64 protein-coding genes (2 of these 64 cut by a window edge) are annotated in these 55,972 nt (G+C 69.0%); 5 read left to right on the top strand and 59 right to left on the bottom strand.

The window, feature by feature from the left end; all coding sequences use genetic code 11:
* A protein-coding gene (locus tag ACZ5UM_RS12670) for an MFS transporter (RefSeq protein ID WP_464844610.1) crosses the window boundary here: on the top strand, nt 1-164 show its end. Its footprint begins 1,090 nt before the window's first position; only the last 164 of its 1,254 coding nucleotides appear in the window; the start codon falls outside the window, past its left edge; it ends in the stop codon at nt 162-164.
* A 399-nt stretch (nt 165-563) separates the two neighbouring features.
* On the opposite strand, the gene proS is transcribed toward ACZ5UM_RS12670, so the two are convergent.
* Complete coding sequence (proS, locus tag ACZ5UM_RS12665; RefSeq protein WP_464844608.1) at nt 564-2,030, bottom strand: proline--tRNA ligase; 1,467 nt, start codon at nt 2,028-2,030, stop codon at nt 564-566.
* Between the two features lie 444 nt (nt 2,031-2,474).
* On the opposite strand from proS, the gene ACZ5UM_RS12660 reads away from it, so the two are divergent.
* A complete protein-coding gene (locus ACZ5UM_RS12660) occupies nt 2,475-3,074 on the top strand; it encodes a YdcF family protein (RefSeq protein ID WP_464844606.1) in 600 nt (199 codons plus the stop codon).
* A gap of 92 nt (nt 3,075-3,166) precedes the next feature.
* Nucleotides 3,167-3,604, top strand: coding sequence for a hypothetical protein (locus ACZ5UM_RS12655; RefSeq protein ID WP_464844604.1), 438 nt, complete (start codon nt 3,167-3,169; stop codon nt 3,602-3,604).
* A gap of 112 nt (nt 3,605-3,716) precedes the next feature.
* On the opposite strand, the gene ispG is transcribed toward ACZ5UM_RS12655, so the two are convergent.
* The 10 genes from ispG to tsf form a co-directional block, all read right to left on the bottom strand.
* A complete protein-coding gene (gene ispG / locus ACZ5UM_RS12650) occupies nt 3,717-4,826 on the bottom strand; it encodes a flavodoxin-dependent (E)-4-hydroxy-3-methylbut-2-enyl-diphosphate synthase (RefSeq protein WP_464848373.1) in 1,110 nt (369 codons plus the stop codon).
* A 37-nt stretch (nt 4,827-4,863) separates the two neighbouring features.
* The gene (rseP, locus tag ACZ5UM_RS12645) at nt 4,864-5,898 is read right to left on the bottom strand and encodes an RIP metalloprotease RseP (RefSeq protein ID WP_464844602.1); all 1,035 of its coding nucleotides are present in this window, start codon (nt 5,896-5,898) and stop codon (nt 4,864-4,866) included.
* Nucleotides 5,899-6,061: 163 nt separating this feature from the next.
* Nucleotides 6,062-7,225 carry a 1-deoxy-D-xylulose-5-phosphate reductoisomerase gene (locus tag ACZ5UM_RS12640; RefSeq protein ID WP_464844600.1) on the bottom strand — a complete coding sequence of 388 codons (1,164 nt, stop codon included), beginning with the start codon at nt 7,223-7,225 and terminating at the stop codon, nt 6,062-6,064.
* A 28-nt stretch (nt 7,226-7,253) separates the two neighbouring features.
* Nucleotides 7,254-8,315 (bottom strand): sporulation integral membrane protein YtvI, encoded by a 1,062-nt coding sequence (ytvI, locus tag ACZ5UM_RS12635; RefSeq protein WP_464844599.1) that lies wholly within the window; start codon nt 8,313-8,315, stop codon nt 7,254-7,256.
* A 31-nt stretch (nt 8,316-8,346) separates the two neighbouring features.
* Complete coding sequence (locus tag ACZ5UM_RS12630; protein ID WP_464844598.1) at nt 8,347-9,156, bottom strand: phosphatidate cytidylyltransferase; 810 nt, start codon at nt 9,154-9,156, stop codon at nt 8,347-8,349.
* 54 nt (nt 9,157-9,210) lie between these two features.
* Nucleotides 9,211-9,942, bottom strand: a complete 732-nt coding sequence (locus tag ACZ5UM_RS12625; RefSeq protein ID WP_464848371.1) for an isoprenyl transferase — start codon at nt 9,940-9,942, stop codon at nt 9,211-9,213.
* Nucleotides 9,943-9,998: 56 nt separating this feature from the next.
* On the bottom strand, nt 9,999-10,226 hold the full coding sequence (locus tag ACZ5UM_RS12620) for a hypothetical protein (protein ID WP_464844596.1): 228 nt from the start codon (nt 10,224-10,226) through the stop codon (nt 9,999-10,001).
* A 3-nt stretch (nt 10,227-10,229) separates the two neighbouring features.
* Nucleotides 10,230-10,787: a ribosome recycling factor gene (frr, locus tag ACZ5UM_RS12615; protein WP_464844594.1), complete on the bottom strand. Its 558-nt coding sequence runs from the start codon at nt 10,785-10,787 to the stop codon at nt 10,230-10,232.
* A gap of 3 nt (nt 10,788-10,790) precedes the next feature.
* Nucleotides 10,791-11,516 carry a UMP kinase gene (pyrH, locus tag ACZ5UM_RS12610; RefSeq protein ID WP_464844592.1) on the bottom strand — a complete coding sequence of 242 codons (726 nt, stop codon included), beginning with the start codon at nt 11,514-11,516 and terminating at the stop codon, nt 10,791-10,793.
* Between the two features lie 162 nt (nt 11,517-11,678).
* Nucleotides 11,679-12,593, bottom strand: coding sequence for a translation elongation factor Ts (gene tsf / locus ACZ5UM_RS12605; protein ID WP_464844590.1), 915 nt, complete (start codon nt 12,591-12,593; stop codon nt 11,679-11,681).
* A 194-nt stretch (nt 12,594-12,787) separates the two neighbouring features.
* Here tsf and ACZ5UM_RS12600 point away from each other — a divergent pair, with 194 nt between their 5' ends.
* On the top strand, nt 12,788-13,036 hold the full coding sequence (locus ACZ5UM_RS12600) for a hypothetical protein (protein WP_464844588.1): 249 nt from the start codon (nt 12,788-12,790) through the stop codon (nt 13,034-13,036).
* A gap of 405 nt (nt 13,037-13,441) precedes the next feature.
* Here the strand turns inward: ACZ5UM_RS12600 and rpsB are convergent, their stop codons facing one another.
* The 32 genes from rpsB to ACZ5UM_RS12440 form a co-directional block, all read right to left on the bottom strand.
* On the bottom strand, nt 13,442-14,227 hold the full coding sequence (gene rpsB / locus ACZ5UM_RS12595) for a 30S ribosomal protein S2 (protein WP_464844587.1): 786 nt from the start codon (nt 14,225-14,227) through the stop codon (nt 13,442-13,444).
* Between the two features lie 160 nt (nt 14,228-14,387).
* Nucleotides 14,388-14,618 carry a MerR family transcriptional regulator gene (locus ACZ5UM_RS12590; RefSeq protein ID WP_464844586.1) on the bottom strand — a complete coding sequence of 77 codons (231 nt, stop codon included), beginning with the start codon at nt 14,616-14,618 and terminating at the stop codon, nt 14,388-14,390.
* Nucleotides 14,619-14,695: 77 nt separating this feature from the next.
* Nucleotides 14,696-15,232, bottom strand: a complete 537-nt coding sequence (locus ACZ5UM_RS12585) for a hypothetical protein (protein WP_464844584.1) — start codon at nt 15,230-15,232, stop codon at nt 14,696-14,698.
* A gap of 98 nt (nt 15,233-15,330) precedes the next feature.
* Entirely contained in the window at nt 15,331-15,654 is a 324-nt protein-coding gene (locus ACZ5UM_RS12580) for a hypothetical protein (RefSeq protein WP_464844583.1), read from the bottom strand.
* 58 nt (nt 15,655-15,712) lie between these two features.
* Nucleotides 15,713-17,149, bottom strand: coding sequence for a DUF342 domain-containing protein (locus ACZ5UM_RS12575; protein ID WP_464844582.1), 1,437 nt, complete (start codon nt 17,147-17,149; stop codon nt 15,713-15,715).
* Between the two features lie 17 nt (nt 17,150-17,166).
* Nucleotides 17,167-17,838, bottom strand: a complete 672-nt coding sequence (locus ACZ5UM_RS12570) for a flagellar brake protein (RefSeq protein WP_464844580.1) — start codon at nt 17,836-17,838, stop codon at nt 17,167-17,169.
* Between the two features lie 31 nt (nt 17,839-17,869).
* Nucleotides 17,870-18,088 (bottom strand): flagellar FlbD family protein, encoded by a 219-nt coding sequence (locus ACZ5UM_RS12565; RefSeq protein WP_464844579.1) that lies wholly within the window; start codon nt 18,086-18,088, stop codon nt 17,870-17,872.
* 151 nt (nt 18,089-18,239) lie between these two features.
* Nucleotides 18,240-18,998 (bottom strand): GTP-sensing pleiotropic transcriptional regulator CodY, encoded by a 759-nt coding sequence (gene codY / locus ACZ5UM_RS12560; protein ID WP_464844577.1) that lies wholly within the window; start codon nt 18,996-18,998, stop codon nt 18,240-18,242.
* A gap of 245 nt (nt 18,999-19,243) precedes the next feature.
* Nucleotides 19,244-20,305, bottom strand: a complete 1,062-nt coding sequence (locus ACZ5UM_RS12555) for a tyrosine recombinase XerC (RefSeq protein ID WP_464844575.1) — start codon at nt 20,303-20,305, stop codon at nt 19,244-19,246.
* Between the two features lie 343 nt (nt 20,306-20,648).
* Entirely contained in the window at nt 20,649-21,992 is a 1,344-nt protein-coding gene (trmFO, locus tag ACZ5UM_RS12550; RefSeq protein WP_464844574.1) for a methylenetetrahydrofolate--tRNA-(uracil(54)-C(5))-methyltransferase (FADH(2)-oxidizing) TrmFO, read from the bottom strand.
* Nucleotides 21,993-24,221, bottom strand: a complete 2,229-nt coding sequence (gene topA / locus ACZ5UM_RS12545) for a type I DNA topoisomerase (protein ID WP_464844572.1) — start codon at nt 24,219-24,221, stop codon at nt 21,993-21,995.
* A gap of 73 nt (nt 24,222-24,294) precedes the next feature.
* The gene (gene dprA / locus ACZ5UM_RS12540) at nt 24,295-25,401 is read right to left on the bottom strand and encodes a DNA-processing protein DprA (protein ID WP_464844570.1); all 1,107 of its coding nucleotides are present in this window, start codon (nt 25,399-25,401) and stop codon (nt 24,295-24,297) included.
* Between the two features lie 82 nt (nt 25,402-25,483).
* Nucleotides 25,484-26,638, bottom strand: coding sequence for a M20/M25/M40 family metallo-hydrolase (locus ACZ5UM_RS12535; RefSeq protein WP_464844569.1), 1,155 nt, complete (start codon nt 26,636-26,638; stop codon nt 25,484-25,486).
* 78 nt (nt 26,639-26,716) lie between these two features.
* Nucleotides 26,717-26,980, bottom strand: coding sequence for a sulfurtransferase TusA family protein (locus ACZ5UM_RS12530; RefSeq protein ID WP_464844568.1), 264 nt, complete (start codon nt 26,978-26,980; stop codon nt 26,717-26,719).
* An 80-nt stretch (nt 26,981-27,060) separates the two neighbouring features.
* Nucleotides 27,061-27,309, bottom strand: coding sequence for a hypothetical protein (locus ACZ5UM_RS12525; RefSeq protein ID WP_464844567.1), 249 nt, complete (start codon nt 27,307-27,309; stop codon nt 27,061-27,063).
* 106 nt (nt 27,310-27,415) lie between these two features.
* The gene (locus ACZ5UM_RS12520; RefSeq protein WP_464844566.1) at nt 27,416-28,945 is read right to left on the bottom strand and encodes a YifB family Mg chelatase-like AAA ATPase; all 1,530 of its coding nucleotides are present in this window, start codon (nt 28,943-28,945) and stop codon (nt 27,416-27,418) included.
* Nucleotides 28,946-29,092: 147 nt separating this feature from the next.
* Nucleotides 29,093-29,449 (bottom strand): YraN family protein, encoded by a 357-nt coding sequence (locus ACZ5UM_RS12515; protein ID WP_464844564.1) that lies wholly within the window; start codon nt 29,447-29,449, stop codon nt 29,093-29,095.
* Entirely contained in the window at nt 29,450-30,259 is an 810-nt protein-coding gene (locus ACZ5UM_RS12510; RefSeq protein WP_464844562.1) for a ribonuclease HII, read from the bottom strand.
* Between the two features lie 181 nt (nt 30,260-30,440).
* On the bottom strand, nt 30,441-31,328 hold the full coding sequence (gene ylqF, locus ACZ5UM_RS12505; RefSeq protein WP_464844561.1) for a ribosome biogenesis GTPase YlqF: 888 nt from the start codon (nt 31,326-31,328) through the stop codon (nt 30,441-30,443).
* Nucleotides 31,329-31,341: 13 nt separating this feature from the next.
* Nucleotides 31,342-31,908: a signal peptidase I gene (gene lepB, locus ACZ5UM_RS12500; RefSeq protein WP_464844560.1), complete on the bottom strand. Its 567-nt coding sequence runs from the start codon at nt 31,906-31,908 to the stop codon at nt 31,342-31,344.
* A 136-nt stretch (nt 31,909-32,044) separates the two neighbouring features.
* Entirely contained in the window at nt 32,045-32,410 is a 366-nt protein-coding gene (gene rplS / locus ACZ5UM_RS12495) for a 50S ribosomal protein L19 (protein ID WP_464844559.1), read from the bottom strand.
* Between the two features lie 120 nt (nt 32,411-32,530).
* Nucleotides 32,531-33,274 carry a tRNA (guanosine(37)-N1)-methyltransferase TrmD gene (gene trmD / locus ACZ5UM_RS12490; RefSeq protein WP_464844557.1) on the bottom strand — a complete coding sequence of 248 codons (744 nt, stop codon included), beginning with the start codon at nt 33,272-33,274 and terminating at the stop codon, nt 32,531-32,533.
* 4 nt (nt 33,275-33,278) lie between these two features.
* Entirely contained in the window at nt 33,279-33,803 is a 525-nt protein-coding gene (gene rimM, locus ACZ5UM_RS12485; RefSeq protein ID WP_464844555.1) for a ribosome maturation factor RimM, read from the bottom strand.
* Nucleotides 33,803-34,210 (bottom strand): YlqD family protein, encoded by a 408-nt coding sequence (locus ACZ5UM_RS12480; protein ID WP_464844554.1) that lies wholly within the window; start codon nt 34,208-34,210, stop codon nt 33,803-33,805. The genes rimM and ACZ5UM_RS12480 overlap by 1 nt, the downstream gene beginning before the upstream one ends.
* Nucleotides 34,207-34,437, bottom strand: coding sequence for a KH domain-containing protein (locus tag ACZ5UM_RS12475; RefSeq protein ID WP_464848369.1), 231 nt, complete (start codon nt 34,435-34,437; stop codon nt 34,207-34,209). Before ACZ5UM_RS12475 ends, ACZ5UM_RS12480 begins: the two co-directional genes overlap by 4 nt.
* A 44-nt stretch (nt 34,438-34,481) precedes the next feature.
* Nucleotides 34,482-34,748 (bottom strand): 30S ribosomal protein S16, encoded by a 267-nt coding sequence (gene rpsP / locus ACZ5UM_RS12470; RefSeq protein WP_464844553.1) that lies wholly within the window; start codon nt 34,746-34,748, stop codon nt 34,482-34,484.
* 99 nt (nt 34,749-34,847) lie between these two features.
* Complete coding sequence (gene ffh, locus ACZ5UM_RS12465) at nt 34,848-36,212, bottom strand: signal recognition particle protein (protein ID WP_464844551.1); 1,365 nt, start codon at nt 36,210-36,212, stop codon at nt 34,848-34,850.
* Between the two features lie 48 nt (nt 36,213-36,260).
* On the bottom strand, nt 36,261-36,584 hold the full coding sequence (ylxM, locus tag ACZ5UM_RS12460; protein WP_464844550.1) for a YlxM family DNA-binding protein: 324 nt from the start codon (nt 36,582-36,584) through the stop codon (nt 36,261-36,263).
* Nucleotides 36,585-36,975: 391 nt separating this feature from the next.
* A complete protein-coding gene (locus tag ACZ5UM_RS12455) occupies nt 36,976-37,296 on the bottom strand; it encodes a nucleotide pyrophosphohydrolase (protein ID WP_464844548.1) in 321 nt (106 codons plus the stop codon).
* 11 nt (nt 37,297-37,307) lie between these two features.
* Nucleotides 37,308-38,927, bottom strand: coding sequence for a hypothetical protein (locus tag ACZ5UM_RS12450; protein ID WP_464844546.1), 1,620 nt, complete (start codon nt 38,925-38,927; stop codon nt 37,308-37,310).
* Between the two features lie 15 nt (nt 38,928-38,942).
* The gene (locus tag ACZ5UM_RS12445) at nt 38,943-39,251 is read right to left on the bottom strand and encodes a hypothetical protein (RefSeq protein ID WP_464844544.1); all 309 of its coding nucleotides are present in this window, start codon (nt 39,249-39,251) and stop codon (nt 38,943-38,945) included.
* Nucleotides 39,252-39,479: 228 nt separating this feature from the next.
* On the bottom strand, nt 39,480-40,283 hold the full coding sequence (locus ACZ5UM_RS12440; RefSeq protein WP_464844542.1) for a prenyltransferase/squalene oxidase repeat-containing protein: 804 nt from the start codon (nt 40,281-40,283) through the stop codon (nt 39,480-39,482).
* A gap of 150 nt (nt 40,284-40,433) precedes the next feature.
* Between ACZ5UM_RS12440 and ACZ5UM_RS12435 the strand changes: the two genes are divergently transcribed.
* Nucleotides 40,434-41,198 (top strand): MerR family transcriptional regulator, encoded by a 765-nt coding sequence (locus tag ACZ5UM_RS12435; protein ID WP_464844540.1) that lies wholly within the window; start codon nt 40,434-40,436, stop codon nt 41,196-41,198.
* A gap of 272 nt (nt 41,199-41,470) precedes the next feature.
* Here the strand turns inward: ACZ5UM_RS12435 and ACZ5UM_RS12430 are convergent, their stop codons facing one another.
* From ACZ5UM_RS12430 to rnc, 16 genes are all read right to left on the bottom strand, one after another.
* On the bottom strand, nt 41,471-41,734 hold the full coding sequence (locus ACZ5UM_RS12430; protein ID WP_464844538.1) for an HPr family phosphocarrier protein: 264 nt from the start codon (nt 41,732-41,734) through the stop codon (nt 41,471-41,473).
* Nucleotides 41,731-42,549 (bottom strand): Cof-type HAD-IIB family hydrolase, encoded by an 819-nt coding sequence (locus ACZ5UM_RS12425; protein ID WP_464844536.1) that lies wholly within the window; start codon nt 42,547-42,549, stop codon nt 41,731-41,733. The genes ACZ5UM_RS12430 and ACZ5UM_RS12425 overlap by 4 nt, the downstream gene beginning before the upstream one ends.
* Before the next feature lie 2 nt (nt 42,550-42,551).
* Entirely contained in the window at nt 42,552-43,298 is a 747-nt protein-coding gene (locus ACZ5UM_RS12420) for a KDGP aldolase (protein ID WP_464844534.1), read from the bottom strand.
* Nucleotides 43,295-44,407, bottom strand: a complete 1,113-nt coding sequence (locus ACZ5UM_RS12415) for a DgaE family pyridoxal phosphate-dependent ammonia lyase (protein ID WP_464844532.1) — start codon at nt 44,405-44,407, stop codon at nt 43,295-43,297. Before ACZ5UM_RS12415 ends, ACZ5UM_RS12420 begins: the two co-directional genes overlap by 4 nt.
* Before the next feature lie 80 nt (nt 44,408-44,487).
* The gene (locus tag ACZ5UM_RS12410; protein WP_464844530.1) at nt 44,488-45,132 is read right to left on the bottom strand and encodes a DUF4310 family protein; all 645 of its coding nucleotides are present in this window, start codon (nt 45,130-45,132) and stop codon (nt 44,488-44,490) included.
* Between the two features lie 14 nt (nt 45,133-45,146).
* Nucleotides 45,147-45,869, bottom strand: coding sequence for a DUF4311 domain-containing protein (locus ACZ5UM_RS12405; protein WP_464844528.1), 723 nt, complete (start codon nt 45,867-45,869; stop codon nt 45,147-45,149).
* A 59-nt stretch (nt 45,870-45,928) separates the two neighbouring features.
* On the bottom strand, nt 45,929-46,246 hold the full coding sequence (locus ACZ5UM_RS12400; protein WP_464844526.1) for a DUF4312 family protein: 318 nt from the start codon (nt 46,244-46,246) through the stop codon (nt 45,929-45,931).
* Nucleotides 46,243-46,617, bottom strand: coding sequence for a glycine-rich SFCGS family protein (locus ACZ5UM_RS12395; protein WP_464844524.1), 375 nt, complete (start codon nt 46,615-46,617; stop codon nt 46,243-46,245). The genes ACZ5UM_RS12400 and ACZ5UM_RS12395 overlap by 4 nt, the downstream gene beginning before the upstream one ends.
* Before the next feature lie 3 nt (nt 46,618-46,620).
* Nucleotides 46,621-46,968, bottom strand: a complete 348-nt coding sequence (locus ACZ5UM_RS12390; protein ID WP_464844522.1) for a PRD domain-containing protein — start codon at nt 46,966-46,968, stop codon at nt 46,621-46,623.
* 37 nt (nt 46,969-47,005) lie between these two features.
* Entirely contained in the window at nt 47,006-48,130 is a 1,125-nt protein-coding gene (locus ACZ5UM_RS12385; protein ID WP_464844520.1) for an amidohydrolase/deacetylase family metallohydrolase, read from the bottom strand.
* Entirely contained in the window at nt 48,127-50,094 is a 1,968-nt protein-coding gene (locus tag ACZ5UM_RS12380) for a PRD domain-containing protein (protein WP_464844518.1), read from the bottom strand. The genes ACZ5UM_RS12385 and ACZ5UM_RS12380 overlap by 4 nt, the downstream gene beginning before the upstream one ends.
* A gap of 239 nt (nt 50,095-50,333) precedes the next feature.
* Entirely contained in the window at nt 50,334-51,251 is a 918-nt protein-coding gene (gene ftsY / locus ACZ5UM_RS12375) for a signal recognition particle-docking protein FtsY (RefSeq protein WP_464844516.1), read from the bottom strand.
* Nucleotides 51,252-51,282: 31 nt separating this feature from the next.
* The gene (locus tag ACZ5UM_RS12370) at nt 51,283-51,438 is read right to left on the bottom strand and encodes a hypothetical protein (protein WP_464844514.1); all 156 of its coding nucleotides are present in this window, start codon (nt 51,436-51,438) and stop codon (nt 51,283-51,285) included.
* Nucleotides 51,439-55,020, bottom strand: a complete 3,582-nt coding sequence (gene smc / locus ACZ5UM_RS12365; protein ID WP_464844512.1) for a chromosome segregation protein SMC — start codon at nt 55,018-55,020, stop codon at nt 51,439-51,441.
* A 213-nt stretch (nt 55,021-55,233) separates the two neighbouring features.
* Nucleotides 55,234-55,494, bottom strand: a complete 261-nt coding sequence (locus ACZ5UM_RS12360) for a stage V sporulation protein S (protein WP_464844510.1) — start codon at nt 55,492-55,494, stop codon at nt 55,234-55,236.
* A gap of 173 nt (nt 55,495-55,667) precedes the next feature.
* Nucleotides 55,668-55,972, bottom strand: partial view of a ribonuclease III gene (rnc, locus tag ACZ5UM_RS12355; RefSeq protein WP_464844509.1) — the end only. The gene runs 403 nt beyond the window's last position; 305 of the gene's 708 nt are visible here — the last part of the coding sequence; the start codon falls outside the window, past its right edge — the gene reads right to left on this strand; it ends in the stop codon at nt 55,668-55,670.

Here is a 55,972-nt window from a genome sequence, read left to right as displayed (position 1 = left end):
TGGTGACCGGGCCGCTGACCGACCTGCTCGGCCTGCGGCCGATCTTCTGGGCGGCGGGGTTCCTGCTCTTCCTGCTGGGCGCCGGCGCCTTCCTGGAGCGCACGCTCCCCAACGTGGATCGGGCCCGCCTCACCGGCGAGCAGTACTCTGCGGGAGAAGCGTGAGGAGGGAACCGCCGGCGCCGCACGCTCGTCACTCTGATACACCGGCGCTGCGCAGGGGGAGCCGCAGGTTGTGCGGCCGCTACCTGTGCGAGCGCATGCATGACAGGGGAGGTCGGTGGCGTGCGGCGCCGGCGGACCGGTGCGCTGGTCGTGGCGGTGGTGGTCGTGCTCCTGATTTCCTGGGGCGAACTGACGCGCCCCCGGATCAGCTGTGACAGCCTTCCCGTTTTCGACGTCCTGGTGGACGGGGCCGACCCCGAGGCCACCGGCTTTGCACGGCTGGGCGCCTGTGCGATGGTCGCCGACGGCTCGCCCTCCACCACGCCGATGCCGGGCGTACACGAAAACCTGGCTGGGGCGCTGCCGCAGCCAGGTTTGTCATGTTCAGGTTGCTCCGCCTCAGTACGCCCGGGCGAACCACACGGTGTGCTTGGCCTCGCCGCCGCAGTGGATGCAGACCTGCTTACGCGCCGGCGGGTCAAAGGGGATGTTGCGGGAGGTGAACTTGGTCTCCTCCTTCACCTTCGCCTCGCACTCGTCGGAACCGCACCAGCCGGCCAGCACGAAGCCCGGGAGCTCTCCGGTCTCCTCGCAGCGGGCGATGTGGGACTTCAGCTCCTCCAGCGTGTTGATGTGCAGGTGCGAGTGGGCGTCGCGGAAGGCCCTGGCCTTCTCGTACATGTTGCGCTGGATCTCCTCCAGCAGGCTCTGCGCCCGCGCCACCGCCTCGTCCAGCGGGACCGGGATCTTCTCGCCCGTGTCGCGCCGCACCATGAGGCACTGGTTGTTGTCGACGTCCCGCGGCCCGATCTCGATGCGCAGGGGGACGCCGCGCATCTCCCACTCGTTGAACTTCCAACCCGGGGTCTCCTCCCGCAGGTCGGACTTCACCCGCACCCCGGCCGCCTTCAGCGCGTCGAAGAGCGGGTCGAACCGGGCCATCACCTTGTCCCGGAGCTTGGGCGGGCCGACGGGGATCATGATCACCTGGATGGGCGCAAGGCGCGGCGGCAGGGCCAGGCCCCGGTCGTCGCCGTGGACCATGATCAGGGCGCCGATCAGCCGGGTCGAGACGCCCCACGAGGTGGTGTGGACGTACTTCAGCTGGTTGTCCCGGTCGAGGAACTTGATCTCAAAGCCCCTGGCGAAGTTCGTGCCCAGGTAGTGGGACGTGCCCGCCTGCAGCGCCTTGCCGTCCTTCATCATCGCCTCGATGGAGTAGGTGTCCACCGCGCCGGCGAACTTCTCCGACGGGGTCTTCTGGCCCACGTAGAGCGGAATCGCCATCTCTGTCTCGACGAAATCCCGGTAGAGCTCCAGGATCCGCAGGGTCTCCTCCCGGGCCTCCTCCTCGGTGGCGTGGGCGGTGTGCCCCTCCTGCCAGAGGAACTCGGAGGTGCGCAGGAACGGCAGGGTGCGCTTCTCCCAGCGGAACACGTTGGCCCACTGGTTGATCAGCACCGGCAGGTCGCGGTAGGACTGGATCCACTGGGCGTACATGTGGCCGATGATCGTCTCGGAGGTGGGCCTGAGCGCCAGCCGCTCCTCCAGCTTCTCACCGCCGGCCTCCGTCACCCAGGGCAGCTCGGGGTTGAACCCCTCCACGTGCTCCTTCTCCTTCTGGAAGAAGGACTCGGGGATCAGCATCGGAAAGTAGGCGTTGCGGTGGCCGGTCTCCTTGAACCGCCTGTCGAGCCCGGCCTGAATCCGCTCCCACAGCTCATAGCCGTCGGGCTTGAACACGATGCAGCCCCGCACCGGCGAATAGTCCATCAGGTCGGCCTTGCGGATCACGTCGATGTACCAGCGGGAGAAGTCCTCCGACTGGGGCGTGATCTCCTTGACGAAACCCTTCTCTTCCTTCATTCCCGGCTCTCTCCTTCGCACGACTCTTGGGGGAGGAGGGCGGCGGCCCGCCGGCACGCTGCAGAAAGCCCCCGTCCCTCGCAGGGACGGGGGCGTCGCTCCCGTGGTACCACCCTCATTGACCGGGCCTCGCCCGGTCCGCTCTTGCCCCGGTAACGGCGGGAAACCCGGCACGGCTTAGGCCCACGGGGGCGGTCGCCGGCGGCTCCAGGGTGGGTGGCCCTCGCCGACGCTGTACCGGCCTCGCACCTGATCGGCCGGCTCTCTGGGACAGGTCCTGCGGGGCGGGCCCTTTCAACGCCTTTCGCTAGGCCATAGACTACCAGTTGATGGTGCAGTTGTCAACTGCGCCGACATGTGACCTTGCCGCCCCGGTGCTGCCGGCGGGTCCCCGCCGCAACCCAACGGCGCGTGCCTCGTTATACCCAACAGGGGGGACGGCCAGTGCGCATCTCGGAAATCGACCTGGAGACCTTGGGCAACCAGCAGATCGCCCGGCTGGTCATGGACGCCCGGCTCTACCGGGGGGAAACGGGCGACATCATCTTCGTGTTCGGCGGGGTCAGCATGGAAAGGGTACAGCAGGCGGCAGGGCTCTTCCACGCGGGCAAGGCGCCCCTGCTCTTCCTCAGCGGGGGAACGAAGTTCGGCCAGCGCAACCGACCGGAAGCCGTGGCCATGCGCGAGCAGGCGCTGGCCCTGGGCGTCCCACCGGAGGCGATCCTGATCGAGACCGAGTCGAACCACACCATCGAAAACGTGCTCTGCTCGCTGGCGCCGCTGCACCGGCAGGTGGGCCTGCACCGCATCCGGAGGCTGATCGCCGTCACCGTGCCCTGGCACATGCGCCGGTCGCTGCTGGCCCTGCGGACGTACATGCCCCGCTGGATCGAGCTGGTCCCCTGCCCCGTGGACCTTCCGTGGTTTGACCCGGATCGCTGGTGGGAGCACCGGGAGGCCGGCTGGCGGGTGCCCAGGGAGGCGCGCAAGCTGGTGGCCTACGTGCGAGAGGGGTGCTTGCTCGACGAGGACGTCGACCTCTGAGCGAAGATGGGCAACTGCCTGGCCTCCAGCCTGATTCCTGTTGCTGCATGTCCCCGTAGCGCAGCCGCCCGTTCTGTGGTATCGCGGTGCCCATGACCCACCAGGCTCGGCAGGACGCGCAGACCCGCTTCGCACTGTGGCTCCTCATCATCCTGGCCGCGGCCGCCGGTGCCTGGTACTGGTCGAACAACCTCTCCCCCACGGCACGGGCCCGGCAGGCGGCCCATGACTTCTGGGTCGCGGTGGTCGCCGGCGACGAGGGTGCAGTGGCCGCGATGCTGGCGGACGAGGCGGACTTCACCGCCGCCGAGGTGATCGCCGCCAACCGGGGGCTGGCCGCGCCGGCACGCCCCAACGGCCTTGTGCACCCTGCGCTGACGCCGAACCGGACGGGCACCGAGTTCATCGTCACCGTTGACCTGGTCGAGCCCCCCGCCTCCGTGCCCCAACGGCTCCGCGTGCTTGCGCTGAAGCGGGTGAACGGCGCCTGGAAGGTGACTCGCCAGGGAACCGACGGCGTCTCGTACTGACCCGCCAGCCGCGGACCGCGCTCCGGACCGGCGGCGGGCGCCCACCGGAAGGGGATCACGCGCTAAGCCGCAGCCCGTGTGGCTGCGGCCTTTCTTGTTGCTTTCTGGCCCGTTACGGCTCCGCATGCCGGCGGTAGCCGGCAGGCACCTGCCCGGAGGCCTTGATCTCGGCAGCCTTCTGCTCCACCAGCTCGACCAGGGCCTCCACCATCTCCTCCTCGGTGGTCTTGCGCACCCGCTCGCCGCCGACGTAGAGCATGCCCACGCCCTTGCCGCCGAACAGCGCCACGTCGGCCTCGGCCGCCTCGCCGGGCCCGTTGACGACGCAGCCCATCACCGCCACGTTCAGCGGCACGTCGATGTGCTGCAGCCGCCGCTCCACCTCGTTGGCCACCTTGACCAGGTCGATCTGCACCCGGCCGCAGGAGGGGCAGGAGATGATGTTGATCCCCCGGGTGCGCAGCCCCAGGGCCTTCAGAATCTCGTAGCCCACCCGCACCTCCTCGACGCAGTCGGTGGAGAGCGAGACCCGGATGGTGTCGCCGATGCCCTCGGCCAGGATCGTGCCGATGCCCACCGCCGACTTGATCGTGCCGGCAAAGGGCGTGCCCGCTTCGGTGACGCCCACGTGCAGCGGGTAGTCCACCCTCTCGGCCAGCTTCCGGTACGCCTCGATCATCTGGTCAACCCGGGAGGACTTGATCGAGATCACGATGTCGTGGAATCCCAGCTCCTCCAGGATGGCGACGTGCTTCAGCGCCGACTCCACCATGCCATCCGCCGTGGGGTAGCCGTACTTCTCCAGGAACTCCTCCTCCAGCGACCCGGCGTTGACGCCGATGCGGATCGGTACGCCCCGCTCCCGGCAGGCCCGGACGACCTCCTCCACCTTCCAGCGGGCGCCGATGTTGCCGGGGTTGATGCGCAGCTTGTCGATCCCGGCCTCCAGCACCTTCAGGGCGATCCGGTAGTCGAAGTGGACGTCGGCCACCAGCGGGATGCTGCAGCCCTTGCGGATCTCCTTGAAGCACTCGGCGGCCTCCAGCGTCGGCGCGGCCACCCGCACGATGTCGCAGCCCGCCTCCTCCAGCGCCCGGATCTGCCGGAGGACCTCCGGCACGTTGCGGGTGTCGCACTTGGTCATCGACTGCACAGAGATGGGCGCGCCGCCGCCGATCTGCACGCGCCCCACCTGTACGGCCCGCGTCTTACGCCGCTTCATCATGTCCAGCACTTGCTCCCTTTCCGCATCGAATGGCCTACTGCCCCAGGATCACGGCCCGCAGATCGCCATAGGTGACCACCAGGATCAGCCCCATCAGCAGCAGGAACCCCACGAAGTGCACCATGTTGACCCGCTCCGGATCCAGCTTCCGCCCCCGCACGGCCTCGACCGCCATGAACAGCAGGTGTGAGCCGTCCAGGGCCGGGATCGGCAGCAGGTTGAACAGGCCGAGGTTGATCGACAGGAAGGCGGTCAGCCACAGCAGATTGGTCAGGCCTTCCGAGGCCTGCGTCGCGATCTCGTGGGTGATCCGCACCGGCCCGGACAGCTCGATCTCCGCGCGCCCGACCACCGCCTGCACCAGCGACTCGACCCACGCCTTCGAGTACTGGTAGGTGATCACCGGGCCCTGCGCCAGGGCGTGGATCAGCGGGACGTCGCGGATCATCTGCTGGACGCCGATCATCCAGCGGCCATCCATGTACACCGGTGTGACCACGGTGCGCATCTCCTGGCCGCCCCGTTCGAACCGGACCTCCAGCGGCGCCCCCTCCGACTCCCCGACGTGGGTCAGGATGTCGGACCAGCTGGCGACGGGCTTTCCGGCGATCGAGAGCACCCGGTCGCCCGTCTGCAGACCGGCCACCGCCGCCGGGCAGGGCTGGCCCGCGCAGACGTCGAGCACGTCGCCGAAGATCGGTTCGGTCACCGGCACGCCCCGCGCCCACACCCACACCGAGAGCAGGAGCGACGCCAGCAGAAAGTTCATCAGCGGCCCGGCGAAGATCGTCAGCGCCCGGGCGTAGATGGGCTTGCTGTTGAACCCCCTGGGGTCCTCCGGTTCGCTGGGGTCCATGCCGGCCATGCGCACGAAGCCCCCGAGGGGAATCGCACGCAGGTTGTACCGCGTCTCGCCCCGGTCAAAGCCCAGAACCGCCGGGCCGAAGCCCAGCGCGAACTCGTGCACGCGGATGTCGAAGAACTTGGCCACCGCGAAGTGACCCAGTTCGTGCATGAATATCATCAACCCGAAAACGGGTATCGCCCAAAGCCAATCCACCAGGGTCATGCCCTCACCACCTGTTCCTGGGCCCCTGCCCACACCATGCTGCCAGCGGCCCGGATCGCCGCCGGCCCCGTCCGCAGAACCCCCTCACCGCGCCGCGCCCACCGGAGACCGCTGCCCGCCCCGGATCCAGCCTGCGCCTCCGTACGGCCCCCACCGGGCAGGTTCATCCCGTGATCCCCTGCTCCCTCGCCGCGGCCCGCGCCCAGCGGTCTGCGGCGAGTATCGCCGCCAGGTCGGGCCGCTGAACCGGGTCGTGGCGATCCATCACCCCGGCGACGACCTGGAAGATGCCGGTGAAGGGAATCTCGCCGGCCAGGAACCGCTCAACCGCCACCTCGTTGGCGGCGTTCAGCACGGCCGGCATCGTCCCTCCCATTGTAGCGGCCCGCCGCGCGTAGCACAAGGAAGGAAAGGTCTCCTCATCGGGCCGCTCGAAGGTGAGGGACCCCAGCGCGATCAGGTCGAGGGGCTGCACAAACCCCGGGCAGCGCTCCGGGTAGCAGAGGGCATACTGGATAGGCAGGCGCATGTCGGTGGGGCCGAGCTGCGCGATCACGTTGCCGTCGACGAACTCCACCGCGGAGTGCAGAATCGACTCGGGGTGGATGATCACCTCGATGCGCTCCATCGGCACCCCGAACAGCCAGCGGGCCTCGATCATCTCCAGCGCCTTGTTCATCAGCGTCGCACTGTCGATGGTGATCTTCGCCCCCATGGACCAGCGCGGGTGGCGCAGGGCCTCCTCCCGCGTCACGCCGCTCAGGTCCTTCCGCCCGCGGAACGGACCGCCGGATGCGGTGAGCAGGATGCGGCGCACCTGCCCGGGGTCGGCGCCGGAGAGCGACTGGAAGATCGCCGAGTGCTCCGAGTCCACCGGGAGGAGCTTTACGCCGCGCGCCCGGGCCGCCGCCATCACCAGCTCGCCGGCCGCGACGAGCGTCTCCTTGTTCGCCAGCGCAATGTCCTTGCCGGCCTCAATGGCTGCGAGCGTCGGCTCCACCCCCATGGCGCCCACCACGGAGGTCAGCACCAGGCTGCTCTCCGGATGGGTCGCCGCCCGGATCAGCCCCTCCTGTCCCCAGGTGATCTCCGGCCTGTAGCCGCCGGACTCCGACTGCAGGCGCTGCCGCAGGGCGGCCGCAGCTTCCGCATCCGCGACAGAGAGCAGGGCCGGCCGGTACCGCCGGGCCTGCTCAGCCAGCCGCTCCACCTGCCAGCCGGCGGCGAGGGCCACCACGCGGAAACGCCCGGGGTGGTGATCGATCACGTCCAGCGCCTGCGTGCCGACGGAGCCGGTGGAGCCGAGGATCGCAATCCCTCTCGTCATCTATGAACATTACTCCTTCGCAGTGGTGTCAGCGCCTGGGCTTCGCGTCCGTGAAGATGGGCAGCAGGCCCGAAGTGATCATCGCCTTCAGCAGGATGGTGATCAGCGGGCCGAAGACCACGCCCAGGGCGCCGAAGAACTTGATGCCCAGGTAGATCGAGAGGAGGACGGCCAGCGGGTGCAGGCCCACCTGGTCGCCCACCACTTTCGACTCCGTCATCTGCCGCAGGGCGCTGACCGTGGCATACACGATCAGCAGCTTGACGGCGAACCACAAGCGGCCCGTGAACGCGGCGTACAGGATCCACGGGACGTAGAGCGCGCCCGGGCCGACGATGGGCATCACGTCCAGCAGGCCGACGGCCAGGCCGGCCAGCACGACGTAATCCGCGCCGATGATGGCAAAGCCGATCATGGACACCACGGCGGTCATCAGGATCAGCATCGCCTGCGCCCTGGCCCAGCCAATGGCGTTGTGCCAGACCTCCATCCGCACCTGGCGCAGCTTGTCCCGCCACTGCTCCGGGAAGAGCGAGAGCAGGAACGCCCCGATCTCCTGCCGGTCGCGGGCCATGAAGAAGGTCGCCACAAACGTGATGATCACGTTGATCAGGAAGCCCGGCACCGAGGTCACGAAGCCCAGCCGCCTGGCCAGCGTCTCCAGGTAGCCGCCCAGGTTGGACTGCAGCTTGCTGAGGTTCTCACTGACCTGCACCTGGACCGACTCCGGCAGGTTGCCGACCAGCTCCTCCAGGTAGAGCAGGACCTGTCCGGAGAGGTCGAGACCCGCCGCATACAGGTACGGAAGATTGCCGATCAGCGCCCGGATCTCGCCCACCAGGTAGGCGATGCCCACGGTGAGCAGGGCGGCGATCACGCCCACGATGAGGATCAGCAGGATGGCCACGGCCAGCGAGCGAGGGATGCGGGCGCGGCGCACCAGCCACGTCACCGGCGGATCCATCAGCTCCGCGATGAGCCAGGCCAGCACAAACGGAAGCACGACAGGCAGACCATAGGTCAGCAGGGCCCAGGAGATCACGAGGAAGGCCGCAAGGCCCAGTACGGAAAACAACCACGGCCTGTCCAACGGGGTTCACCTCCCCCATGCCCACCCCGGCTTATGATACTTTGAATACCAAGGTCGCAATGTAATAGACGAACGGCAGCACGAAAAGGGCGCTGTCAAACCGGTCGAGCACGCCGCCGTGGCCAGGCAGCAGCCGGCCGGCGTCCTTCACCCCCGCGTTCCGCTTCAGCGCCGATTCCACCAGGTCGCCCGCCGCGGCGACCAGCGCGATCGCCGCGCCCAGCGCCGCGCCCTGCCACCGGGGCAGGAGAATCGCCGGTCCCCAGAGCAGCCCCGCCACCGCCGCGCCGGCGATTCCGCCGAGCAAGCCTTCCACCGACTTCTGGGGCGAGATCTTCGGCGCCAGTTTGTGCCGGCCCCACATCACGCCCACGAAATAGGCGAGCGTGTCTGCGGCCCACGTACACAGGAAGGCCATGCCGGCCCACGCAAGGCCGGCATCCCAGCCTGCGCCGCCCCCGAGCCGGCGGAGCAGCACGAGGTAGCCGAGCAGGCCGACGTAGCCCACGCCGGCCAGCGTAAAGAGCCCGTCCACCGCCGAGAACGACTCCGGCCGGAAGAGCGTCCAGGCCAGGATCACCAGCGTCACCACCGCGGTCACCGCCCCGGCGGCGACGCCGTGGGGCGGCAGGAGCCCAGCGGCCAGCACGACGGCCGCTGTGGCCGCGAGTCCCAGCGGCAGGGATGGCCGGAAACCCACGGCCCGCACCAGCCGCACATACTCGTAGAAGGCAATGAGGCCCATCCCCGCCACCAGCACGAGGAAGGGCCACTGCCCGACATAGAGGAGGCCCAGGAATACCGGTATGCCTACAAGGCCCGTCAGTGTACGAACGAGCACGACGTCACCTGCTTTGCTGTGGCCAGCCGCCGCGTCTCTGTGCCCCTTTCGGGCTCACAGGGCGCCGAAACGCCGCTCACGCCGGGCATAATCCCGCAGGGCCTGTTCCAGATGCTCCCGCGTGAAATCGGGCCAGTACACATCGGTCACCCAGATCTCGGCATAGGCCGACTGCCACAACAGAAAGTTCGAAAGACGCATCTCGCCGGCGGTTCGGATGATCAGGTCCGGATCGGGCAGCTCGGCCGTGTAGAGGTGCCGCCTCACGGCCTCGGCATCGATCGCCTCCGGCTCCAGCCCGCCGGCCTTCACCTCGGCCGCCAGGCTGCGGAACGCATCCACCAGCTCGGCCTGGCCGCCGTAGTTGACTGCCAGGTTCAGGATCAGCCGGTCGTTGTTCCGCGTGAGTTCCACTGCCCGAGCGATCTCCTGCTGCTGGGCTTTGGGCAGCTCCTGAATGCGCCCGATGGCCTTGATCCGCACACCGTTCTGGTGCAGGGTTTCGGCCTCCAGACGGCAGTACTCCAGGAGCAGGTTCATCAGCGTATCGACTTCATCCTTCGGGCGCTTCCAGTTCTCGGTGGAGAACGCGTAGCACGTCAGGATCTTGATGCCCAGGTCGGGGGCGGCCTTCACCACCCCGCGCAGGGCCTCCACCCCGGCGCGGTGTCCCATCGTGCGGGGCAGGCCGCGCTGAACCGCCCACCGCCCGTTGCCATCCATAATAATCGCCACGTGACGGGGGCGATAGTCCTCCTCCCGCGATGCCGTGCTCGGGGGCGCCACCCGCTTGAGTCCAACGCGTTCGCGCAAGTCGTCCAACACGCCCCTCCACGACCTCCCTACCCCGCCGGCTGCTCCCGGCGCGCGTATTCCCGGTGCGCCAGCACGAAGGCCAGTCCAGCAGGGGTCTCACGCTGTGCGACGACCCGCAGCTCCCCGATCCCGACCGGGCGGTTGGGAGGGGCGGTTACCGACCACGTGTAGGGTACGCCGCGGTCGATCAGAATCGCCTCAGCCTCCGACCAGCGGAGACCGACCAGATCCCACCGCCATGAACCGCCTTCCACCGGTCAGACCTCCATGATCTCCTTCTCTTTCGCGGCCATGATCTGATCGATCTCTTTGATATACTTGTCGGTCAGCTTCTGGACCTCGTCCTGGGCCCGCTTGGCCTCGTCCTCGGAGATCGTCTTGTCCTTCTCCATCTTCTTGATCTGGTCGTTCGCGTCCCGGCGGATGTTGCGGATCGCCACCCGCTGCTCCTCGGTCCGCTTGTTCACGGCCTTGACCATCTCCCGCCGCCGCTCCTCGGTCATGGGCGGGATGCTGAGGCGGATCACCTGACCGTCGTTGGTCGGGTTCAGGCCCAGATCGGAGACGTTGATCGCCTTCTCGATCGCCTTGATCAGCGAACGGTCCCAGGGCTTGATAACCAGCGTTCGGGGATCGGGCACCTCAATCGTCGCGACGTTGTTCACCGGAACGGGCGAGCCGTAAGCATCCACGCGCACCTTGTCGAGCAGGGCCGGCGTGGCGCGTCCCGCACGCATTCCAGCCAGGTCCTGGCGGAACACCTCCACCGCCTTCTTCATCCGTTCCTCTGCATCCTTAATAACTTCCTTGGTCACTGGTTATTCCCCCCTGACGTAGGTTTGACCAACGTCCTCACCGAGGACGACCTTGACGATGTGGTCAGGACCCATCATGTCGAACACGACGATGGGGATGCGGTTGTCCATGCAGAGCGCGGTGGCCGTGGCGTCCATCACCTGCAGGTTTTTCGCCAGGACCTCCTGGTACGTGACCTCGTCGTACTTGACCGCATGTCTGTTGGTGCGGGGATCGGAGTCGTACACGCCCTGCACGCCTTGCTTGCCCATCAGGATGGCCTCCGCCTCGATCTCCGCAGCCCGCAGCGCGGCGGTGGTGTCCGTGGTGAAATACGGATTGCCCGTGCCGGCGGCGAAGATAACCACACGGCCCTTCTCGAGGTGACGGATCGCCCTGCGCCGGATGAAGGGCTCCGCGACCTGCCGCATCTCCACGGCGGACATCACCCGGGTATCCACCTGCAGCTTCTCGATCGCGTCCTGCAAGGCGAGCGAGTTCATTACGGTCGCGAGCATGCCCATGTAGTCCGCAGAAGCCCGGTCCATGCCCATCTGCTGACCCAGACGGCCCCGCCAGAAGTTACCGGCGCCGACGACGATGGCGATCTCGACCCCCATGTCGTGCACCGCCTTGATCTGGCGGGCCAGGGCGGAGAGCACCTGCGGGTCCAGGCCGAACCCCTTCGGTCCGGCCAGCGCCTCGCCGCTGAGCTTCAGCACAACCCTGCGGTACTTCGGTGTCTGCATCCTCAGGCCTCCAGTTCGGGTGCCGGCCGAGTTGAGCCGACCAAAAACCGTTTCTACGTCTTGCAAAGCGTTTCCTCCAGCAACTGCCGCAATTCCCGGAGAAGACGCCCCCCCTGCTCAAAGGCGGGAGGCCGCCACGCCTCCCGCCTGCCTTCGCCGGGCTTACTTCAGACCAGCCTGCCGCATGACCTCTTCCTGGAAGTCGTCCTGCCGCTTCTCAATGCCCTCGCCCTTCTCGTAGCGGACGAAGCGCTTCACCGTGATCTCGCCGCCGACCTTTCCGGAGACCTCCTTCACCAGGTCGCCGACGGTCTTCTTGGCGTCCTTGACCCACTCCTGCTCCAGCAGGCAGACCTCCTGGTAGAACTTGTTGATGCGGCCGGCCACCATCTTCTCCGCGATCTCCGGCTTCTTGCCCTCGTTGATGGCCTGGGCCTTCAGGATCTCCTTCTCGTGCTCGATCACGTGCGCGGGCACGTCCTCCCGCTTCACGTACTGGGCACGCATGGAGGCGATCTGCAGCGCCAGCTCGTGGCAGAGCGACTCCACCTCGGGGTGGGCCGCCAGCTCCGGCGTCGCCGTCGCCAGCTCGATCAGCACGCCGACCCGGCCCTCGCCGTGGATGTACGCGTGCACCCGGCCCGCCTCGGCCACCTCATAGCGCTCGAACCGGCGCACCTGGATGTTCTCGCCGATCTTGGCGATGGCTTCCTTCACCGTGTCGCCCAGGGCCTCGTTCAGCGCCTCCATGGAGGCGGGCTTCGTCTTCAGGATGACCTCCGCCACGTGGTTGCACAGGTTGATGAACGGCTCGCCCTTGGCCACGAAGTCGGTCTCGCAGTTGATCTCGACCAGCACGCCGTGGCGGGCGCCTTCCTCCACGATGGCGTGGACGCGCCCGTCGGCGGCGACGCGGCCGGCCTTCTTCGCGGCGGAGGCCAGGCCCTTCTCCCGCAGCCAGTCCACGGCCTTGTCGAAGTCGCCCCCCGTCTCAACCAGCGCCTTCTTGCAGTCCATCATGCCGGCTCCGGTCCGGGCGCGCAGCTCTGCAACCATTTTTGCGGTAATCTCGGCCATGCTCGAAATACCCCCTGTTGGTTAGGTTCCCATCACTCGGAAAGGCGGGCTCCAGTTTCTGGTATGCACAGTCATGCCGAATCGGGGGAAGCAGGCCTTCCCCCCATTGGGCGGTGCGTCGTGAGTGGTGAGAGGTGAGAGGAGTTGTGGGCGGTGAGTAGTGGGTTGTGAGCAATGGTGAGGTGGATGGTGAGATGAATGGTGAGATGGATGGGGAGATGAATGGGGAGATGAATGGGGAGATGAATGGGGAGATGGATGGGGAGATGGATGGGGAGATGGATGGTGAGATGAATGGTGAGATGAATGGTGAGATGAATGGGGAGATGGATGGGGAGATGAATGGTGAGATGAATGGGGAGATGGATGGGGAGATGGATGGGGAGATGGATGGGGAGATGGATGGGGAGATGGATAGGGGAGATGGATGGGGAGATGGGTAGTGAGGCGAGTGGTGAGGTGCCCGGCGCTCATCGCCGGAGGCTCACGGCTCACGGCTCACCGCAGACCGCCCACCGCTCCGCACCGGGGAGCTCACGGCCCGCCGCGCAGTGCCACGGGCTCAGGGCTCACCGAACACTGCCCACTGCTCACAGCCGACCGCTCATCGCCGGACGCTGCCGGCGCACAGCCCCCCGGCCATCGCGCGGCTCACCACTCACGGCCCGCTGCTCACAGCTCACTGCTGACAGCCCACTGCTGACAGCCCGCTGCCCACAGCCCACTGCTCACAGCTCACTGCTCACAGCTCAGTATGCATATCGCAGGAAGAGCGGGGCTCCGAGGCGTCAATCCCATCATCGTGGGATAGCCTTCCTCGAGTCCGCCCCGCTCATGCTCCCGTGCAGTTACTCCGCCTCTTCCTCCATCATGTCGGTCTCGAGGTCCTCGACCGCCTCGGTTTCCTCGGCGGCGACTTCCTCCTCTTCCTCGACCGTGGCGGAGGTATCCACACCCTGGCGGCCCTCAATGACGGCGTCGGCGATCTTGCTGGTCAGCAGCTTCACCGCCCGGATGGCGTCGTCGTTGCCCGGAATGACGTAGTCGATCTCATCCGGATCGCAGTTGGTGTCGACGATGGCGACGATCGGAATCCCCAGCTTGCGCAGCTCGGAGACCGCGATGCGCTCCCGGCGGGGGTCGATGACGAACGCCATGTCCGGCAGGCTCTTCATGCCCTTGATGCCGCCCAGGTTCTTCTGCAGCTTCTCCTTCTCGTGCTGGAGCTGCGCCTGCTCCTTCTTGGTCAGCTTGCTCCAGTACTCCGTGCCTTCGATCTCCTCGAGTTCGTTGAGGCGGGCGATGCGCTTCTTGATCGTCTCGAAGTTGGTCAGCATGCCGCCCAGCCAGCGCTGGTTGACGTAGAACATCCCGCAGCGCTCGGCCTCTTCACGCACCGCGTCCTGCGCCTGCTTCTTGGTGCCGATGAAGAGGATCTTGCCGCCGTCCGCAGCCATCTGCCGCACAGCGTTGTAGGCGGCCTCGACCATGCGCACGGTCTTCTGGAGATCGATGATGTAGATGCCGTTCCGTTCGGTGAAGATGTACTCCTTCATCTTGGGGTTCCACCGGCGGGTCTGGTGGCCGAAGTGGACGCCCGCTTCCAGGAGCTGCTTCATGGAGATCACAGACACGGGACCATTCACCTCCACAGATTTTGCAACCTCCGTCCGCCTCATCCCGCTGCGGAACTGCCCGGGGCAGCATCGCCGCAGCGATCTGCGAACGTGTGTAGTCACACACCAACCGATATCTTAGCACAAACAGGGGGCGCTGGCAAAGGGTTTTCCGCGACTACAGCCCGTACCACGCCTTGATCTGCTCCGGTGTCGCGCCCCGGGCCACCAGGGCCGCCAGGCTGCGCAGGAGCACCACCGCATCCGGGGCGTACCGCGGCTCGCCCCGGGGATCGCGGCGCGTCAGGCAGCCCATCTGCGCGGCAAACCGCTCGCGGAACCACCTCAGTTCAGCCCGGGTCAGGCCCGTTTGCTCCAGCAGCTCCGGCTCCGTCAGCCACCGCGCCACCGTCCATCCACGCTCCCGCTCCAGATCATCTCAACCGTACAGACGGACGGGAGCCCCGCCGGGTTCACCCGCGGCCTTCACTGCACCCGGATCCGCACCGGCACCGCGACTCCGGGCGCCACCTGCAGGACCAGCCGCTGGCCGCCGAGGGCCTCCGGCAGGTGGTCCCGCGCAAGCGCGGCCGCCCGCCCGCCGACCCGGGCGGCCACCGCGTCCACCTGCGCGCGGTCTGCCGCCGCCTCCAGCGCGGACTGCGCCGCCTGTTCCGCCGCCCGTTCCACCTGCTCCCTCACCGCTTCCGGCAGTTCCACCGTAAGCCCCGCCACCTCCAGGCGCAGGCCGCTCAGCCGGCTCCGGGCCGCCTCCTGCACCCGCGCCGGCCACTGCGCCTGCACATCAGCCAGGGCAGCAGCCAGCTCCCGCCGGACGGCCGTCTCCACCTCGGCAGCCACCTGTTCCGCCAGCGGCCCCGCAGCCACCGTCACGGTGATGCCGGCGGTGGTCAGGTATCCAATCCCCATCGCCAGCGCGGCGAGCATAGCCCCCGCGCCGGCCAGGACGCCCCGCCAGAAGGGTCCGCTGCGCGGGGGCGCCCCGGTCACGGTGCTTCCCATCCTGCATTCCTCCCTCCGGGCTGACCGGATGCCGGCCCGGAAAGACGGACGGCCCCGGCCACCCAAATGGGTATGCCGGGGCCCGGGGTGTACATGCTTCAGACCTTCACGTCAAGCCGGCTGGTGCCCGGCGGCGGCTCTGCTGGTTCGCTGCGGGTCTGCCGCTGGCGGCTGCGCCGGCCCTCGCCGCCCGACCCCTGGGGCGCGCGGCCGCCGGAACGCTGCCCGTCGGCGGTGATCACCGGGTGTTCGACTTCGGTGCGCCGCCGCACCTGTTTCTGGCTGCGTTCACCCTCCTGCTGCACCTGCGCGCCCAGCACCTGCTGGAAGGCGTGTGGAAACTGCTCGCTCTGGTGCACCGTACGCCCCGCTTCGGCCAGGCGCGGCAGCATCGTCAGGGAGTCTATGGGTCTCACCGCCATCGTCAGACACCTCCCAACGCCGCGGCCGCTTCACCCCGGCAGGCCTGCGCCCGCTGCCCTAATAGGCCGGGATCAGCGTGATCTCCCCTTCCTCGCCGAGGACAAAGCAGCTGTTGGTCGACTGGTCCACCACCACATGCCGCTCCGCACCGATCGTGATCCGCACCCCCGGGTAAACCGCCTCGAAGCCTTTCACGCACGCGCCGGGTTCCGGCTGCAGCTGCGACTCCAGCGCGGCGGCCCGCGCCGCCAGCTGCATCCGCTCCGCACTCGTCAGCCGCCGGCTTTTCTCGGCGAACTCCCGCGAGAGACGCCCCGTCTCCGCTGCCGAGCCGGCCTTGCTCAGGTAGGTGGCCGTCCGGGTGGCCTGGCCGAACCGGTCCTCCACCCGCGCGAGCTGCTCCCGGATCTGTTCCAGCTCGGCGCGTACCGCGGGCGGCACGCCCACCTGCAAGTCGGTGGGGGCGCCCATCGCCGAACCGAGGTACTGGGCGCTGATCTCCCGGCGGGCCCGGATGCGCCCGCCGATGATGGAGCCTCGCCCCCCGGTCACGATGACGCTGTCCCCCGAAACCTGGGAGCCCAGGATGCCGTCGGAGACCTCCACGTCGCCGCCGGCCTCCACCTCTGCGGACTCGATGAAACGGCAGCGCACCTTCCCGCCGGCCTTGACCCGGCCCCGGCCGCCGCCGACGATGCCGTAACGCACGATCACGTCGCCGCCGGCCTCCACGCTGCCCCCCATAATCCCTCCGTGGACCTCGACGTTCTTCCCGGCTTTCACCGTGAACCCCTGCGTCACATCGCCCCGCACGATGACCGTGCCGACAAAGTCGATGTTGCCGGAGCCGTAGCCGACATCCCCCGGCACGGTGAAGATGGGAGACACGGTGACCTCACCGCTGGCCGAGATGGAGGCGTGGCCCTCCACCGTGGCGATCACCGACTGGCCGTCCGGGGAGAGGCGGGTGCCCGCGCCCGCCCGCAGCTGGACGTCTCGCCCCTCGCGGGCCTTCACGGGCCGGCCGAACACGTCCATCCCCGGCTCGCCGCGGGTGGGAGGCTTGCGGGTAGCCAGCACCGTATCCTTGGCCACGTTCCTGACCAGGTTCAGGTCGAAGAAGTCCGCCCGGCCGTCCTGGGTGAGGCGCGGGTATCCGGCCGGCGTCTGCAGCATGGGGTGATGGATGATCGCCCCATCCTCGCCATCCACCGGCCGGCGGCCCTCGGCCACCACGACGCCCTCGCGCTCGGTGCGGAACCCCTGCGCCGCCATCTCGACCAGGCGGTCGATGGCCTCATGGTTGATGCCGAAGACGATCTTCCGTTTGGCCAGCTCTTCCAGCACCTGTTCCCGGGTGATGTGCCTGCCGCCGGGTTCAGGAGGCACGACCTTCGCCTCGACCCACATCGCGTTGGCAGCCACCGTCAGCACCAGCTCCGCGTCCCGCGGCGCAATCCCCCCGGCGCCCATGCCCTCCAGCGATTCGTTCACGCCTCCTTCACCCCCGCTTACTCCAGACCTTTCCGCAGCCTGCGGCGATGCTCGGCGAAGATGAACCGGACGATCTGCTCCCGGTCACGCTCATCGATCTGCGTAAACCGAACCCCCATCCTCGGTTCAGGCGCCTCACCCGAGCCGGGGACCACCGCGACCGGCACGTGGCGCACCACCTCCACCTCGGCGGGAATCAGCCGGTCCGGCAGGTGAATCACCACGTCCAGCCGCGTGCCCACGGGATAGCTTTCGCGCGTGACGATCTGGGCGCCGCCGCCGCTGATGTTCACCGTGCGGCCCGGCACCAGCTCCGGCTCCGCGTCACCGTCCGGTTTGCGGCCGCTGGGCACATATTCGATGGGCAGGCTGACGTCCAGCCGGAAGTAGCTGCGCAGCTGCTGCCGCCGAATCTCGGCCGGTTCCGGCTTCGTGAGGACCAGTGCCGGCGTCGCGCCCTCCACCCGCTGCAGAACCTGGGCAGGGAACCGCACGCGCTCGCCGTCGTGAAGATACTCCACCACCACCTCATCCCCGGGCATCACGGGGATCAAGGCGGAACCGAACATCGGGTGAGCCACCCGAATGCTGGATTCCTCCACTGCTTCTAAATAGGTAGAGTAACGCCCTTTCCACCATCCGGTCGGAACGTAGATCGTCAGTCGCTGGTTGATGGTTGGTAATCGCACCGACCCCGGCCCTCCTCGAGCTGCGTTCGGACTATTCAACTGGCTCACGGCTGCCCCGCAGCGGCGTGTGGCAGGCGCGCTTGAAGTCAACCACCTTCTGGATGATCTCGTCCACAGTCTCCTGCACGATGAGCTTGTGACCGGTAGTCAGGGTCACGACCGTGTCCGGCGTCGCTTCGACAGTCTCAATCAGATCCGCATTGACCACGAACTCCCCACCCTGAGACCTGAACCGCCGCAGTTTGATCACGCCGCTTCGCCCTCCTTGCCCGTGAGACGGTCCGCGCATACGTCTGCTGTCGCGTTAATGTTCGTCCCTGGTTGCGTTTTTCCCTCCTGAACGGTAAGGGTAGCGAAAAAACCCCACGCGCTCCACGCGTGGGGCTTCCGCGGCGGACGGATCAGCTCCGGAGCTTGCGCAGCTCCTCGATCAGCCGGTCGTTCAGCACCTTAATATGCGTACCCTTCATGCCGAGGGACCGGGACTCGATGACACCGGCCGACTCGAACTTCCGCAGGGCGTTGACGATGACCGAGCGGGTGATGCCCACGCGGTCGGCGATCTTGGAGGCCACCAGCAGCCCCTCGTTGCCGTCCAGCTCGTCGAAGATGTGCTGCACCGCCTCCAGCTCGGAGTACGACAGCGTCGCCAGGGCGATCTGCACGGCGGCCTTCTTGCGGGCCTCCTCCTCGAGCTCGCCGGCGTGCGCCCGCAGGATCTCGACGCCCGCGACCGTGGCGGCCAGCTCGCCCAGGATCAGGTCCTCATCCGTCAGTTCCGCGGTCTTGACCAGCACCAGCGTGCCCAGGCGTTCGCCGCCGCCGTTGACCGGCACGATCGTCACCCGGCCACCCCGCATCTGGACCTCCTTGCCCTCCTGCAGGACGGTGAGCGCGCTCTCCTCCGTGTTCGCCGTGGTCTCGTCGATCTTCATCAGCGAGCTGTTGTAGTCCTCGGTGAACGTGATGTTCTGGTAGTCGTCCGCGTCACCGGCGGTCAGCCCGAGACCGAGAATCTTCCCCTTCCGGGAAGCGACGTACACATCCGCACCGATCAGGTCGGCCAGAACCCCGGCCAACTCGTTGAAGTTCACCTGGGTACCTGCGCTCTTCTGAAGCAGGCGATTGATCCGACGCGTCTTCTCCAGCAGTGTCTTCATGGAAATCTGCCTCCGTTTCCGTCTGTCGTTCGTATGTGATGAGCTGTGCGCCGTGGCCCAAGCCACCCCCTACGGCCACAGCGACGGCCCTCCCCTTGGCGTAAGCTGATGCACCAACTACTCATGCTCTTCGCTAATGATACCCATCTTCTCCGCTGTTTCAATCGCCTCCACGCTGAGATTGTCCGAATAAGTGTAACTGGGCGTCATGGCCGGTGACGGCCGGGAAGCCCAAACGTGATCGCTCATGATCCCGGGCCCGGCGGCGAGGCCCGCCGCTGACGGGGGTGGGCCCGCAGGTACTCGCTGCGCAGCCGGTGCGTGGTCACATGCGTGTAGATCTGCGTCGTCGACAGGCTGGCATGGCCCAGCATCTCCTGGACCGCCCTGAGGTCCGCCCCGTGGTTCAGCATGTGGGTCGCAAAGGTGTGGCGGATCTTGTGCGGGCTGACGTGCCGGCTCAGGGCCAGCTGGCGGATGTACCGGTCGAGCAGCCGGCGCACGGAGCGGTCGCTGAGGCGGCCGCCCAGCTTGTTCAGGAACAGCGGCTGCTGCGATTCGGGAACGGACTGCTCCCCGGCCGGCGCCCGGGCCCGCAGAACGGGCCACCCGTCCCTGAGGTAATGGCCCAGAGCCTGGAGCGCCTCGCTGCCCACCGGCACGGCCCGCTCCTTCCGTCCCTTGCCCCAGACGATCACCCAGCCCTCGCTGTAGTCGATGTCGCCCCGGTTGAGCGCCACCAGCTCGCCGACCCGCAGGCCGGTCGCATAGAGGAGCTCCAGGAGCGCCCGGTCCCGCAGCCCCAGCGGCGTGCCGGTATCAGGCTGTGATAACAGCCCCCCGATCTCTTCCTCGTCCAGGAAGACGGGGAGCCGCCGCTCCAGTTTGGGGGTGTGCACACCTGCCACTGGGTTGGTCGCGAGGAGATCAGAGACGACAAGATATTTAAAGAAGGAACGGAGACACGAGAGCTTGCGGGCAATGGTGCGCCGGCTGAACTCCTGCCGCTGCAGAAAGGCCAGGTACGACCGGATGGTCAGGTGGGTGACGGCGCGCAGCTCGTCCAGCCCCACCGGCCGCGGCGGCGCCTGCTGCGCAGCGAAGTCGTGCTTGCGGGTCCGGCCCGAGGCCCGCCCGCCGACGACGGGCGCGCTCTTGCCCCCGCTGCCCAGCCAGGCGTAGAACTGGGCCAGATCGAGACGGTAACTGCGCAGCGTGTGCTCGGAAGCCGATTTCTCCACAGACAGGCTGGCGAGAAAACCGGCGACTTCCGGACCGAGGGTCTCTGCCGTCGGCGGGGCCGTCACCGTCTCCACCTCCTGCCGGGACTTTGTTAACACGGCTTACCCAATCGGTCTCTATCCTAGCACACAGCGTGCCCAGAAGGCAAGACCACAATTCAGAAAATATCTCTATCCATCCACAATTGGCGCTCGCCGATTTTGGCGTGCGACACGGGTCTTGCTCCCGATTTCACGAGAAATCGCGTGCCTTCCAGTTGCACCCACAAATATGACAGTTTGATTACAATCTTTCACGATGCAAACCACTCACGGCACGAAGAAGGGCGGCCGGCACCGCCCGCCGCCCCGCGCAACCGGCTGGCAGTCCGGTGCCCACGCCCGGGCGCGGCCCTGGCCGCGCCGGGCTTCAGCTGCGCAGCTCCATCCCCAGGTTCGCCTGCGCCCAGTCGGCCAGTGCGTTCAAGGCCCGCTCGGCCAGCGCCCGCTTGCGCGCACGCTTGTCCCGGATCTTGGGCCCCTCCAGCGGCGGCATCAGCCCGAAAGCGATGTTCATGGGCTGGAAGTGGTCGGGGTCGGCGTGGGTGATGTAGTGCAGCAGGGCGCCGATGGCCGTCTCCTGCGGAAAGACGACGGGCTCCTGCCCGAGGGCCCGGCGCGCGGCGTTGATGCCGGCCACCAGGCCACCGGCCGCGGACTCCACGTAGCCCTCCACCCCGGTCATCTGCCCCGCGAAAAACAGGCCGGGGCGCTGCCGCGATTCGCCGGTGGGGTAGAGCAGCCGCGGCGACTTCATGAAGGTATTGCGGTGAATGACCCCGTAGCGCTCGAACTCGGCGTTCTCGAGCCCCGGAATCATGCGGAAGACCCGCTTCTGCTCGCCCCACTTCAGGCTGGTCTGAAAGCCCACCATGTTGTAGAGCGTCCCGGCGGCGTTGTCCTGCCTGAGCTGCACGACGGCCCAGGGCCTCCGCCCCGTGCGCGGGTCGATGAGCCCCACCGGCTTCATCGGCCCGTACCGGAGCGCGTCCGGCCCGCGGCGGGCGATCTCCTCCACCGGCAGGCAGCCCTCGAAGAAGCAGACCTGCGCATCCTCGGGGTTGTGGGGCACGGCCTTCTCCGCCGTCACCAGGGCCTGGTAGAACGCCTCGTACTCTTCCTTGGTGAGCGGGCAGTTCAGGTAGTCGTCGCCCTCCCCCTTGCCGTAGCGGCTGGCCCGGAAGACCTTCTCCATGTTCACCGTCTCGATGTTCACGATCGGCGCCGCCGCATCGTAGAAGGCGAGCGACTCCTCGCCGGTAAAGCGGCGGATGGCCTCGGCCAGCGGCGCGGACGTCAGCGGGCCGGAGGCGATGACCACGATGCCATCGGGCGGGATCTCACGCACCTCTTCCCGCACGACGGTGATGTTGGGATGCGAGGTCAGCGCGGCCGTGACGCCCGCGGCGAACTCCTCACGGCTCACCGCCAGCGCGCCGCCAGCCGGCACCGCATGGGCCAGGGCCTCGCGCAGGATCAGGCTGCCCAGCCGCCGCATCTCCTCCTTCAGCAGGCCGACGGCGTTCTCGAGGCCTGCGCCCCGCAGCGAGTTGGAGCAGACCAGCTCGGCGAACAGCCCGGTGCGGTGCACCGCCGTGGACACACGGGGCCGCATCTCGTACAGGGTCACCCGGACGCCGCGCTCAGCGGCCTGCCAGGCCGCCTCCGAGCCGGCAAGCCCAGCGCCGATCACGGTCACATGAGGCTGATCCACTCAGGCATGCACCTCTTCCATGCTCTCCACCGGCTCCGCGTACCCGCACTCCGGCCGCTTGCACACGTGGCTGAGGCCGAGTTCCTTGGTCCGCTTCTCGACCATGTAGGGCGCGCCGCACTCGGGGCAGGGCCGGTTGACGGGCTTCTCCCACGAGACGAAGCTGCAGTCGGGGTAGTTGGTGCAGCCGTAGAACCGGCGGCCGCCCTTCTTGGACTTCCGCTCCACGATGCGGCCCGTCCCGCAGGCCGGGCAGGTGACGCCGGTCTCCTCCAGAATCGGCTTGGTGAACCGGCACTCGGGGAAGCCCGGGCACGCCAGGAACTTGCCGAACCGGCCGTGCTTCACGACCATCATCCGGCCGCACTTCTCGCAGGGCACGTCGGAGACCTCTTCCGGCAGCTCGAAGCCGCCGACCTTCTCCTCGGCCTGCTTCAGGGTCTCCTCGAAGGGGCCGTAGAACCGGCGGAGGAGCTCCCGCCAGTCCACCCGCCCTTCCTCCACTTCATCCAGCTTGCCCTCCAGCTGGGCGGTGAACTCGACGTCGATGATCTCCGGGAAGTACTCCTTCAGGATGTCCGTCACCAGCACGCCGAGTTCGGTGGGATAGAAGCGCTTATCCCGCTTTTCGACGTATCCGCGGGTCTGAATGGTTCCGATGATGGGCGCGTACGTGGACGGCCGGCCGATGCCCCGCTCCTCCAGGGCCTTCACCAGCATGGCCTCGGAGTACCGGGGCGGCGGCTGGGTGAAGTGCTGCCGCGACTCCAGCCCCTGCAGGGCGACGGCCTGGCCCTCCGTCAGTTCCGGCAGCAGTCCGCCGTTCTCTTCCCGCTGCCCTTCCTCGTCCTCACCTTCAATGTAAACCTTCATGAATCCCGGGAAGCGGATGCTCTGGCCGCTGGCCCGGAACACGTGCTCCCCGGCCACCAGGTCCACCGAGACCGTGTCCACCACAGCGGGCGCCATCTGGCTGGCCACGAACCGCTCCCAGATCAGCCGGTACAGGCGGTACTGGTCGGGCGTGAGGTAGGGTTTCACGGCGTCGGGCGTGCGGCGGACGTCGGTCGGGCGGATGGCCTCGTGGGCCCCCTGCTCGCCGGCGCGCCGCTCGGCCTCCCGCCGCTGCCGGGCAACGAACCCCTTCCCGTAGCTGCGCTCGATGAACTCGGCCGCGGCGACCGCCGCCTCGTCGGCGATGCGGGTGGAGTCGGTGCGGATGTAGGTCACCAGGCCGGTATGGCCTTCCTCGCCGAGCGGCAGCCCCTCGTAGAGCTGCTGCGCGACGGCCATCGTGCGCCGCACGGTGAAGCCCAGCTTGCGGGAGGCCTCCTGCTGCAGGCTCGACGTGGTGAACGGGAAGGCCGGGTAGCGCTTCTTCTCCCGGCGCTTCACGCTGCGCACCTCCAGCGTGATACCGGCCCGCGAGAGGTCCAGCACCTCCGTCAGCGGGTCGTCCGGGGTCCCCTCCCCGGTCATCGCGGCAGCATCCGGGGACAGGCGGTCTCCCGCCCCGGACAGGCCCGTCCGGGCTACCCGGTCCACCACGTTCCAGACCTGCTCCCGCGTCTTCAGCTCGGCCTTCTGGTCGTTCAGGCCCCAGTACTTGGCGGTGAACGCCTGGCCGGAAGGCGTCTGCAGCCGGGCGGCCAGCGTCCAGTACTCCTCCGGCCGGAACGCCTGGATCTCGCGCTCCCGGTCGACGATGAGCCGCACGGCCACCGACTGGACCCGGCCCGCGGACAGGCCCCGCCGCACCTTGCGCCAGAGCAGCGGGCTCAGCTTGTACCCCACCAGCCGGTCGAGCACCCGGCGCGCCTGCTGCGCTTCCACGCGGTGGAGGTCGATGGGACGGGGCTGTTTGATGGCGCGCTGGATCGCGTCCTTGGTGATCTCGTGAAACTCGATGCGCAGCGGCTCATCCAGCGGCAGCTTCAGCACGTGGGCCAGGTGCCACGAAATCGCTTCGCCTTCCCGGTCGGGGTCAGTGGCCAGGTAGACCCGTTCGGCCTTGCGCGCGCTGTCGCGCAGCTCCTTCAAGATGTCGCCCTTGCCGCGTATCGTGATGTACTTGGGTTCAAAGTCGTTCTCCACCGAGACCCCCAACTGGCTCTTGGGCAGGTCGCGCACGTGGCCCATCGAGGCCTTCACCGTGTACTTCCGCCCCAGAAACTTCTCGATGGTCTTGGCCTTGGCCGGGGACTCGACGATGATCAGGTTCTTGGGCAACCCGTCCACACCCCCGTGTGACATGCCGCGACACGACGCTCGTGATCCATAGACTATTCCTTCCGCGAGTGGTCTATCCAATCCGAATGTATTGCCCATCGGGCAGGCGCCGAACCGCGCTGCGAATCTCCAGCATCGTCAGGCAGGCCTGCACCTCGGGGACCGGGAGACCGCTGCTGGCCGACAGATCGTCCGGCCACCAGGGGGCGCTGCCCATCCAGCCCAGCACCCGCTGCTCCAGCTCCGTGAGTCCCCTGGGCGTAAAGTGCAGCGGCCCTTCCGCCGAGGGGAGGAAGCCCATGTCCTCCAGCACCTGTTGAGCGCTCACGGCCAGCCCTGCGCCGTCCCGGACGTACTTGAACAGACCCCGGGAAACGGGGCTGGTGATGGGCCCGGGCACCACGAACAGATCCCGGTTCTGTTCCGTGGCGTGCGCCGCGGTGATCAGGGTCCCCGATCGCTCCCCCGCCTCCACCAGGATCACGCCGTGGCTCAGCCCGCTGATGATGCGGTTGCGCTCGGGGAAGTTTTCGGGGCGCGGCGCCGTGCCCGGCGGCTGCTCGGAGAGGATGGCGCCGGACTCCCGCATCTTCCGGTACAGAGACGCCGATTCTTGAGGATAGCAGACATCGGCGCCCCCGCCAAGTACGGCGATGGAGGTCCCGCCCGCGCTCAGGGCCCCGCGGTGGGCCGCGGTGTCGATGCCGCGGGCCATGCCGCTGACCACCACCGCCCCCAGCTGGGCGAGCTCACGGCCCAGCTGCTCCGCGACGGCCAGCCCGTAGGCGGTGGGCCGGCGCGTGCCGACGATGGCCACCACCGGCCGCCCGTCCCCGTCGTCAGGCTCCCACGGCCCGTACTGGTAGAGCACCGGCGGCGGCAGCGGGATCTCCTTCAGGCGCGGGGGATAATCCGGCATCCCGTAACAGCGTACGCGCATGCCGACGCGGCGGGCACGCTCCAGCTCCCGCTCGGCCTCCCGCCGCACATCGGCTCGCTTCCGCACGTCCAGAACCGCCTGAACGACCTCCGGCCGGAACCCCCGCACGGCGGCCAGTTCGGCCGCGCCCAGCTGCCAGGCCTCCTCGGGGTTGGGGTACGTCCGCATCAGCTCGGCCAGGCGCCGCCGGCCCACGCCGGGGGCGCGCTGGTAGATCAGCCAGACCAGGGCACCCTCCATGCCGCTCTCCCCCACTCGGCCGGCGGCTGACGCCTGCCGGCCCGCGTTCCGTGCCATTCACACGAAAAGCCCGGCCGCACGGCTACCGGGCCCGCTTCGGCAAGTCCTGTGCGCCCAGGACCAGCAGCAGTACCTGGGCCAGCCCCTTGGTCAGCGGGGCGGTGTAGATGTACTCGTCCAGGCGATGACCATTGCCTCCCAGGGTTACGCCCACGGTGACCGCCGGGATGCCCATCGAAAGCGGGATGTTGCCGTCGGTGGACGACGGGTAGGTGCGCGTCTGCAGTCCCAGCTCCCGGTGGACCTTGCGCACCAGGTCGCAGAGGGGATGGGCATCGGGGATCGACCCCGTGGGCCGCACGCCCGTGAGCTCCAGCACGGCCCTGACGCCGCTCTCCCGCTCCTCCGCCCGCACGATGCGCTGCACCCGCTCCTCCAGCCGGAACAGCTCGCCCTGGTCCAGCGACCGCAGGTCGATGAGCGCCTCGGCCCGGGCGGCGATGGTGTTGATGGAGGTTCCGCCGGAGATGACGCCGACGTTGTACGTCGTCTTTGGATAGGACGGCACGCGCAGTTCGCTGATGCGGGCGATGATGCGCCCCAGGCTGTGGATGGCGCTCGGCGCGCCGAAGGCGCCCCACGAGTGGCCGCCGCTGGTGGTCACCACCAGGCGGAACCGGCGGCTTCCCACCCCTTCGCGCACCATCCCGCCCAGGCTGCCGTCCAGCGCAATCACGTAGTCGATCTCATCCTGCAGAGCCTCGACGACGGCCCGCATGCCCTCCAGGTTGCCGAGGCCCTCCTCGCCGCAGGTGGCGGCGAAGATCACGTCGCCTGCCAGTTCCACCCCGTGCTTCACCAGCAGGCGCGCGGCGTGCAGCATCGTGGCCACGCTGGAGGCGTTGTCGCCCACACCGGGGGCCCGGAGGATCTCGCCCTCCCGGCGCACCGTGACGTCGGTGCCGGCGGGGAACACCGTGTCCAGATGGGCAGCCAGCAGCAGGTTGGGCCCCCCGCCCCGCCCCCGCAGCCGGCCGATGACGTTGCCAGCCGGGTCCCGGCGGATCTCGGGCAGACCGACCTCACCCATCCGGCGCTCCACGTACGCGGCGCGCTCGGCTTCCTGAAACGTAGGGGCCGGAATCTCACAGACGGCGATGACCTCCCGCACCAGTTCGGAAAGGGCCTGCTCGGCTTCGGCGACGAGACGGCAGGCGGTCGGGTGTTCGAGGATCATGCGACATCGCCCCTTTTGCGGTTCAATCTCCGATTATAGCGGACGATCCAACGTTTGGAAAGAGTTGCTGCAATCCCCTCAGTCCACCCGTTTGCGGATCAGAACCTCCCACTCGCCCTCTCCCACCTGCCGCACGGCAAGCACTTCGTCGCCGTACATCTCGGCGCTCCGCGGGACGTTGCGGGAGGCGGGCTCGTAGTCGAGCCGCACCAGCAGGATCTCGCCGATGCGCATCTCCTCCAGGGCGATCTTGGTCTTGGCGAAGGTGATCGGGCAGACGTCGCCGCGCAGATCGATCACGTGGTCCGGCTGAGGCAGGATTCCTGGTTCCGTAGACGGCATGTCATGTTCCCTCCTGGTCCGGCCGGCGCCGGTCCGTAGAGCGGGGAGGCCGACGAACGCGCCTCCCCGACGGTCTGCACCTATTCTTCGCCTCCTTCGGCGGCGCCCCCTGCCAGGTTATACTGCGGATCCACGGTGCCCTCGTCCGACTTCGCCCGCGCGGCATGCGCCTTGTCGATCGCCGTCAGCCTGTTCGGCAGGCCCCGCATCGGGTTCTGCCTCCGCTGCCGTTCCTGCGCTTCGAGCGCTGCGGCATCCTGCCGCCATCCCGTGCCCCGCCGGTCGGCCATGGGTCCCTCGTGGACGGGGTACCCATCCTGCTGCGCCACGGTCGTCCCTCCTCTGCGCGAGTTTACCGCTGATCGCGGCACGCCCATAGCATGCCCGGGATGCGCCGGCGAAACCATGCCGGCTCGCGGCGACCGGGCCGGGCGCTCACGCCCACTGCCGGACCGGCTCACCGCCGACGCCGCGGTACTGCAGGGCCTCCGCCAGATGCCGCAGCAGGATGGCGTCGGCGCCGTCGAGGTCGGCCAGGGTGCGCGCGACGCGCAGGACCCGGTCGTGGCCTCGGAGAGAGAGACCGAAGCGGTCGATCGCCTCCCGCAGTAGCTTTTCACCCCCTGGCGGCACGCGGCAGAATCGCCGGATCAAGGCGGGCCCCATCTCGGCGTTGCAGCTGCAACCGTGGGCGGCCAGCCGGCGCCGCTGCCGCTCCCTGGCCTGCTGCACGCGCGCCGCCACCACTGCAGAAGGCTCCCCGTTCGCCTGCGCCCGGTACTCGGAATAGGTCACCGGGTGCAGAAACACCTGCAGATCGAAGCGGTCGCGCAGGGGGCCGGACAGGCGGTTGCGGTAGAGGTGGACGGCCGTGGCCGTGCAGGTGCACGCGTGCACGGGGTCGCCCAGGTGGCCGCACGGGCAGGGGTTGGCTGCGGCCACCAGCGTGGGCCGTGCGGGGAAGGTCAGGTGGCTGTGCGCCCGCGCGAGGCGCACCACGCCTTCCTCCAGCGGCTGCCGCAGCCCTTCGAGCACGTCGCGGCGGAACTCGGGCAGCTCGTCCAGGAAGAGCACGCCCCGGTGCGCCAGGGTGACCTCTCCGGGCCTCAGCGGCTGGCCACCGCCCAGCAGGGCCGCCCGGGAGGTGGAGTGGTGCGGGGCCCGGAAGGGGCGGCGGCGCATCAGCCCGCTCCCCGGGAGCTCCCCCGCCACGCTGTAGATGCGGCTGACCTCCAGGGACTCGGCCTCATCGAGCGGCGGCATGATCGTGGGCAGGCACCGGGCCAGCAGGCTCTTGCCCGCCCCGGGCGGGCCGACCATCAGCAGGTTGTGGCCCCCGGCCGCCGCCACCTCCAGCGCCCGCCGGGCCACCAGCTGCCCGCGCACCAGGGCGAGGTCGACGTCCCACTCTGCCCGGGCCTCGGCTGGCGGCGCCGGTTCCGCCGCCGCCAGCGCCTGCTCCCCCCGCAGGTGGAGGACCAGGTCGCCGAGCCGCCGGGCGGCCAGCACCGCACCGCCGGCGAGACAGGCCGCCGCCTCGCGGGCGCTCTCGACGGGCAGGACCAGCCGGCGGCCGGGGGCCATGGCCAGCGCCATGGCGAGGGCGCCCCGCACCGGGCGCAGTTCGCCGTCCAGGGCCAGCTCGCCCGCGACGGCGATCTCCTGCAGGCCGGCCGGGTCAAAGGCGCCGGCCGCCGCGAGCACCCCCAGGGCAATGGCCAGGTCAAACCCGGCTCCCTCCTTGCGGGTGTGCGCCGGCGCCAGGTTGACCGTGATCCGCTGCAGCGGGAAGGGCCATCCGCCGTTGCGGATGGCGGCGCGCACCCGCTCACGGGCCTCCCGCACCGCCGCGTCGGGCAGCCCGACAATCTCAAAGGAGGGGATGCCCGGGCTGACGTCGACCTCCACCGCCACCGGCAGCGCCTCAATGCCCTGCAGGGCAAAGCTCCACACCCGCACAAACACCCGCCGCGCCCCCCGCCAACATGTGTTCGTCTCGCTGTCCTCCATGATGCCACAGCGGGCGCGGTCTGTCAATATATGCTATCCCTGCCAGTCTCTACACGGAAGCAAGAACCGACCCCAAGCCTGCAGAGCGGCTCAGGGTCAGCCTCATGCCATAAACGCTCCCCGGATCACCTCGCACCGGTACCGGCCGTCGGGGCCGGGCTCCACCTCGACCACATCAAACCGGCACGGGGGCGGCTCGCCGCCCAGGCGCGCGAGATACAGGGAAGCCAGACGGATCAGCTTCCGCTGCTTCTGCGGGGTGACCGCCTCCCCCGGCGTCCCGAACCTCCGGCCCCGCCGGGTCTTCACCTCCACGAACACCAGTACGCTCCCGTCCCGGGCGATCAGGTCGATCTCCCCGGAACGGAAGCGCACGTTGCGGGCCACGATGCGGTACCCGAGCGAGGTCAGGAACGCGGCCGCGGCCTGCTCGCCGGCCTCGCCGACGCGCCGGTTCACCTAGCCCTCCGTGAACAGCAGCGCGGCCCCGGCAGGCGTGCCGTCCGAGGGCTTGCGGTGGATCGGACAGGGCCCGTAGCGCTCCAGCGCCAGCCGGTGCTCGGCGGTGCCGTAGCCCTTGTGCTGGGCAAAGCCGTAGGCCGGATACTTGGCGTCCATTTCCACCATGTACTCGTCCCTGACCACCTTCGCCACCACCGCCGCCGCGGCGATCGAACAGGACAGCGTCTCGCCCCCCACCACGGGCACCTGCGGCTGCGACACGTTGGGCAGGTGGACACCGTCGATCAGCAGGTAGTCGGGCGTGACCGGCAGATCGGCGACGGCCTTCATGAGGGCTTTGTAGGTCGCCACCACCACGCTCGCCTCGTCGATGCCCTCCGGCTGGACCAGGCCGACCCCCACGGCCACGGCCACCTCCCGGATGCGCTTGTACAGCTCCATGCGCCGGCGGTGCGAAAGGCGCTTCGCCTCCTCGATTCCCGGAAGCTCCACCTCGCCGGGCAGGATGACAGCGGCCGCCACCACCGGTCCGGCCAGCGGTCCGCGGCCCACCTCGTCCAGCCCCGCGACGTGGCGGTAGCCCATGGACCAGAGCTGCCGCTCGTAGCTGTACATCCGCTGGAGCACGGCACGCTGCCGCTCCCGCTCCCGCAGGTAGGTCTGACACTGCCGCACCAGTCGCTGTGCCCCCTCCCGGGGATCGTCCTTCAGTGCTGCAATGACCTCAGGGTAAATCTCAGGGCCCTGCTCTGCGATCAGTGCTTGTAGGCGCTTCAAGCTCATCCGTTTCAGGATGATCTGTCTCACCGGTACACCCCCACCCTTATCGCGGCCAGGTTGCGGTCCCACCCGATCCACACCCTTTAGGCCTTCAGCACAGTCAAGCAAATATCGCATGTCAGTTTCGCCGGGGTGTGAGAAAAATCCTCCTGTAGAGCGGAAAGAACGAATGATCTATTAGGATTTCAACGTATACACACAATAAGGATCATTCATCCACCGGCGCGCCCTCCGATCCGGCCTGTCCGTCCTCCGGCCACTGCAGCGTCACGCGCCCGAGCCGCCCCTCCCGGAACTCCCGCAGCAACAGTTGGGCGGCCGCGTCCAGGTCGACCTGTTCGCCGGCCCGGATCAGGCCCCGGTTGCGGCCGATGGCCTCCAGGTTCACCTCCGCCGCCGGGTCGAGCCGGGTGAGCCCGTAGCGCGCTTCGAGCGCCGGCCCCAGCGGTTCCCAGATGAGCGCGAGCAGGGCGCCCGCCACCTCCCGCTGATCGAAGACCTCATCCTTGATCGCCCCGGTGGCCGCCAGCAAGATCCCGTCCCGCTGGTCTTCGAACTTGGGGACGAGGATCCCCGGCATGTCCAGCAGCTCCACGTCGGCGCCGATGCGGACCCACTGCTTCCCGCGGGTGACTCCGGGCCGGTCGCCGACCGGCGCGCGCCGGGCGCCCACCAGCCGGTTGATGGCGGACGACTTGCCCACGTTGGGGATGCCGACGGCCATGACGCGGGCGGGGCGCGGCTTGCGGCCCTTGGCCGTCCAGGCCCGCAGCACCGGGGCGAAGGCGCGGCGGATGGCAGCCAGCACCTCTTTCGCACCGGTGCCCCGGACGGCGTCCAACGCGACGGCGGGCCGATCCGGCTCGTTCAGCCGCTGCACCCAGGCGCGGGTCGCGGCGGGATCTGCCAGATCGGCCTTGTTCAGGATAAGCACCTGGGGCTTATGCGCCACCAGCGCCATCAGGTCCGGGTTCCGGCTGGCCAGCGGGCACCGGGCATCGACGATCTCCAGCACCACGTCCACCAGCGGCGCGTTCTCCTGCAGGATGCGGCGCGCTTTCGCCATGTGCCCCGGGAACCACTGAATCACCGGCACGGCGTTCCCTCCCTCACCAGCGCCCCTCCGGTGCCGGCGGCGCGAGGGCGCTGATCTCGGTAAGCGGCCAGATCCGCGCGACGGCCAGGCCCCGGATGTGGCTGAGCGGCACCTCGCCGAAATAGCGGCTGTCCTCGCTGTTGGACCGGTTGTCCCCCAGCACGAAGACCGCATCCGGCGGGACCACCACGGGGCCGTAGTCTCCGGCGCTCAGCCTGACGGTGGGCGGCTCGGGGAACGGCTCGCCGTTGACGTACACCTCACCGCCGCGCATCTCCACCGTGTCCCCGGCCACCGCCACGACCCGCTTGATGAAGTCGCGGTCGGGCTGGCGCGGATACTTGAAGACGATGATGTCGCCCGGCCGGGGGTCGCGCAGCTTGTAAATGAACTTGTTGACAAGAACCCGCTCCTGATCGTACAGGGTGTTGGTCATCGAGTTCCCCGAGACCTGGTAGACCTCCACGACAAAGGTGCGGATCACCAGCGCGAAGAGCAGGGCCAGGACCAGGGTCTCCAACACTTCCCGCAGGGGCGACTTCCGCTTGACGGCCGGTCTCTCGTCCGAGACGTCTGCCATCCAGCCTCTCCTCCCCGCTCCGCTCCACTGACCGGAAACGGGGCTACCTCCCCGCAACCGGTGAACGGCCCATAGTGCAACGCTCCGCTCAACCCGGCAGGGGATCGAGCGGAGCGACAAGATGACGATCCTGATTCTAAGCCTGCTCCTGCTTGACGAACCGCCGCTCCCGGATGCGGGCTGCCTTGCCGGTCCGCTCCCGCAGGTAGTAGAGCTTGGCCCGCCGGACCACGCCGCGCCGGACGACCTCGATCGAAGCCAGCCGCGGGCTGTGGACGGGGAAGGTGCGCTCGACGCCGACGCCGTAGGAGACGCGCCGGACCGTGAAGGTCTCATTGACCCCCGAGCCCTGCCGCTTGATGACGACGCCCTCGAAGGCCTGGACGCGCTCCCGGTTGCCCTCGACGACCTTCACGTTCACCCGGACGGTGTCGCCGGGCCGGAAGGCGGGAATGTCATCGCGCAGGTACTCGCGCTCGATCTCGCGGATAACGTTGGACATGATTTCACCCCTTATACGAGACGTTCGTACCGGTGCTTCCGAGCGTGCAAGCATTCCGGCAGCGGACCGTCCGTGATCACACGCAAACCATTATACCAGGGCGGGTAAGCCGTGGCAATATCAACGCCGGCCGGATCGCCAGGCTTCCACCAGCAGCCGCTCCTCCGGCGTGAGGTCAGCGGTCTCCAGCAGGTCCGGCCGCCGCTCGAAGGTGCGGCGCAGGGCCTGCTCCCGCCGCCACCGGGCGATGGCGCCGTGGTTGCCCGACGTCAGGACCTCCGGCACCCGCATCCCCTCGAACTCAACGGGGCGCGTGTACTGCGGGCCCTCCAGGAGCCCCGAGGTGTGCGATTCGGCCACGCTGGATTCCAGATCGCCCAGCACACCCGGGATCAGCCGGGACACCGCCTCCACCACCACCAGCGCCGCCACCTCGCCGCCCATCAGCACGTAATCGCCGATGGAGATCTCGTCGGTGGCCAGGTGCCGGATGCGCTCGTCGAACCCCTCATAGCGCCCGCAGATGAGGATCAGGTGATCCTCCTGCGCCAGTTCCTCCGCATACCGCTGGTCAAACCGGCGCCCCTGCGGGTCCATGAGGATGACGCGCGGCGGCCGCGCGCCCACCGGGGCGCGCCCCGCGGCCCAGCGCACCGCGGCGTACACCGGCTCCGGCTTCATCAGCAGCCCGGCGCCGCCGCCGTAGGGGTAGTCGTCGGTCTGCTGGTGCTTGCTGAAGGCGAAATCCCGGATGTTGACCACCCGCAGGTCCAGGATCCCCGCCTCGCTGGCCCGGCCGAGGATCGACTCCCGGAAGACCGGCGCGACGATGGCCGGGTGAATGGTCAGGATCTGGATCAGCATCGGGCTAGTCCTCCAGCAGGCCGGGGATCGGCTCGATGACCATGCGGCCGGCCTCCAGGTCGATCTCCTTGACGAACCGGCGCACCGCCGGGACCATGTACCGCTTGCCCGGCGCTGTCTCCACCACGTAGAGGTCATGTACCGGGGTGTTGTGGTCCACCTCGACCACCCGGCCCAGACGCCTGCCGTCCGGGTCCACGACATCGATGCCGATGATATCGAAGTCGTAGTAGTAGCCCTCGGGCAGGGGATGGACCTCGGCGCGCGGCACCAGGAGATTCGCCCCGCGCAGCCGCTCCGCCTGGTTGCGGTCGGTGATCCCTTCCAGTTCCAGGATGACCAGGTTCTTCACGAAGCCGCGGAACCGGACCCCGACCGCGCGGTCCGGGCCGTCGATCAGCACCCGCCGCAGCGTGACGAACCGCTCCGGGAAGTCGGTGGTCGGATAGACCCGCACCGCGCCCCTCACCCCGTGCGGGGCGGTCACCTGCCCGATCCGGATCAGCTCCGGCCTGGACTGCCCGGCCACTACGCCTCACCCCGAATCGCAATCACCTTTCCGTCTTCCACGACGATCTCGGCCGCCATCAGGGCATCCAGGCTGTCGCCCACGTTGACGGTGGCGGTCGCCTGCACGGTGCCCTGCACCACCTCGGTCCCCAGCGGCAGGGCCTGCACGCGGTTGATCTCCTCCTGCAGCTGCGCCTTCTTCTCGGCGCGCACCGCGCGCTCCTGCTCCACCAGCTGCAGCAGCTGCATCTGCTGCTGCGGGCTGATCGTCGCGGTCAGCTGGGCGCGCTTGACCTGGCTTTCCAGCTCGGCCATCTCGTTGTCCAGCTGCTTGATCGCCGCTTGCAGCTCCGCCGTCAGGCGGGCCTTCAGACTCTCGGTCACCCGGGCCTTGATCGTCACCGGTCGCAAGATCTGCAGACTCATGACATGAACTCCACCATTACCCGGCGGCCATCCTTCACGGCAGCCGCCTTGACCACCGTCCGGATCGCCCTGGCCACCCGGCCGCGCCGCCCGATCACCTTGCCCATGTCGCTGTCGGCCACACGGACCTCAAACGTGACGGCGCGGGGAGTTTCGACCGCCGTGATTTTTACCTGGTCGGGATGCTCGACGAGCCCCGTCACCAGGATCTCCACCAGCCGCTTCAGCATGCGTCAGCGCCCCCTGTTCTCGGGGGGTCGGGTCGGCCCCCTTACTTCCTCGCCTCGTCGAACTTCTTCAGCACCCCGGTCTTGGAGAGCAGCGCCCGGGTCGTCTCCGTGGGGGTGGCGCCCTTCAGCAGCCAGTTCAGGGCCTTCTCCTCATCGATCTTCAGGATGGCGGGGTTCTTGGTGGGGTCGTAGTAGCCGATCTCCTCGACAAACCGGCCGTCCCGCGGCGAGGTCGCCTCGGTGACCACCAGCCGGTAGGAGGGAGACTTCTTCATCCCCATGCGCTTCAGGCGAATCTTCAGAGCCATCTCGGTTCATCCTCCTCGAAAACGATAAAATATCTATGTGTGCACACCTCCGCCCCGCAGGTGCGCCCCGGGGCGTGGAGATGGGGCACCGCTTCAGAACTACCGCCGGCCAAACAGACCGCTGAACCCGCCGCCGGGCAGCCGGGGCATCTTCCCGCCCCGCTTCATCATTTTCTCCATACCGCCCAGCTGCTTCATCATCTTCCGGACCTGCTCAAACTGCTTGATCAGCCGGTGCACCTCGGCAATGGGCCGGCCGGAGCCCTTCGCAATCCGCTCCCGCCGCCGCACGTTGATGATGTCCGGGTTGCGCCGCTCCTTGGGCGTCATCGAAAGGATGATCGCCTCGACGTGCTTCAGCTCCTTCTCGTCGATGTCGATGTCCTTGAGCTGCGCCCCGACGCCAGGGAGCATCTTCACGATATCCTTCAGGGGACCCATGCGCTGCAAGGCCCGGAGCTGCTCCAGGAAATCCTCGAAGTCGAACTGGGCCTTCAGCATCTTTCTGGCCATTTCTTCGGCCTGCTTCCGGTCCACCTGCTCCTGGGCCTTCTCGATGAGCGTCAGCACATCGCCCATGCCCAGAATCCGCGAGGCCATCCGGTCGGGGTGGAAGGGCTCCAGGGCGTCCAGCTTCTCGCCCACGCCGATGAACTTGATCGGCCGGCCGGTCACCTCCCGCACCGAGAGCGCGGCGCCGCCGCGGGTGTCGCCGTCCAGCTTGGTGAGGATGACGCCGTCGACCCCGAGCTTTCCGTGGAAGTGCTCGGCGGTGGTCACCGCGTCCTGGCCGATCATCGCGTCCAGGACCAGCAGCGTGTCGTGGGGCTGGATGCGCGCCTTGATCTGCTGGAGCTCCTCCATGAGCGCCTCGTCGATGGTCAGGCGGCCGGCGGTGTCGACGATGACGACGTCCCGCCGCTCCCGCGCCGCGTGCTGAACGGCCCGCTCCGCGATCTCCACGGGGCTGACCTGGTCGCCCTCCGAGTAGACGGGCACGCCCACCTGGCCGGCCAGGACCTCCAGCTGCTTGATGGCCGCCGGCCGGTAGACGTCGGCCGCCACCAGGAGGGGCTTCTTCCCCTCCTTCTTCAGCTTCAGGGCGAGCTTTGCGGCGTGGGTCGTCTTGCCCGAGCCCTGCAGGCCGCAGAGCATGATGATGGTCGGCGGCCGGTCGGCCATGTTCAGGCCGACGTTCTCGCCGCCCATCAGGGCGACCAGTTCCTCGTAGACGATCTTGACCACCATCTGGGCAGGGTTCAGGGTCTCCAGGACCTCCTGCCCGACCGCGCGCTCCTTCACCCGGTTGATGAACGACTTGACGACCCTGAAGTTGACGTCGGCCTCCAGGAGGGCCAGGCGCACCTCCCGCAGCGCCTCATTGACATCGGACTCGGTCAGCTTCCCCTTGCCCCGGAGCCGCTTGAAGGCCTCCTGCAGGCGTTCCTGTAGGGATTCAAACACAGGCTGGTCACCCTCTCTATATGGAAGGTGTCAGACACTGGCGTGCGGTCACGCCTCCGCCCGCAGGGCCGCAAGCACGCGGCGGGCGGCGTCGAGGTCGGCGCGGTCAAGCGCCTCTTCCAGTTCGTCCAGGAGCGCCTTGCGCCGGCGGTGTTCGGCGATGAAACCGAGCCGGTCCTCATACTCCTGCAGCGCCGCCTCCGACCGGCGGATCAGCTCGTGCACCGCCTGCCGGCTCACCCCGTCGGCGTCCGCGATCTCCGCCAGCGAGTGATCCTCCAGGTAATAGGCCCGAATCAGCGCCTGCTGGCGCTCGGTGAGCAGCGGGCCATAGAAGTCGAAGAGCATGGCGATCCGCGGCACGTCCTTCATCCGACCAGCGCTCCCTCCGGCGTGCTCGGGTTGTCAAGGAAAACCCCTTGACAGCGCCATCGCCTGCTTCAGTATAGGCGGCTCATCATGGGCTGTCAAGGGGATGATGCTGACACCCTGGCAAATCGGTTCCGGAGCGACTTCTCATGGGTGGTCAGGACTTCGGCTCCCGGCGGGAACCCGCTTCAAGCCGTCTCACCCTGCCCTCCAGGCGCGCGGCCCATACGACCACCGCCACCATACAGATCAACGCAAGCCAACCACCCATCGTGTTGACGGTGTGCGCAATCCAAGTGGCCACGCCGCGATAGATGTCGGACAGGGTTCCCATTCGTACACCTCCCCCCCTTCCGCTCCAAACACGACCTCCATTCCTGACACGCGCGTCTCCTCATCCTCCATCGGATTGCCGCGTCCAACGATGGGCGTCCCGCGCCTGATACTTGGCCATCACCCGGCGGAACGCCTCCTCCAGGTCGATGTTCATCTGATTGGCCAGCACCGCGACGACGAAGAGGATGTCGCCCAGCTCCAGGGCCACGTCGCCGGTGTCCTCCGTGGGCTTCTTCGTCTTGGGCCCCCAGCGGTGGTTGATCTCCCGGGCCAGCTCGCCCACCTCCTCGGTGAGCCGGGCGAGGTTGGCCAGAGGGTCCCAGTAGCCGAAGGGCGCGATCCAGCGGTCCACCTCCCGCTGCAGTTCCCGGAGCTCCAAACCGTCACCCCCTAGAGCAGAAGCCAGGCCAGCGTGGCCAGCAGACCGACCCCGCCGGTGGCCGCAGCCGCGGCGGCGCCCCGGAGCAGGTTCACCCGGCCCCGCAGGTAGCGGTCGAGCTGCGAGGTCTCCAGACTGGTGCCCACCGCCTCGCGGAAGCGGCGCATGACCGTGGGGTAGCGGGAGAGGGGCACCGGCCGCTCCGGCAGGTCCAGGGCGTCGGGGTCCGCGGCGGACCGGCGCAGGAAAGCGGAAAGGGTGGCCGCCCACTCCTGCATCTCCGGCGAGAGCGCCTCCCCGGGCAGGGCTTGCTCCGGGTTGAGCCGGGTGAGCCGCTCGGCGAACCGCACCTGCGCCATCAGGAGCGCGTCCGCCTCGTCGCCCCGGTTCGACTGCCGCACCCACTCTGCGTACGCAGCCAGCCGGAAGCCGGCCGTCACCAGCGGCAGCGGTTCCCCCGGCACCGGGTGCAGGTCGGCGTCGGCCACGAGACAGGGGTACTCGGTGAAGACCTGTTTCCAGATGGCGGCGGCCTCCTCCGGCTTCCCCCGGCCCCACAGCTCCCGGGCACGGGCCAGCGCCGCGCTCAGGTGCAGCGCATACGCCCGGTATCCCACCGACTTGCCGTCGGCGGGCGTCCGGGCAGCCACCGGATCGGCCACGACCTGGGCAACCAGCCGGGCAGCCAGCGCCTCGGCGTCCTGGTACCGGCCCTCGTCCAGCGCCGCCCGCACTGCGGGCGCGGCGGTCTCAAAATGCTGCCGCAGCCGCGCCTGCCGCTCGGGCGTGGCCACCACGCGGCACTGGCCGTGCTCGTCCACCGCCAGCTCACAGCCCAGGCGCCGGAGGTCCCGCTGCACCCGCAGGAACAACCCTCCCACCAGGCTCAGGTAGATGAGCTGGTGGCGGCGCTGCCGTTCCGGGGCAAACTCCTTGTACTCCCGCTGGAAGGCGGTCCAGCCCATCTCCACCTGCTCCAGGGCCCGGTCCAGGGACTGGTCGAGCCCCATCAGCTGGGCGGCGGTCTCCCGCCCGACCAGCGGCTCCAGGGCCGAGGCCACGGCGCTGCCGATGATGCGTGCGCCCTTCTGCACCAGCGGCTGCGAACGGAGCCGGTCGACCAGTTCTGCGTACTGCTTCAGGTTATGCGCGTGGTCGGTGAGCGCCTGCGCCACGGGCCGCCCGGCGGCGGCGATCTGATCCGCCAGGGCCCGGAGCGCCTGGGGCGGCAGGCTGTAGCGCGTGGCCAGGCCCGGATGGGGCAGGGCGCGCGCCAGCTCCGTGACGATCTGGTTGTACTCCGAAAGGTCGGGAGGCGTGAGGCCTGCGGCCAGCTCCCGTGCGACGGCCGCCGGGTTCATCAGGGCCAGCCGCCGGCGGAGCGCCTTCACCTGGGCCTTGCGCCCGGCCTTGCGGGGCTCTCCCCGGCGGATGAGTTCAATCTCCTTGAAGCGACGCGCGAGCGGCTTCGCGAACGCCCAGTTGGCCTGCTGCGCGCGCTGCTGCGCCCGGTGGATCAGGTCGGTGCAAAGCCGCTCGGGCAGCTCATGGCGCATCTCCGCCACCAGGTCGTCCCACTCCCGCCGGGCGCCGATCCACTGGCCCACAGCCGGGAAGATCAACTCCTGCATGTCTGCACCTCCCCGCTACAGGTCGATCCCCAGGGCATCCAGGCCGCTCCAGTCCAACTGGGCAAAGGTCTGCAGATGCGCCAGCCACCCCTCGTGCGAGACCGACTCCAGCGGCAGCACCCGGCTCCAGGCCGTCCGCAGCTCCTCCCAGCCGGGGCCGGCTGAGAGCACCGCGGGGCCGGCGGGGTCGGCCGCCACCTGTCCTTCGCGCAGGAAGTCCTCAAAGCCGCCGTCCGAGAAGAGCACGCCCCCCTCGGGCAGCGCGACCGCCGCCGCCCGCAGCGGCGGGACGTGTTGGAAGAACAGCGCGTCCAGCCGGGCCATGCCGTTCCACCTCCCTGGTCCAGCAGATTCGGCGTGTGAACCAACGCGTATATACTGTGTGACGTTCCAGGCACCGCCCAGTCCTTCAACAAGTCACCAATAGGAGGACGCGTGCGGGGGACTCTGGGGTTCATGAGGCCCCCGCCAGGGAACCTTCGTCCCCGGAGATGCGTCGGAGGGATTGCGGGGCGCCGGCGCTTTGCCGGCGCAGGCCAGGGCCGCGGGCCTTCATTCCAGGGCCTTCAGGATCTCGACGGCCTCCAGCGTGTACTGCGGTCCGCATCCCGGGTAGCGGCTGGACCAGGTGCCGTCCGCGCGGCGCCGCTTCAGCAGCTCTTCCCGGTAAGCCCTCACGGCCTCCGTCCGGGCATCGAGCCCGGCCAGGCGCCAGAGGATGAGGGCCCAGGTGAGGTCCATCACGTCGAACCACGGCTCTTTCCTGAACCTGTGCAGGAACCCCAGCGAATCGCGCAGGTATCGCTGCGCGGCGGCTGCCTGGTCCCGCATGTGGCAGACCGCCGCCACCGCGTACGTCGTGGCGAGGTAGCCGGGGTAACTGCCGTCTTCCCGGCGGTTTGCCTCCAGCCAGCCGACCGCCTTCTCCGTGGCGGGGTCCGTCACGAGGCCCAGGGCGCACAGGCAGGCCGCGTTGTTGGCCGTTTCCCACAGATCGACATGCAGATCGCCCGGGCGGTTCCACTCCGGCGGATTCGCCCCGTACTGGGCCGGGTCCTCCGTCCACCGGCCGTCGGGCTGCTGGGTGCGGCGCAGGTAATCCAGCGTCGCCGCGCATTCCGCCGAACCGCCGAGGCCGCTCCAGATCATGCGCATGAGGGTGACGCTGGTGCTGCCCATGTTCGACACCGGGGAGCTGAACTCCCTGCTGCGCCAGCCCCCGTCGGGGTTCTGGCGCCCGGCCCAGCCGGGGGGCGGCGGCTGGGCGGAACCCAGCAAGCGCTGTGCGCGCCACCGTTCCCAGGCGGTGCCGTGCCGGATCACATCGTCCAGGGCCATCGCATCGAGTCGGTCCATCTGCGCCCGTTCACCTCACACGAGTGGATTGCATACACAAAGACGATCCGAACGTGTGTGCCGTTCCACCATTTTTCCGCGCGCGTGTGAGACGCCCTATTGACCCTCACGCAACGTGAGGGTTTATGCTCGGAAGCAGGAGGTGAGCAGATGGCCCTGACGGTGAAGGCTGTAGCCGACCTGGCCGACATCAGCGTCCGCACCCTGCACCACTACGACGAGATCGGGCTCCTGAGGCCGGCCGGGCAGTCGGCGGCGGGGTATCGGCTCTACTCCCGGGAGGACCTGGAGCGGCTGCAGCAGATCCTGTTCTTCCGTGAGCTGGGCTTCAGCCTGAAGGAGATCGGGGCGATCATCGACAGCCCCGACTTCGACCGGCGGCAGGCCCTGCTGGCCCACCGGGAGGCGCTGCTGCAGCGCAAGGCCCGCATCGAGCGGCTGATCGCCACGGTCGACCGCACACTGGACACCATGGACAGGGAGGATGCCCCGATGTTGACCAGGGAAGAGATGAAGGAGCTGTTCGACGGGTTTGATCCCAGCGAGTACGAGGAGGAGGCCAGGCAGCGCTGGGGCGGTTCCCGGGAGTTTGAGGAGTCGACCCGGCGGACCCGGAAGTACACCAAGGCGGACTGGCAGAAGATCACGGCAGAGGCCGGCGAGATGTACGGCAACATCGCCCGCCGGATGGACCGGGACCCCGGCGATGCCGAGGTGCAGATGTGGGTCGGCCGCTGGCACGAGCACATCAACAAGTGGTACTACACCTGCTCCCTGGAGGTCTTCCGGGGGCTGGGCGAGATGTACGTGCAGGACGAGCGCTTCACCCGGAACATCGACAAGATCAGGCCGGGCCTGGCCGCCTACCTGCGGGATGCCATGCGGATCTACTGCGACCAGCGGGGAGGAAAATAGCGCACGGAACGCACCTTCGGGTCAGTCTGCCCCCGCAGGTGCGTTCCGCCACTCGTGCACCACGATCTGACAGGAAAGCGGGCCGCTCGGCCTGCAGCGCCCCCAGCAGCCATCCGAACAGCCCGCCCAGCACCGTACCGCCGAGGAACGAGAAAGAGGTGGTGTTCACCTGGTGGCCGGCGAAGTACAGGTACAGCCAGGCCATCCGCTCATCCAGCCAGGAGAGGCGGAACACCGGCCGCCTGTCAACCCAGGCGGCCGGTGTGCGCGGTCTAGCCCAGATCCTGTGCCAGCAGGCCGGCCACGGCCGCGGCGGCCTCGTCCGCGTCCGGGCCCATGGCCCGCACCGTGACCTCCGCCCCCTGCTCCAGGCCCAGGGCCAGGACGGAGATCAGGCTCTTCAGGCTCACGGCCTTCTCGGCCGTGACCAGTTCCACCTGCGACTGGAAGCGGGCGGCCTCCTTCACCAGGATCGAGGCCGGCCGCGCGTGCAGGCCCGACTTGGATCCAACCACCACTTTCCGCTCCACGCTCACGTCATCACCCCCAACTGCGCGCGCCACGCCGTGATGAAATCTGCCACGCCATCCTCGTCGTGGTGCCCCACCACGACCTGAGCCGCCCGCTGCACCTCGGGCGGCGCGTTCCCGACGGCCCCCCCGAAACCCGCCCAGCGGATCATGCTCAGGTCGTTGTGGGCGTTGCCGATCGCCGCCACCGCGGCCCGCTCGACCTGGAGGTGCTCAGCCAGGAACTGGAGGGCGGACGCCTTCGTCACGCCCGGAGCCGTCATCTCCAGGGAACCGGGCTCCGAGGTGGTCAGCTCCAGTTCCGCCCCCCACCGCGCCCGCACCGCGTCCGCCAGGCGCTCCACCTGCGGCGGCTCCGCCATGACGACGAGCTTGGTCGGCTCGCCGGACAGGGCTGCGGCCAGATCCCCCGTCTCCACATAGGGCACCCCGTGCGACCGGGAAAACGAGACCGTTTCCGCGGTGGCCCGCTCCACCAGCAGGACGCCGTCGACATATACCTTGAGGTAGACCCCCTCCCCGGCGGCCCAGCGGGCGACGGCGCGGGCCACGGCCAGGGGCACGGTCTGCCGCAGCAGGACCGGACCGCCGGCGGCCGGCCGGATCTCGGCGCCGTTGCAGCCGACGATCCACAGGCCGCCCGCCTCCCACAGACGGGCGTACTGGCCGGCAGAACCGGCGGTCCGCCCCGAGCAGAGCGCGACAGCGATCCCGTCGCGGAGGCAGCGGGCCACGGCTGTGCGGTTGGCCGGCGAGACCGTCAGGTCCGAGCGGAGGAGCGTACCGTCCAGGTCCAGGGCCAGGAGCGCTCGCCGCGCCATGCCTATCCCAGCACCTTCCGGACCTCGCCCATCAGTGCCTCCGCCTCGCCGGGCCGGGTCAGGCCGGTCTCGGGGTCGACGATCGCCGTGTACACGTGCGGGATGACCACCTGGCACCCGGCGTCGAGAACCGCCTCCACCACCCGGGCCAGGTTGTGGACGGTGAGGCCGCCGGTCGGCTCGAACACGGGGATGCCGGCCGCCGCCGCTGCCCTGGCCATCGCCCGCACCTCATCGAGCCGCGTGTCGCCCTTGACGGGGAAGAACTTCACCGAATCGACGCCCACCTCCGCAAGCATCGCGGCGGCAGCTTCACAGGGCACCTCGGCCGCCGGGGCGGACTGGCTCCGGGGGCCGGTGGCGATCAGCACCTTTCCGGGGGTTCCCGAGGGGGAGATCAGGCCGTTGACCACGTTCTGCTCCAGCCCCCGGGCCCGCAGCGCGCCCACCGTGTAGGCCGCTGCGGGGAAGACCTGGTTGACGTGACCGGGGTCGGTCCTGAGGGCCGCCTCGACCACCCGCTCCCACTGCTGCGGATCGCCGGCGCCGAGCCCCACCGACACCACCGGAACCACCTCCAGCAGCGCCCTGACCTGCGCCACCGCGGCGTCCACCGTGGCGTAATCGGCCAGCATCACGCCCACCAGTGCGTGGCCCCCTGTGGCCTCCCAGACCTGGCGGGCGTTGTCCGCGTCCTTGGCCAGCAGGTTCAACGCGACCCGTTCCCGGTACAGCGGCAGCCGCTTCATGCTCGCACCTCCTCCAGAATCTCCCTGACGCGTGCCAGGATGATCTCTTCCTGTCCCGGCCGCAGCGGCCGCGGGTCGATGCTGATGATGCCCAGGTTCAGCCGGTGGTTCCGGGTGTAGATGGCCGGGTCGCCGTCCTCCAGCTTCCGCACCAGCTCCGCGGCCGTGATGCCCGCACCGGGCAGCACCTCCACGCTCGCCCGGTAGATCTCCCGGCCGGCCTCGTCCTGGATCAGCCGGGCCCGCAGACCGGGAATGCGGTTCAGTTCGCCCGCCAGCCACTCCATCCGCTCCCGGTCCCGCCGTGCGGCCGCGGCGGCGTCCCGCTTCTCGTACAGGTCCAGGGCGGTGAGCAGACCGGCGATGGCCTCCTTGCTCACCTTCATGGCCCGGCCGATGCCGGCGTACTGCATGGCGCAGGCCGCAACCAGGTCCCGCCGACCGCAGACGAAGCCGGACGTGGGCCCGCCGATGGCCTTGCCGCCGCTGTAGATGACCAGGTCGGCGCCCATCCCGATGTACCGGCGCAGGTCCTCCTCCGCCGCCGCGTCCACCACCACCGGCACGCCACGCCGCCGCCCGATGGCGATCAGTTCCTCGAGGGCGACCATGCCCTTCTGCACCGCATGGTGCGACTTGCAGTAGAAGAGCGCCGCGGTGCGGTCGGAGATGGCGCCTTCCACGTGATCCGCCGTCACCAGGTTGGCATGGCCCGCTTCCACGGGCCGCCCCCCGCCCAGCCGGATCATCTGCGTGACCGGGGCGCCGAAATGCACGCTGTGCCCCTTGGGCAGGACCACCTCGTTGGGACGGCCGAGGCTGTCGGGCAGGGCCTCGATGGCCGCCGGATCGGCGCCGGCCACGCAGGCCGCGGTGGCGATGGCGATGCCGGCCGCGGCCCCGATGGTCGGCACCGCCGCTTCGGCCCCGGTGGCCCGAGCGATCCGGGCTCCGGCCGCGGCCAGCAGCTCGTCCATGACCACGTACTCCTGCGCGCCCCGGGCCAGGGCTTCGGCCACCTCCGGCGCCACCGCCGTGGCGCCCAGCGCGGTCATCTTGCCGCTGGCGTTGATGACCTGCCGCAGCCCCCACTCGGCAAAGCTGCTCACTTGGCTTTCCTCCTTTTTCTCCTGCCATCATCGGGCGAAGCGGGAGCCGCCTCCCGCTTCGCCTCCGCTATCGACTGGTGCTACGAAGCCACCGGAATCAGCCCGCCGAGGATCATGGCGCCCAGGATCGCCCCGCCTGCCACCGGCTTCTTGAACCAGTAGGAGATGGCGGCGCCCACGAAGGCCCCGACGCCGGCCGGGATGCTGTACTGAATGGCCGAGAGGATGATCAGCGGCCCGAGGTACTGGCCCGTCGCGTTGCCGGCGCCCATCATCACGTCGGTGCCGAGGCTGCCCATCCCTTCAGGCATCAGCTTCCGGATCAGCATGATGCCCGTGCCCAGGACCAGACCGATGACCAGGCCGAGGCCCAGCGAGGTGGCAAAGGACTCAAACGGCCAGCGGATTCCGGAGGCGAGCATCACGGCGGGAATGCCGATGCCGACGCCGGTCATGATGGACCCGCCCAGGTCAAGCACGCCGACCAGGGGACCTTCCAGCACCCGGGCGATCAGGAAGCCGGCTGCGAACCCGGCCGCCGCCGCGTAGTCGCCGGTGCTGAGTCCGGACTGCAGCATCTGGACGACGTAGATATCGTTGAACGCGCCGGAGCCGGTGGTGATGAACAGGTGCGTACCGGCGACCACGGACGCTGCCGTCAGGCCGAGCAGGAGCGGGAAGGCCATGGGGCTCATCAGAAAGTCATTGATCTTGTTCTTGGCCACGGATATCCCCCTCTCTAGAACAGACCGATCAGCTTCAGGTGGAAGCCGCGGAAGTAAGCGATCAGGATGAAGAGGACGGCGACGATGGCGATCATCGTGTTGGTGGACTTGGTGTAGCCCCGCTCCTCCGCGGCCTTGCCGATCAGAATGCCGAGCACGATGCCGGGAACGGCGTTGCCCATGATCATGTGGGCAAGACCGCCCAGGATGGTGGCCCATGCGCCGGTGATCCGGCCGGCGTCAAGGGCCGCAAGCCAGAAGATCACGGGCATGACCGGGTTCATCATCAGGCTGGAGGCCGGCCCCAGCACCTCACTGGCCACCACGGCCATGGACTGCGGGATGAACGCGGAGACGGAATTGAGCACGGTGACAACCACGGCGCCGACGATGGCGCCCGCCGCAGCCATCGCCGCGGGACGGTAGAGCGTCTCCTCGACACTGCGGTTCCGGAGCAGAAGCAGGCCAGCGGACCAGTTCGGGATGATGCGGTGAATCACGTCCTGCGTCAGGGCGCCGGCGCCGACGACCGACGCGGCGGAGTTGAAGAAGAAGCCCAAACCGAAAGAGAAGTGCGCGACCGGATCACCCTTGCAGGCGTTCAGTTCACCCAGCGTGCGGAAAGCGCCCATCGACTGTACTTCCGGAGCGTAGAACATGCGGGCTGCACCCGCTGCCACAGCGGCGCCCAGCAGCGATCCGATGATCAGGGACTTGAGGATGACGATGCCGAGCAAACGGTTCGACCTCCTTTAGCACTGGTGTCGGGCCAACTGGTGCCGGAAACTGCAGCGCCTCAGCGGCTCACCTCCTGCGCGTGAGGGGTTGTGAACTCTACCCAGCGCACCTCGACCTTGAGGTTGGCCTCCAGGCGGTACCGGTGCCGGGTGCGGGGCCACAGGATAAAGAGAAAGCGCTCCGTCCAGGTGTCGACCGAACATGCGGTCACTTCCAGGTCCAGGGGGGCCATGAACAGGATCGGGCCCCGGCGCTCCTGCATGACGCGCTGGCGCATCTTGGCCAGGATCTGATTGAGTGCCTCTTCCTGGGTCTCGCCGACCCCGTCGAGCGTCAGGCTGACGACGTCGCTGTGAAACCGGCTGTAGGTCGTCATGCTTTCCCCTCAGCCAGCAGCTTGCGGTACTCCTCCACGAGACGGCGGCCCAGCTCCTCCACGTCCATGAAGCCGAAGCCCAGGACACGGGCGCCGTTGCGCAGGGCGGTCACACCGGCATCGACGGACCTCAGGTGGTGCTCCGCCTTGTACCCGTACTTGTTGGCGGCCGTCAGGGCGCCGGCACCGCCGCTGCCGCAGAAGCTGATGCCGAAGCTGGCGTTCTCCTTGTGCATGACGTCGCCGACCTTCATGTCCGCAGCCATGCCGGGGATCACGATCGCGACCCCCCCGGCTGCCTCGACGCCCTTGGCGACCTTCTGACCCTTGCCCAGCCGGTCGCCGATAACGACCTTGATCACATCGCTCACGAACTAGCCACCTCCTGTGTTTTCCTGCCCGGCCCGTTCCCGGGCCGCGGCGTAGTGAAGCGCCACCAGGCCGATTTCGGTCTGGTCGACCTCCAACCCCCGCGCATCGTAGAGCGGCTGGAGCAGCTCACGGGCCATCCGGCGGTAGGCGGCGGGCACCTGCTCAAACAGCGCGGCGTCGATGTCGGCCACCCGCTCGCCCTGCTCCAGCCGCCGGCACAAGGCCGCCAGGTGGGCCGCGAGGGCCAGCTCCGCCTGCTCGTCCATGGGGATGCCGGCCGCGCCCGCGATCTCCACGGCCCGCGCCATCAGTTGGGCGGTCTGCCGGTACTCCTCAGCCGAGAGATTCAAGGAAGAGGCTACCTGATCCAGCGGTTTCACCTGCGTATCATCCCTCCCCCTCGACCAGCGTGCCGCCGCGGATCGTCGCAGACACCTCCAGGTTCAGGCGGGCCGTTTCCACAACGCCCTCCGAGTCTGTCACCGGGAACGCGCCCTCCGTCACCCGGATCAGCGTAATGTCCGCCGCACGGCCGGCCTCGAGCCGGCCCAGCTCCGCCTCCCTGCGCAGCGCAGCGGCCGCGCGGCTGGTGGCCGCCGCGATCACCTCGGGAAGCGGCATGCCGATGTGCAGCAGCTTCGTCATCGTGTGCACCAGGCTGAAGACCGGCCCGGTTTCATTGCCCCGCCACAGGTCGGAGCTGATCGTCGCCGGCCGGAAACCGTCGGCCAGGAACCGCCGGGCTGTGGCAAAGCTGAAGCTGGACTGGCCGTGGCCGACGTCGAACAGCACGCCCCGCTCCAGGGCGGCGCGCGCCTCCGGCAGCATGCGGCCGTCACGGTAGATCCCGCCCGCCTTGCCGTGGAACGCGTGGGTCACGATGTCCCCGGCCTCCAGCAGCGGGAGCACCTCTTCCAGGCGCGGCGGCGCGTTGCCGATGTGCACCATGAGCGGTACCCCGGCCCTGTGGGCGGTCTCGGCGGCCAGCCGGATGGGGGCGACCCCCTGGCTGCCCACCACCGAGGCGCTCGCCCTGGCCTTGATGCCCACCAGGAAGTCGGGATGGGCCCGGATCGCGGCGAGCGTCTCCTCCGGAGACAGCATCGCCGGGTCGCTCAGTTCCCCCCGTTCCCGCGCCAGCCCGTCCACCGCCAGGTTCAGGAAGGCCAGCACCCGGGTGCGGGCACCGGCCACCTGGGCCCGGAACCGCTCGAGATTCTGTGCCCCTGCGCTCCCTGCGTCCACGACCGTGGTCACGCCCTGCGCCACGCCGATCTGGTCGGGCGGGAGCCCGAGGACCGTTTCCCCTTCGAAGCAGTGGACGTGCAGGTCGATCAGCCCCGGCACGACCAGCAGGCCGCGCGCGTCGATCTCCATGTCCGCCCGGACCGGCAGGTCGCCTTCGGCCACCGCCTGAATGCGGCCTTCCGACACCACGACCGTGCCGACCATGTCCACCTGTGCAGCCGGGTCGATGATCCGGCCGCCGCGAATGCAGATTGTCCCGTTCATCTCCCATCGTCCTCCTTGTCCGCCCGGATGACGTAGCGCAGAACCGGCACGACCTCCTCCGGCGGAATCGTCACGCCGTGCCAGCGCCCCAGGATCTGCAGGCCCCGCTCCACCGCCCGGAACACGGAAGGGTGCTCCCGCCGGATGCGGTCCAGATCCGGCTCGGCGACCACCTGCCCGGCCCGGTAGCGGGGCAGCGCCATCTGGAGGTGAATGGCCAGACCCGCGTGCGTGGCCGGATCCACCTGAATGCCCAGGAGCGCCAGCTCACGGATGACCGGCTCGGCCAGCTCCAGAGGCGGACGCTGCTCCACGAGGTACTCTTCCAGCGCCCTGCGGAGGCCGTCCCGGTCACGAACCTCCACGTGCGGCTCGATCACCGCGAGCACGCCGTCGACCAGCGGGTGCCCCTCCGCCGCGGCGGGGCGGCGAGGATCCGCCCCCGCCAGCGCCCGCGCCGCGCTGCGCACCCGCTCAACCTCCTGCGGTGTGAGCAGCGGCGAGACGCGCACCTGCGGCACCGGCAGGGGTGGCAGCGGCACCGTGGTGATGACCAGATCCACCTGGTGCTGCCACTTCGCATCCCCCGTCTCCAGGGCGGAGACCACGCCGACGATCTGCAGGTGCTCGAACTGGCGCATCAGGCGGGCAGCCAGAAGGTGCGCCGAGCCGAGCCCGGTGCTGCAGACGACCAGGACCCGTACGCCGGCCGGCTCGCCCCGGCGCTCCAGCGCCGCGGCGACGTGCACGGTGAGAAACCCGATCTCGTCGTCCGACAGGTCGCGCTCCAGCCGGTCCCGCACCGAGCGCAGCGCCCGCGCGACGGCGCTGTACACCGGCGCCATCTGTTCCTGAATCTCGGCTCTGAGCGGATTGATCGCTCCCAGCGCAAACCGCTGCCGGGCGAGCAGACCCTGCAGGTGCCAGGCCAGGCCCCGCCGCAGCACGGGGTCGTCGGTGAGGTCCACCTCCAGCAGTTCGCTCACCTGGCGGATCAGCTGCTCCGCGAGCGCCCGGGCCGCCGGGTCCTCAGGCGCCTGCGGCGGCATCTCGCTCAGGGGCATCAGCGGCTGCGCCCGTCCGCCGAGCAGGTGCAAGGTCATGTACCCGCGCTCCGGGTCCGGAATGGGGTGGCCCGACAGCGCCTCCAGTTCCGCGGCCATGGCCTCGGCGACGGGCCACTCCGGCAGCTGCTTCAGTTCGGCCAGCCGGTCCGGGGGCATGGTGATCTCCTGCCCCGCGCCCAGCCGGTGCAGGGCCACCGACAGGTGGACCACCAGCGAGACGAAACTCTCCTCGGTGAACTTGCGCTGCAGGCGCTGTTCGGCGAGGCGCACCACGCCGCTCAGCGCCTCCCAGCCCACGGCTGCGCCCGACGGCCAGGCGGCCGCCGCAGGCGGCACGGCTCCGGTCCCCCGGCTCAGCCTCAGCAGCTCCTCCGGCCCCACCGTCGCCACGAGGAACCGGACCAGCGTCTCCCGCCGGTCCCGCTCCGACCCGGCGATCCGGATCCGTCCCCGCACCCGCTCCAGGCGCAGGCCATACTGGCCGAGGCGGGGTTCGATCTTCTCCAGATCCCGCTGGATCGTCGTGCGGCTGCACGCCAGGATGTCGCCGAGCTCCGCGATGGTCAGCCCCTCGTCGCAGGCCAGCAGTTCCACAACCAGCCGGTTCTGCCGATCCGCCCAGTGCAGGGGCGGGGGCTCACCGACAGACCGAAGCAGCTTGATGATCGCCTCGCGCCGGTCGGGTTCGCCTTCGATCCAGAGGCCGGCCCGCGGCCGGGCCACCAGCCGGAGCCCGGTTCCTTTCAGCGCGGTACGCAGGTAATCTAGGTCGTACCGGACCGTCCGGACCGCGACGCCAAACCGCGTCGCGATCTCCCGCGCCGTCGCGGGCGCCCCGCCGCGCTGCAGCAGGTACAGCAGGATGTCGCGCTGTCTGGCGTTGACGCCGGCGATCATGGCAGACACCCCCCGGTCAATGGTGCAAGGGTGTGCACGCATGCAGGCCTTTCGAGGAACTGTTGACGATTAGCCTATTCGGAAGCAATACTGCCAATCCCTTCGCGTTTTGCGACCCAATTGCGTCACATTATATCGTGCAAAGGTGCACATCTTGTCGCCGTCCGGTCGTGCCAAAAGAGAGAGGACGCCTCTCTGGCTGAGGCGTCCTCGAAGGGATCGGACATCCGCCGGCGCGCTCATTCGCTGAAGAGCGCCTCGACAAACTGCTGCGGGTCGAACGGCTGCAGGTCGTCCAGCCGTTCGCCCACGCCGATGAACTTGACCGGCACCTGCTCGGTGTCCGCAATGGCCACGACCACGCCGCCCTTGGCGGTGCCGTCCAGCTTGGTCAGGGCGATGCCGGTGACCGGGACGGTCTCCTTGAAGAGCTTCGTCTGCTGGATGGCATTCTGCCCCGTCGTGGCATCGAGCACCAGCAGCGTCTCGTGCGGGGCGCCGGGCACCTCCCGGCCCAGCACCCGGGCGATCTTGCCCAGCTCGGCCATCAGGTGGCCCTTGTTGTGGAGCCGGCCGGCCGTGTCCACGATGAGCACGTCGGCCCCGCGCTCACGGGCGACCTTCACGCCGTCGAACGCCACCGCGGCGGGATCCGACCCCTCCGGCCCGGCCACCACGTCGACCCCGGCCCGCTCGCCCCAGACCTTCAGCTGGTCGATGGCCGCCGCCCGGAACGTGTCCGCCGCGGCCAGGACCACCTTCATCCCCCGGTCCTCCCGGAGGTGCCGGGCCAGCTTGCCGATGGTGGTCGTCTTGCCCACGCCGTTGACCCCCACCACCAGGATGACGGTAAGCCCGCCCGCGTTCAGGTTCAGGGGCGCGGCGCCGCTGCCGAGCCGCTGGGCCACCAGCTCCTTGAGCAGCGGCAGCAGCTCGTCGCCGTTCTTCAGGCCCCGCTGCCGCGCCTGCCGGCGCAGCTCCTCCACCAGCCGGGTGGAGGTGGTCACGCCCACGTCGCCCCGGATCAGGGCCTCCTCCAGTTCGTCGAAGAGCTCGTCGTCGATCTTGCGGAAGACGCTCATCACCGTGTTCACCTGGCCGATGAGCGCCTCTTTCGTCTTCTGCAGACCTGCCTTCAACCGGTCGAAGAATGACACAGGGCTCTCTCCTTCACCAAGAATCCGCCGCTCACGGCAAGAGCCAGTTCAGGACCGACTCCAAAGCGAGCAGGATCACCACCAGCAGGCCGAGGAGCAGGCCGTAGACCCAGCCAGGCAGCCGCCGGCCTTCGTCCTCCTCCGCGGGCCGTCCGGACTCGTCAAGCCGCAGGTGCTCCTTCTCCACTCAGCTCGCCTCCGTTTCCAGATCGACCAGCCGGACCGAGACCACCCGCGATACGCCGGTGCCCTCCATGGTGACGCCGTAGAGGGTGTCCGCCACCTCCATGGTGCCCCGCTGGTGGGTGATGCAGATGAACTGGCTCTCCTTGGACGCGTTCTTCAGGTAGCGGCTGAACCGCTCCACGTTGGCCTCATCCAGCGCCGCCTCGACCTCGTCCAGCACGACGAAGGGCGAGGGGCGCACCCGGAGCAGTGCGAACAGCAGCGCGATCGCCGTCATCGCCCGCTCGCCGCCCGAAAGCAGGCTGAGGGGCTGCGCCTTCTTGCCCGGCGGCTGGGCGACGATTTCGATGCCCGTCTCCAGCAGGTCGTTCTCGTCCACCAGCCTGAGGTCAGCCTTGCCGCCCTCGAAGAGCTCGGTGAAGACCTGCTGAAAGGCCTGCCGGATCTCCTGAAACGACTCGTAGAAGTGCGTCCGGATGCGCTTGTCCAGCTCGCCGATCGCCCGGTAGAGCGAGGCCTTCGCCTCCTGCAGGTCGGCTTCCTGCGCCCGCAGGAAGTCCAGCCGTTCCCGCGCGGCCCGGTAGTCCTCGATGGCCTGCAGGTTCACGGGCCCCAGCTCCCGGATCTGCTCGCGCAGCGCGGCGATCCGCGCCCGGGCGAACTCGGTCTCGCTCTCGGACACGGCCCGGGGCAGCGCCTCGGCGGCCGTGAGCTCATACTGCTCGGCCAGCCGGGTCACCAGCCCCTCCTGCTCCTGCGCGAGCCGGGCCTCCTCCACCTCGCCCTCCTGCCGCCGGTTCTGGGCGTCGGTCAGGGCGCGGCGCAGGCCGCGCAGCTCCCGCTCCCGGGCGTTCACCTGCTCCATGGCGGCCAGCTTGCGGGCCTGGGCGCCGTCGCGCTCGGCGGACAGGGCGGCGCGCGCCGCCGCGGCCTCCTCCGCCTCGGCTCGGGCGGCGGCCAGCTCCGCGGCCGTCGCCTCCAGCCGCTCAGAGAGCGCAGCCCGCTCCGCTTCCCGCGCGGCCCGCTCGCGCGCCAGCGCCTCCCGCTCACTCTCCAGCCGCCGCCGCTGCGCCTGCAGCGACCGGAGCTGCTCGTGCAGCCCGGCCAGCCGGACCTGCGCCTCGGTCACCGCCCGCCGCCGGCCGGCCAGGGCCTCGTCCCGCTTCTGCCCCTCATCGGTCAGGCGGCGCACCTCCGCCTCGAGGGACTCCCGCTCCGCCGCCAGCGCCGCGAGCTCCCCGCGCAGCCGGTCCGCGCCCTCCCGGGCCGCGCGGATCTCGGCCTCAATCACCGCCGCCTCCTGGGCGTGGGTCTCCAGGACCTGCGCCCAGCGCCGGGCCTCGTCCGCCAGCCGCTGCTCGTCGCTCCCGGCCTGTGCCAGGCGGCTCTCCAGCGTGCGCAGCCGCGCCTCCGCGGCCTCGATGCGCCCCAGCACGGCCGAACGGCGCTCGCCAGCCTCCTCGTGCGCCTGCCGCACTTCACCGAGCTGCGCCCGCAGCGCTGCGATGCGGACCGTGAGCTCGTCCCGCTCCCGCTCCCGGGAGAGCAGCCCGCTGCTCCGTCCGGAAACGGCGCCGCCCGTGATGGCGCCGCCCGCCGCCAGCACCTCGCCGTCCAGCGTCACGATGCGGAAGCGCTGCCCCGTCTTCCGGCCCAGGGCCAGCGCTGCGTCCAGCGTCTCGGCGATGAGCGTCCGGCCCAGCAGCGAGGCGATGGCCGGACGGAATCGCTCGTCAAACCGCACCAGGTCCAGGGCTACACCCAGTATGCCCGGGGCCCCGCGAAACTCCCGCTCCTCTTCGGGCCGGTAGCCCTGCGGCCGGATGGTGTTCAGCGGCAGGAACGTCGCCCGGCCGCTGCCGGAGCGCTTCAGGTGCTCGATGGCCCGCTTGGCCCCCTCGTCGGTGGACGTGATGAGGTGCTGCACGGCGCCGCCCAGGGCGACCTCGATCGCCTTCTCGTAGCGGGGTTCGGTGCGCACGACCTCCGCGACGGCCCCCAGCACGTCCGCCGCCCAGGGGGCCCCCTTCTCGCGCCCCTGCAGGACCGTGCGAGGTCCCCGCTGATAGCCTTCGAAGCCGCTGATCAGTTCTTCGATGGTGGCAAGGCGCGAGGATGCGGCCTGAATCTGCTCTCGCAGCTCGGCGTGGCGGGCTTGCAGCTGCCTCAGCTCGTCCTCGGCCGCCTGGCGCTGCGCGGTCAGCGTCCCCAGCTCTGCCCGCTGGGCCTCCACCTGCTGCGCCAGCTCCGCCCGCGCGGCGGCCAGTTCCGCCGCGCGGGCCCGGACCGCGGCGGCGTCGGCCTCCGCCCGCTTCCGCTCCTCGCCCAGCCGGGCCAGCCGCCTGGCGGCTTCCTCGGCCGCCCGCTCGGCTGCCTGCACCCCGTTGCGCTTCTCCGCCTCCAGCTGCAGGATGGCGATGATGCGGTCCTTCCTGGCCTCCACCTCGGCCTGGGCGGCCTCGCTGGCGGCCTCGGCCGACCGGCAGTCCGCCTCCATCGCTGCGAGGGCCTCCGCCAAGCGCGCGCCCTCCTGCTCCACGGCCGCCTCCTGCCGGCGGAGGTCCGCCAGCTCGGCGTCCACCTGCCGCACCTTCGCCGCGAGCCCCTCCAGCTCCCGGGCGACGCGGCCCAGGTCGGCCTCCAGCCGCTCCCGCTGCTGGGCCGCCAGGGCGACGCGCCCTTCTGCCCGCTCCTGGCGGCCCGCCGCTTCGGTCAAGCGCACGGAGAGCACGTTCAGCTCCTCATCCAGCGCGGCCACCAGCTGCCGGGCGACCTCCGCCGCCTCCTCGGCCGCCTGCATCCGCTGCTCGAGCTCGGCCGCCTTCTTCGCCAGATCGGCGTTGGCGGCCCGCTGCGCCTCCAGCCGGGCGACCACCGTCCGGAGCTGGTGCGCCAGCAGCCCCACGTCCAGCCGGGTGAGCTCGGCGTCCAGCTCCTGGTAGAGCGTGGCCTTCTCCGCCTGCTGGGCCAGCGCGTCCATGTTGCTGGTGAGCTCGCCGATGATGTCGGTGATGCGCACCAGGTTCTGCTCGGTCTCCTCCAGCCGCCGCTGCGCCTCCCGCTTCCGCGCCTTGTAGCGGGAGATGCCGGCGGCCTCCTCGAACAGCGCACGCCGGTCCTCGGGCTTGGAAGAGAGGATCTCGTCGATGCGCCCCTGTCCGATGATCGAGTAGTTCTCCTTGCCGATGCCGGTGTCGAGGAAGAGGTCCTGCACGTCCTTCAGCCGGCAGGGCACCTGGTTGATGAAGTACTCGCCCTCGCCGGAGCGGTCGACCCGGCGGGTGACCATGACCTCGGTGAAGTCCAGGGGCAGCGCGCCGTCGCTGTTGTCCAGCACCAGCGACACCTCGGCGAAGCCCATGGCCCGCTTGCCGTCGCTGCCCGCGAAGATGACGTCGGCCATCGAACCGCCCCGCAGGGCCCGGGCCGACTGCTCGCCCAGCACCCAGCGGATCGCGTCCGAGACGTTGGACTTGCCGGAGCCGTTGGGCCCGACCACGGCGGTGATGCCGGGGGTGAACTCCAGCTCGGTCTTCTCGGCGAAAGACTTGAACCCCAGAATCTCCAATCGCTTGAGATACAATCTGCGCTGCCTCCTACGCAAAGCCGGAAGGACCTGTGGGCCCCTTCCCGGTGCGCCGGACCCAGCGGTGTCCGGCGATGCCGCGACGGTTGGTATTCGACGCCAGGAGAGGACTCTCCTTTGCAGGGCAAAGAACAACGCGCCACTCCCGGTCCGCCGCGCGGCTGGGAGTGGCGCACGTTCTCCGCATGCGCCAGCTGCATTCGTGCGTCTCTACCTGGGTTCCACGATGAACCGGATCGCGGTCCGCTCTTCCCCCTCGATGGCGATCTCCGCAAAGGCCGGAATGGTGATGAGGTCGATTCCGTTGGGCGCAACGTACCCCCTTGCGATGGCGATCGCCTTCACCGCCTGGTTCACGGCACCCGCTCCCACGGCCTGGACCTCAGCGCTGCCCTTCTCACGCAGAACAGCAGCCAGAGCGCCTGCTACCGACTTCGGGTTCGAAGATGCTGAGACCTTTAGTGCTTCCATCCAGAAATCCCCCCCAACAAACCAGAACAGCGCTGCACATATAGTTAGATACCCTGACTGTCCATTCTATACCAAACTGCTTTTTCCCTCTGTCGTCATAAAGATTCGTCTAGGAATTTAGCGACCTGTTCAACAACGCGCCGCGCGGCCGATCCGAAACCGTCCGGGGCAGCTCATCCCGAACGGTGTTCCGGCATCAGGGCATGGCGCGCCGCCTCCTGCTCGGCCTCCTTCTTGTTCCGTCCCCAGCCGGTGCCCAGCAGCCGGCCTTCAAAATAGACCCCCACCTGGAAGCGCCGCAGGTGCGCCGGCCCCTCCTCCACCAGCAGCCGGTACTGCGGGGCCGCCGCGCCCTGCTTCTGCAGCTGCTCCTGGAGCCGCGTCTTGTAGTCCACCCGCACCAGGCCCTGGCGCGCGGCCTCCACCAGCGGCCCGAGCTCCCGCAGCACGAACCGCCGGGCGACCTCCAGTCCGCCGT

Source organism: Symbiobacterium ostreiconchae, assembly GCF_055396975.1.
Note: the sequence above shows the minus strand (reverse complement) of the source record. Positions and strands in the feature narration are given on the sequence as shown.

Excerpts from the sequence above, each read along its gene's own strand:
- proS (WP_464844608.1), bottom strand. The coding sequence starts at position 2,030 with ATGAAGGAAGAGAAGGGTTTCGTCAAGGAGATCACGCCCCAGTCGGAG.
- ACZ5UM_RS12655 (WP_464844604.1), top strand. The coding sequence starts at position 3,167 with ATGACCCACCAGGCTCGGCAGGACGCGCAGACCCGCTTCGCACTGTGG.
- ACZ5UM_RS12450 (WP_464844546.1), bottom strand. The coding sequence starts at position 38,927 with ATGCAGGAGTTGATCTTCCCGGCTGTGGGCCAGTGGATCGGCGCCCGG.
- ACZ5UM_RS12435 (WP_464844540.1), top strand. The coding sequence starts at position 40,434 with ATGGCCCTGACGGTGAAGGCTGTAGCCGACCTGGCCGACATCAGCGTC.
- ACZ5UM_RS12530 (WP_464844568.1), bottom strand. The coding sequence starts at position 26,980 with ATGCCGTCTACGGAACCAGGAATCCTGCCTCAGCCGGACCACGTGATC.
- rpsP (WP_464844553.1), bottom strand. The coding sequence starts at position 34,748 with ATGGCTCTGAAGATTCGCCTGAAGCGCATGGGGATGAAGAAGTCTCCC.
- ACZ5UM_RS12440 (WP_464844542.1), bottom strand. The coding sequence starts at position 40,283 with ATGGACCGACTCGATGCGATGGCCCTGGACGATGTGATCCGGCACGGC.
- ACZ5UM_RS12380 (WP_464844518.1), bottom strand. The coding sequence starts at position 50,094 with ATGATCGCCGGCGTCAACGCCAGACAGCGCGACATCCTGCTGTACCTG.
- ACZ5UM_RS12445 (WP_464844544.1), bottom strand. The coding sequence starts at position 39,251 with ATGGCCCGGCTGGACGCGCTGTTCTTCCAACACGTCCCGCCGCTGCGG.
- ACZ5UM_RS12420 (WP_464844534.1), bottom strand. The coding sequence starts at position 43,298 with ATGAAGCGGCTGCCGCTGTACCGGGAACGGGTCGCGTTGAACCTGCTG.
- ACZ5UM_RS12640 (WP_464844600.1), bottom strand. The coding sequence starts at position 7,225 with ATGACGAGAGGGATTGCGATCCTCGGCTCCACCGGCTCCGTCGGCACG.
- ACZ5UM_RS12535 (WP_464844569.1), bottom strand. The coding sequence starts at position 26,638 with ATGATCCTCGAACACCCGACCGCCTGCCGTCTCGTCGCCGAAGCCGAG.
- ACZ5UM_RS12580 (WP_464844583.1), bottom strand. The coding sequence starts at position 15,654 with ATGGCGGTGAGACCCATAGACTCCCTGACGATGCTGCCGCGCCTGGCC.
- ispG (WP_464848373.1), bottom strand. The coding sequence starts at position 4,826 with ATGAAGCGGCGTAAGACGCGGGCCGTACAGGTGGGGCGCGTGCAGATC.
- rseP (WP_464844602.1), bottom strand. The coding sequence starts at position 5,898 with ATGACCCTGGTGGATTGGCTTTGGGCGATACCCGTTTTCGGGTTGATG.
- trmD (WP_464844557.1), bottom strand. The coding sequence starts at position 33,274 with ATGCTGATCCAGATCCTGACCATTCACCCGGCCATCGTCGCGCCGGTC.
- dprA (WP_464844570.1), bottom strand. The coding sequence starts at position 25,401 with ATGGAGGGTGCCCTGGTCTGGCTGATCTACCAGCGCGCCCCCGGCGTG.
- ylxM (WP_464844550.1), bottom strand. The coding sequence starts at position 36,584 with ATGAAGGACGTGCCGCGGATCGCCATGCTCTTCGACTTCTATGGCCCG.
- ACZ5UM_RS12425 (WP_464844536.1), bottom strand. The coding sequence starts at position 42,549 with ATGGCGCGGCGAGCGCTCCTGGCCCTGGACCTGGACGGTACGCTCCTC.
- ACZ5UM_RS12360 (WP_464844510.1), bottom strand. The coding sequence starts at position 55,494 with ATGGAAGCACTAAAGGTCTCAGCATCTTCGAACCCGAAGTCGGTAGCA.
- codY (WP_464844577.1), bottom strand. The coding sequence starts at position 18,998 with ATGAAGACACTGCTGGAGAAGACGCGTCGGATCAATCGCCTGCTTCAG.
- lepB (WP_464844560.1), bottom strand. The coding sequence starts at position 31,908 with ATGGCAGACGTCTCGGACGAGAGACCGGCCGTCAAGCGGAAGTCGCCC.
- ACZ5UM_RS12480 (WP_464844554.1), bottom strand. The coding sequence starts at position 34,210 with ATGAGTCTGCAGATCTTGCGACCGGTGACGATCAAGGCCCGGGTGACC.
- rplS (WP_464844559.1), bottom strand. The coding sequence starts at position 32,410 with ATGTCCAACGTTATCCGCGAGATCGAGCGCGAGTACCTGCGCGATGAC.
- ACZ5UM_RS12600 (WP_464844588.1), top strand. The coding sequence starts at position 12,788 with ATGAATGGTGAGATGGATGGGGAGATGAATGGGGAGATGAATGGGGAG.
- pyrH (WP_464844592.1), bottom strand. The coding sequence starts at position 11,516 with ATGCAGACACCGAAGTACCGCAGGGTTGTGCTGAAGCTCAGCGGCGAG.
- tsf (WP_464844590.1), bottom strand. The coding sequence starts at position 12,593 with ATGGCCGAGATTACCGCAAAAATGGTTGCAGAGCTGCGCGCCCGGACC.
- ACZ5UM_RS12400 (WP_464844526.1), bottom strand. The coding sequence starts at position 46,246 with ATGACGACCTACAGCCGGTTTCACAGCGACGTCGTCAGCCTGACGCTC.
- ACZ5UM_RS12385 (WP_464844520.1), bottom strand. The coding sequence starts at position 48,130 with ATGAACGGGACAATCTGCATTCGCGGCGGCCGGATCATCGACCCGGCT.
- ACZ5UM_RS12585 (WP_464844584.1), bottom strand. The coding sequence starts at position 15,232 with ATGGGAAGCACCGTGACCGGGGCGCCCCCGCGCAGCGGACCCTTCTGG.